The sequence below is a fragment of the Brevibacillus sp. genome (assembly GCF_003521185.1).
Taxonomy (GTDB): domain Bacteria; phylum Bacillota; class Bacilli; order Brevibacillales; family Brevibacillaceae; genus Brevibacillus; species Brevibacillus parabrevis.
On the sequence record NZ_DOTK01000031.1, the window covers coordinates 1 to 57671 of the forward strand.

55 protein-coding genes and 1 other RNA gene (1 of these 56 running past the window's edge) are annotated in these 57671 nt (G+C 52.9%); 48 read left to right on the plus strand and 8 right to left on the minus strand.

The window, feature by feature from the left end; translation table 11 throughout:
* Positions 1-31: 31 nt before the first annotated feature.
* Positions 32-2020: a bifunctional 2',3'-cyclic-nucleotide 2'-phosphodiesterase/3'-nucleotidase gene (locus DEP07_RS07385; RefSeq protein ID WP_173598621.1), complete on the minus strand. Its 1989-nt coding sequence runs from the start codon at positions 2018-2020 to the stop codon at positions 32-34.
* 256 nt (positions 2021-2276) lie between these two features.
* Between DEP07_RS07385 and DEP07_RS07390 the strand changes: the two genes are divergently transcribed.
* Positions 2277-2846 carry a BofC C-terminal domain-containing protein gene (locus DEP07_RS07390; protein WP_242772013.1) on the plus strand — a complete coding sequence of 190 codons (570 nt, stop codon included), beginning with the start codon at positions 2277-2279 and terminating at the stop codon, positions 2844-2846.
* A gap of 57 nt (positions 2847-2903) precedes the next feature.
* Here the strand turns inward: DEP07_RS07390 and DEP07_RS07395 are convergent, their stop codons facing one another.
* Positions 2904-3995, minus strand: a complete 1092-nt coding sequence (locus tag DEP07_RS07395; RefSeq protein ID WP_242772011.1) for a hypothetical protein — start codon at positions 3993-3995, stop codon at positions 2904-2906.
* Positions 3996-4129: 134 nt separating this feature from the next.
* Between DEP07_RS07395 and DEP07_RS07400 the strand changes: the two genes are divergently transcribed.
* The 9 genes from DEP07_RS07400 (at position 4130) to yajC (ending at position 11546) form a co-directional block, all read left to right on the plus strand.
* A complete protein-coding gene (locus DEP07_RS07400) occupies positions 4130-4321 on the plus strand; it encodes a hypothetical protein (protein ID WP_063230197.1) in 192 nt (63 codons plus the stop codon).
* A 124-nt stretch (positions 4322-4445) separates the two neighbouring features.
* Positions 4446-4946 (plus strand): crossover junction endodeoxyribonuclease RuvC, encoded by a 501-nt coding sequence (gene ruvC, locus DEP07_RS07405; RefSeq protein WP_063230198.1) that lies wholly within the window; start codon positions 4446-4448, stop codon positions 4944-4946.
* Positions 4943-5560: a Holliday junction branch migration protein RuvA gene (gene ruvA / locus DEP07_RS07410; RefSeq protein WP_122964210.1), complete on the plus strand. Its 618-nt coding sequence runs from the start codon at positions 4943-4945 to the stop codon at positions 5558-5560. Before ruvC ends, ruvA begins: the two co-directional genes overlap by 4 nt.
* A 4-nt stretch (positions 5561-5564) precedes the next feature.
* On the plus strand, positions 5565-6563 hold the full coding sequence (gene ruvB, locus DEP07_RS07415) for a Holliday junction branch migration DNA helicase RuvB (RefSeq protein ID WP_122964209.1): 999 nt from the start codon (positions 5565-5567) through the stop codon (positions 6561-6563).
* Positions 6560-6778: a DUF2905 domain-containing protein gene (locus tag DEP07_RS07420; RefSeq protein ID WP_063230201.1), complete on the plus strand. Its 219-nt coding sequence runs from the start codon at positions 6560-6562 to the stop codon at positions 6776-6778. The genes ruvB and DEP07_RS07420 overlap by 4 nt, the downstream gene beginning before the upstream one ends.
* Positions 6779-6970: 192 nt before the next feature.
* A complete protein-coding gene (locus tag DEP07_RS07425) occupies positions 6971-8890 on the plus strand; it encodes a SpoIID/LytB domain-containing protein (RefSeq protein WP_287102314.1) in 1920 nt (639 codons plus the stop codon).
* Positions 8891-8933: 43 nt separating this feature from the next.
* Positions 8934-9962, plus strand: a complete 1029-nt coding sequence (gene queA / locus DEP07_RS07430) for a tRNA preQ1(34) S-adenosylmethionine ribosyltransferase-isomerase QueA (RefSeq protein ID WP_173597464.1) — start codon at positions 8934-8936, stop codon at positions 9960-9962.
* A 117-nt stretch (positions 9963-10079) separates the two neighbouring features.
* Positions 10080-11210: a tRNA guanosine(34) transglycosylase Tgt gene (tgt, locus tag DEP07_RS07435; protein WP_063230203.1), complete on the plus strand. Its 1131-nt coding sequence runs from the start codon at positions 10080-10082 to the stop codon at positions 11208-11210.
* Positions 11211-11225: 15 nt separating this feature from the next.
* Entirely contained in the window at positions 11226-11546 is a 321-nt protein-coding gene (yajC, locus tag DEP07_RS07440; protein WP_063230204.1) for a preprotein translocase subunit YajC, read from the plus strand.
* Between the two features lie 60 nt (positions 11547-11606).
* On the opposite strand, the gene DEP07_RS07445 is transcribed toward yajC, so the two are convergent.
* A complete protein-coding gene (locus tag DEP07_RS07445) occupies positions 11607-12008 on the minus strand; it encodes a TIGR04086 family membrane protein (protein WP_122964207.1) in 402 nt (133 codons plus the stop codon).
* 133 nt (positions 12009-12141) lie between these two features.
* Here DEP07_RS07445 and corA point away from each other — a divergent pair, with 133 nt between their 5' ends.
* Complete coding sequence (gene corA, locus DEP07_RS07450) at positions 12142-13119, plus strand: magnesium/cobalt transporter CorA (protein ID WP_063230206.1); 978 nt, start codon at positions 12142-12144, stop codon at positions 13117-13119.
* A gap of 44 nt (positions 13120-13163) precedes the next feature.
* Positions 13164-13901: a DUF421 domain-containing protein gene (locus DEP07_RS07455; RefSeq protein ID WP_217365236.1), complete on the plus strand. Its 738-nt coding sequence runs from the start codon at positions 13164-13166 to the stop codon at positions 13899-13901.
* 3 nt (positions 13902-13904) lie between these two features.
* Here the strand turns inward: DEP07_RS07455 and spoVB are convergent, their stop codons facing one another.
* Entirely contained in the window at positions 13905-15491 is a 1587-nt protein-coding gene (gene spoVB / locus DEP07_RS07460; protein ID WP_287102315.1) for a stage V sporulation protein B, read from the minus strand.
* An 87-nt stretch (positions 15492-15578) separates the two neighbouring features.
* On the opposite strand from spoVB, the gene DEP07_RS07465 reads away from it, so the two are divergent.
* From DEP07_RS07465 to DEP07_RS07505, 9 genes are all read left to right on the plus strand, one after another.
* Positions 15579-15815, plus strand: a complete 237-nt coding sequence (locus DEP07_RS07465; RefSeq protein WP_122964204.1) for a post-transcriptional regulator — start codon at positions 15579-15581, stop codon at positions 15813-15815.
* A 178-nt stretch (positions 15816-15993) separates the two neighbouring features.
* On the plus strand, positions 15994-17232 hold the full coding sequence (secD, locus tag DEP07_RS07470) for a protein translocase subunit SecD (protein WP_287102316.1): 1239 nt from the start codon (positions 15994-15996) through the stop codon (positions 17230-17232).
* Positions 17222-18136, plus strand: a complete 915-nt coding sequence (gene secF, locus DEP07_RS07475) for a protein translocase subunit SecF (RefSeq protein ID WP_122964202.1) — start codon at positions 17222-17224, stop codon at positions 18134-18136. Before secD ends, secF begins: the two co-directional genes overlap by 11 nt.
* 113 nt (positions 18137-18249) lie before the next feature.
* Entirely contained in the window at positions 18250-19158 is a 909-nt protein-coding gene (locus DEP07_RS07480; RefSeq protein ID WP_281869083.1) for a cation diffusion facilitator family transporter, read from the plus strand.
* Positions 19159-19231: 73 nt separating this feature from the next.
* Positions 19232-21586 (plus strand): single-stranded-DNA-specific exonuclease RecJ, encoded by a 2355-nt coding sequence (recJ, locus tag DEP07_RS07485; protein WP_281869082.1) that lies wholly within the window; start codon positions 19232-19234, stop codon positions 21584-21586.
* A gap of 12 nt (positions 21587-21598) precedes the next feature.
* Positions 21599-22111 (plus strand): adenine phosphoribosyltransferase, encoded by a 513-nt coding sequence (locus tag DEP07_RS07490; protein WP_063230212.1) that lies wholly within the window; start codon positions 21599-21601, stop codon positions 22109-22111.
* A gap of 358 nt (positions 22112-22469) precedes the next feature.
* Positions 22470-24641: a RelA/SpoT family protein gene (locus DEP07_RS07495; protein WP_063230213.1), complete on the plus strand. Its 2172-nt coding sequence runs from the start codon at positions 22470-22472 to the stop codon at positions 24639-24641.
* Between the two features lie 84 nt (positions 24642-24725).
* Entirely contained in the window at positions 24726-25163 is a 438-nt protein-coding gene (dtd, locus tag DEP07_RS07500) for a D-aminoacyl-tRNA deacylase (protein ID WP_122964199.1), read from the plus strand.
* 25 nt (positions 25164-25188) lie between these two features.
* Entirely contained in the window at positions 25189-25368 is a 180-nt protein-coding gene (locus DEP07_RS07505) for a hypothetical protein (RefSeq protein ID WP_233454075.1), read from the plus strand.
* A gap of 223 nt (positions 25369-25591) precedes the next feature.
* Here DEP07_RS07505 and DEP07_RS07510 read toward each other — a convergent pair whose 3' ends face one another.
* Positions 25592-27505 (minus strand): SH3 domain-containing protein, encoded by a 1914-nt coding sequence (locus tag DEP07_RS07510; RefSeq protein WP_429827580.1) that lies wholly within the window; start codon positions 27503-27505, stop codon positions 25592-25594.
* A gap of 146 nt (positions 27506-27651) precedes the next feature.
* Here DEP07_RS07510 and DEP07_RS07515 point away from each other — a divergent pair, with 146 nt between their 5' ends.
* The 7 genes from DEP07_RS07515 to DEP07_RS07545 all read left to right on the plus strand — a co-directional run bounded on the left by DEP07_RS07515 (position 27652) and on the right by DEP07_RS07545 (position 35452).
* Complete coding sequence (locus DEP07_RS07515) at positions 27652-27822, plus strand: hypothetical protein (RefSeq protein WP_167470285.1); 171 nt, start codon at positions 27652-27654, stop codon at positions 27820-27822.
* Positions 27823-27915: 93 nt separating this feature from the next.
* Positions 27916-29421: a coproporphyrinogen III oxidase gene (locus tag DEP07_RS07520; RefSeq protein ID WP_280648226.1), complete on the plus strand. Its 1506-nt coding sequence runs from the start codon at positions 27916-27918 to the stop codon at positions 29419-29421.
* A 507-nt stretch (positions 29422-29928) separates the two neighbouring features.
* Positions 29929-31209: a histidine--tRNA ligase gene (gene hisS, locus DEP07_RS07525; protein WP_173597460.1), complete on the plus strand. Its 1281-nt coding sequence runs from the start codon at positions 29929-29931 to the stop codon at positions 31207-31209.
* A 30-nt stretch (positions 31210-31239) separates the two neighbouring features.
* On the plus strand, positions 31240-33030 hold the full coding sequence (gene aspS, locus DEP07_RS07530; RefSeq protein ID WP_287102317.1) for an aspartate--tRNA ligase: 1791 nt from the start codon (positions 31240-31242) through the stop codon (positions 33028-33030).
* A 50-nt stretch (positions 33031-33080) separates the two neighbouring features.
* A non-coding RNA gene (gene ssrS / locus DEP07_RS07535) (6S RNA) lies at positions 33081-33262 on the plus strand.
* A gap of 69 nt (positions 33263-33331) precedes the next feature.
* The gene (locus DEP07_RS07540; RefSeq protein WP_122964195.1) at positions 33332-34087 is read left to right on the plus strand and encodes a tRNA threonylcarbamoyladenosine dehydratase; all 756 of its coding nucleotides are present in this window, start codon (positions 33332-33334) and stop codon (positions 34085-34087) included.
* A gap of 6 nt (positions 34088-34093) precedes the next feature.
* Complete coding sequence (locus DEP07_RS07545) at positions 34094-35452, plus strand: AAA family ATPase (protein WP_122964194.1); 1359 nt, start codon at positions 34094-34096, stop codon at positions 35450-35452.
* Positions 35453-35467: 15 nt separating this feature from the next.
* Here the strand turns inward: DEP07_RS07545 and DEP07_RS07550 are convergent, their stop codons facing one another.
* Positions 35468-35641, minus strand: coding sequence for a hypothetical protein (locus DEP07_RS07550; protein ID WP_167470284.1), 174 nt, complete (start codon positions 35639-35641; stop codon positions 35468-35470).
* 98 nt (positions 35642-35739) lie between these two features.
* On the opposite strand from DEP07_RS07550, the gene cymR reads away from it, so the two are divergent.
* The 9 genes from cymR (at position 35740) to DEP07_RS07595 (ending at position 43627) form a co-directional block, all read left to right on the plus strand.
* On the plus strand, positions 35740-36159 hold the full coding sequence (cymR, locus tag DEP07_RS07555) for a cysteine metabolism transcriptional regulator CymR (protein WP_287102318.1): 420 nt from the start codon (positions 35740-35742) through the stop codon (positions 36157-36159).
* Between the two features lie 33 nt (positions 36160-36192).
* Complete coding sequence (locus tag DEP07_RS07560) at positions 36193-37341, plus strand: cysteine desulfurase family protein (RefSeq protein ID WP_287102319.1); 1149 nt, start codon at positions 36193-36195, stop codon at positions 37339-37341.
* 136 nt (positions 37342-37477) lie between these two features.
* Positions 37478-37858 (plus strand): DUF4183 domain-containing protein, encoded by a 381-nt coding sequence (locus DEP07_RS07565; RefSeq protein WP_173597458.1) that lies wholly within the window; start codon positions 37478-37480, stop codon positions 37856-37858.
* 105 nt (positions 37859-37963) lie between these two features.
* On the plus strand, positions 37964-38341 hold the full coding sequence (locus DEP07_RS07570; protein ID WP_122964191.1) for a DUF4183 domain-containing protein: 378 nt from the start codon (positions 37964-37966) through the stop codon (positions 38339-38341).
* 234 nt (positions 38342-38575) lie between these two features.
* Positions 38576-40240: a methyl-accepting chemotaxis protein gene (locus tag DEP07_RS07575; RefSeq protein WP_173597457.1), complete on the plus strand. Its 1665-nt coding sequence runs from the start codon at positions 38576-38578 to the stop codon at positions 40238-40240.
* Positions 40241-40342: 102 nt separating this feature from the next.
* The gene (recD2, locus tag DEP07_RS07580) at positions 40343-42604 is read left to right on the plus strand and encodes an SF1B family DNA helicase RecD2 (protein ID WP_173598612.1); all 2262 of its coding nucleotides are present in this window, start codon (positions 40343-40345) and stop codon (positions 42602-42604) included.
* Between the two features lie 75 nt (positions 42605-42679).
* Positions 42680-43177: a PRC-barrel domain-containing protein gene (locus DEP07_RS07585; protein ID WP_287102320.1), complete on the plus strand. Its 498-nt coding sequence runs from the start codon at positions 42680-42682 to the stop codon at positions 43175-43177.
* An 18-nt stretch (positions 43178-43195) separates the two neighbouring features.
* Positions 43196-43402: a hypothetical protein gene (locus DEP07_RS07590; protein ID WP_005832479.1), complete on the plus strand. Its 207-nt coding sequence runs from the start codon at positions 43196-43198 to the stop codon at positions 43400-43402.
* 30 nt (positions 43403-43432) lie between these two features.
* On the plus strand, positions 43433-43627 hold the full coding sequence (locus DEP07_RS07595; protein WP_229049892.1) for a hypothetical protein: 195 nt from the start codon (positions 43433-43435) through the stop codon (positions 43625-43627).
* A gap of 120 nt (positions 43628-43747) precedes the next feature.
* Here DEP07_RS07595 and DEP07_RS07600 read toward each other — a convergent pair whose 3' ends face one another.
* Entirely contained in the window at positions 43748-44434 is a 687-nt protein-coding gene (locus DEP07_RS07600) for a TerC family protein (RefSeq protein WP_122964299.1), read from the minus strand.
* Between the two features lie 372 nt (positions 44435-44806).
* Here DEP07_RS07600 and DEP07_RS07605 point away from each other — a divergent pair, with 372 nt between their 5' ends.
* The 11 genes from DEP07_RS07605 (at position 44807) to udk (ending at position 57045) form a co-directional block, all read left to right on the plus strand.
* Entirely contained in the window at positions 44807-45871 is a 1065-nt protein-coding gene (locus tag DEP07_RS07605) for an AI-2E family transporter (protein ID WP_287102321.1), read from the plus strand.
* A gap of 321 nt (positions 45872-46192) precedes the next feature.
* Positions 46193-48841, plus strand: coding sequence for an alanine--tRNA ligase (gene alaS, locus DEP07_RS07610; protein ID WP_173597454.1), 2649 nt, complete (start codon positions 46193-46195; stop codon positions 48839-48841).
* Between the two features lie 124 nt (positions 48842-48965).
* A complete protein-coding gene (locus DEP07_RS07615; RefSeq protein ID WP_063230247.1) occupies positions 48966-49226 on the plus strand; it encodes an IreB family regulatory phosphoprotein in 261 nt (86 codons plus the stop codon).
* A gap of 9 nt (positions 49227-49235) precedes the next feature.
* On the plus strand, positions 49236-49652 hold the full coding sequence (ruvX, locus tag DEP07_RS07620) for a Holliday junction resolvase RuvX (RefSeq protein ID WP_122964184.1): 417 nt from the start codon (positions 49236-49238) through the stop codon (positions 49650-49652).
* Positions 49653-49658: 6 nt separating this feature from the next.
* Positions 49659-49949: a DUF1292 domain-containing protein gene (locus DEP07_RS07625; protein WP_005832492.1), complete on the plus strand. Its 291-nt coding sequence runs from the start codon at positions 49659-49661 to the stop codon at positions 49947-49949.
* Between the two features lie 82 nt (positions 49950-50031).
* On the plus strand, positions 50032-51510 hold the full coding sequence (locus DEP07_RS07630; RefSeq protein WP_287102322.1) for a sigma-54 interaction domain-containing protein: 1479 nt from the start codon (positions 50032-50034) through the stop codon (positions 51508-51510).
* Between the two features lie 530 nt (positions 51511-52040).
* Positions 52041-52931, plus strand: a complete 891-nt coding sequence (locus tag DEP07_RS07635) for an NAD(P)-dependent oxidoreductase (RefSeq protein ID WP_173597500.1) — start codon at positions 52041-52043, stop codon at positions 52929-52931.
* Positions 52932-52955: 24 nt separating this feature from the next.
* Positions 52956-54413, plus strand: coding sequence for a CoA-acylating methylmalonate-semialdehyde dehydrogenase (locus DEP07_RS07640; protein ID WP_173597452.1), 1458 nt, complete (start codon positions 52956-52958; stop codon positions 54411-54413).
* A 130-nt stretch (positions 54414-54543) separates the two neighbouring features.
* Positions 54544-55644 (plus strand): endolytic transglycosylase MltG, encoded by a 1101-nt coding sequence (mltG, locus tag DEP07_RS07645; RefSeq protein WP_173597451.1) that lies wholly within the window; start codon positions 54544-54546, stop codon positions 55642-55644.
* A gap of 71 nt (positions 55645-55715) precedes the next feature.
* Positions 55716-56360 (plus strand): O-methyltransferase, encoded by a 645-nt coding sequence (locus DEP07_RS07650; protein WP_217022427.1) that lies wholly within the window; start codon positions 55716-55718, stop codon positions 56358-56360.
* Between the two features lie 43 nt (positions 56361-56403).
* Positions 56404-57045: a uridine kinase gene (udk, locus tag DEP07_RS07655; RefSeq protein WP_122964178.1), complete on the plus strand. Its 642-nt coding sequence runs from the start codon at positions 56404-56406 to the stop codon at positions 57043-57045.
* A 196-nt stretch (positions 57046-57241) separates the two neighbouring features.
* On the opposite strand, the gene DEP07_RS07660 is transcribed toward udk, so the two are convergent.
* On the minus strand, positions 57242-57671 hold the 3' portion of the coding sequence (locus tag DEP07_RS07660; RefSeq protein WP_287102323.1) for a DUF3221 domain-containing protein. 134 nt of this gene lie beyond the right edge of the window; the window shows 430 of its 564 coding nt (coding positions 135-564); the start codon falls outside the window, past its right edge — the gene reads right to left on this strand; the stop codon is at positions 57242-57244.

The following is a 57671-nucleotide window of genomic DNA, read 5'->3' on the forward strand; positions in this document are numbered from 1 at the left end:
AATGGGTAGCCTCCTACCCGATCGTCGAAGCTTATTTGGAAGCTGGTTTGGACAAGTCGATGGAGAATTTGGCGAAACCGGATTCCAGTTGGCTGATGAATTTCAGGTTGGACATTTTTTCTGCAAATGGCTTCGCATCTGGCGAAGAAGTGAAGGTTACGTTCACTTTTTCTTTGATTGGCGCAAATGTCCAGTTGTTGTCAGCCGCAGGGTTGATGTCTTTTTGGCTCAAGATGTAGTCGATGACAACTTGACGGTTTTCGTCTGGAGAATCGATGATGATGTTTTTGCCGTCCAGACCTGGGAAGCTTCCGCCGCCGCTTGCACGGTAGTTGTTCGTTACGACGATGAACTTGTCTTCCGGTTTGACAGGCTTGCCGTTGTAGGACAGGTTTTTGATGCGGTTGGCATCTTTGTTAGCCAGCTTGCCGTCTACAGCGTATTTGGATGGTTGAGTCACATCGATTTGATAGGTTACGCCATCGATTACGTCGTAGTTGTAAGTTGGGAATGCTTCGTTTACGAGCGGTTGCTCTTCTGTTTTCTTCACATCGATCTGGTTGAATTGGCCAGCGGAGCGCTCCAGCCATTCTTGCAGCTGGGAACCGTTGATCAGGACAGCTTTCAACGTGTTTGGATAGATGTACAGGTCAGATACGTTTTTGATGGCGATTGTGCCGGCAGGGATGTTCGTGTAGTAAGTTGCGCCGTTGCGGCCGCCCGCTTTGAACGGTGCTCCTGCGGACAGCACTGGAATGCCATCGTATTCGGTACCTTTCACGTTTTTCTCAACGAACCATTTTTGTGCATTGGTCACGATCTGGATGGATGGGTCATCTTGCACCAGCGCGAAGTAGCTGAAGATAGGGGAAGATGTTTTCCCTACTGCGGAACGCACCCATTCCACTGTGTGATCATGGTCTTCTTTTACAGCGTCCAGTACAGCCTTGTCTGCATCAGCCAGGGACGCTTTGTTTGTTTTGTCGTAGATTGGAACGGTTTTGGTAACGGATTCCGTTACTTTCCATTTGCCGTTTTCTTGGGTGAGTGTCAGGTCGATCACGCCCAGGTTGTTGCCCCAGTAGCCAGGCATTACAGCCGGTTTGCCGTTGATGGTGCCTTTTGTACCGTCAACGCCAGGGATGTTTTCAAAGCCAGGACCCGGGAATACCAGGTGGGAGTGGCCGAACAGGATGGCGTCGATGCCATCGATTTTGCTCAATTGGTAGCTGGCGTTTTCCAGGTTCGCTCCGCCTTCAACAGGACCGATGCCGGAGTGAGGAACCGCGACGATGATATCTGCTCCCTTTTTCTTCATTTCAGGGATGAATTTGTTGGCGCTTTCCACGATGTCTTTGGCGATGACTTTGCCTTCCAGGTTCGCTTTGTCCCACTGCATGATTTGCGGAGGTACAAATCCGATTACGCCGACTTTCAGCGTCACTTCTTTTCCGCTCTCATCCTTGAATTTGCGCTCCAGAATTTGGTAAGGGGTGAACATGTTTTTATCGTTGTCCGGATTTTTATCCTTGTCGTCAATGTAGACGTTGGAGTTGATGTAAGGGAATTTTGCACCTTTCAGGCTGCGATCGAGGTGCTCCAAACCGAAGTTGAACTCGTGGTTTCCGATGTTGCCCAGATCGTAGTTCAACAGGTTCATCGCTTTGTAAACCGGGTGAGTTTCTCCGTCTTTCAAAGGATCGATTTTAGCAACATAGTCGCCGAGCGGGTTTCCTTGCAACAGGTCGCCGTTGTCGATGAGAATGCTGTTTTTCGCTTCGTCTCTCGCTTTTTTGATCAACGTCGCTGTTTTGGCGAAACCAAATTCATCTGTGGACTTGTCTTGATAGTAGTCGTAGTTCACGATGTTGGTGTGGATGTCAGTTGTTTCGAGCAAGCGGAGTTTCAGGGTGGAACTAGCTGCGGCGCTCACAGGCGTAGTAGAGAAAGTGAGAGCGCTGACAACTAAAGAAGTGCTGAGGAGAAAAGCGGTCAGCATTTTTTTGTTTGCCTTTTTCATGTTTTGATTGACCTCCATAAGTTCACAATGAATACCAAGCAAAAATAGTTTATCACTAGAATCAATAGATTGGTAGATAATTGCAGGTTAAGATTATTAAATTTTGGCTATTGACAAAAATCATAAAATGTTTCCTCGTTTTGTCGTTTCGTGGAAGTGAATTTCTAGCCAATTACGAATGTTGAGTGATTCATGTATGGCCCCGATCCAACATGGCGACACTAGAAAAAAAGCTTGTGAAGGGGTTCATCGAACAATGCGAAAAAAATGGATGGTGTACGCATCGTGGAGCGCGGCGCTTCTCACAGGTGTCGTATTGGGCATCCTGCTGGCAGGCAGCGGAAGCAAAGGGACGGGGCTTTCGCAGTTGATGTACACGGGCATAGGCAGGACGGCCGAGGTGACAGGGAAGCCATATGAGCTTGTATTGACGCGAAGCTATTTGTGTGGTGTCCGAGACGAAGAGCGGCGTCCTGTCGGCACGGGATATCTCCCTCAAGCGATGGGAGAATACAAAGGCTGGGAGATCGTGACTTCCGATGCCGCCAAGATGATCCTGATGAAAAGGGAGCAGGACATTTCTCCTGCCTGCAAAGAAAACGGTCATTTCGGACTGTCAGCGGACGGCATGCTGACTTTGTTTCACGGTGTGCCAACGGAACAGGACGTCATCCAGACTTTTTACCGGATCAATACGGAGAAAATGGAAGCGAATCTGCCCAAAGAAGAGCTGGAGAACTTAAAGCGAGGCATTCGCATCCGCAATCTCGCGGAGTACAACAGCATTCTTTCCACGTATGGGGAGTTTCAACTGGATTCGCCATGATCATCAGGGAAGGGAAAAGCCGGAGAGCGATTCCGGCTTTTTTCTATATTTATAGCCTTATAGCTCTACCGCGATGACGCGCCATCTGTCCCACGGAACCGGGCGATGGAGGACAAACGTCCACTTTTCCTTGCGCTCGTCGTTGTTCCGCGTGAAGTAGGTCAGATGAACGGGCACTTCCAGCAGCAAGGGACCTTTTTCATCGGCAGGGATGACCATCTCGGTTTTGCGAATCGATGCTACTTGCGCCAGGCGATCTGGCAGCGGAAAGCCGTCTGTCGTCATCCGCAGCGAATGAATGTCCTGTTCGTGCAGGGCGGTCAAAAAATAGCCGACCAGCTCTTCGGCAGATGCCCCGATCAAGTTCGCGGCCAGAGAGCCGGAAGCTTTTTGGATCATCAGGCTGTGGCTCGGGTCAGGCTCCTTGCGTTTGTGGGTAGAGCTGCCAAAAAAGTGGATGCAAAAGTGTCCGGGAAAGTCGTTTCCGGCGATAGCCCCCGCACCGTGAGGCATGCCGTGCATCGAGGCGGCGAAATAAACGCCGTTGACCTCCACGAGAATCGCCCTGCGCTTCCAGCTCCATTTGCCCTGATAAATTTTTTTCATCGTTTGGGTATCCGTACGTGTCAATGGTTGCACATCGGCATGGCGACTGCCCGCCCGGCGCTGGACGTGAAACCGTTCCCCTGTTTCCAGGTCGATGACGGTTGCGTATTCCATGCGGCCGAAAGTCTGCTTGACTTGTTCCCACGGAGTTGCTTTGGCGTAGTGCACACTTTCCACTTTTGCTACCAGATCTTCGATTTTTTGTTTCAAGTTTGCGCCCAGCATGTATTGCAGCGGGCGTTCCTTTTCAAACAAATTCCCGTCGTGATCGTACAAGAAATAGCGATTGTGCACGACAAGAGTCGCGCGGACCCAGTATGGATTCACATAGGCCGCGACTGTCTTTGCACGCAGCAGCTGCTTCACAAACGAGTGCTGGGCGCGAAACGTCAACGTGGAGTGAAAGGAAGAAGCGGGTGAGACCGAGACAGATACCGTGATTTCTTCTTTGCTTTTGGCATGGGCAGATTGGGCGGATGGCTCCGGGATCAACAGCGTCAGGAGAAGACAGATGAATACGAAAGCAAATCGTAAGTGTCGCACCGGATGAAAGCACCTCCACCAGTTATGTTGTCTTGACAAAAGCAGGGCAATGAGGTGTAAATCTTGGCATCATAAGCGTTGTGGTCGCACGCCATACTGTAGGCATACGGTGATCGAAGGAGGAGTCTTTTCATATGTCTACCATGCCAAGAGGTAGCTACAAAGACCAGTTCCATCAGCGTTTGTACGTTCAGTTGAATCAGGGACACAACAAGCTCAATTACCAGCAGATCAACAAAATCCAGGAGCAAATGCAGAGCGGTGTGGATGAATATGCCCACATGCAGCATGATGTGTCAGATACACTCGGGATGAACAAACACTAAAGCGACGCCGTATGGCCCGTTCCTCGCAAGCAGGAGCGGGCTTTTGCATGGAAATACACGTTCGCTTTTCGGGCGCTTTGTGATACAGTAGAGAGTAGAAACTTAAGCCTACGGAGAGTGGACTATGCGCATTTTAGGAATCGACCCTGGCATTGCGATCGTTGGGTTTGGGGTTCTGGATAAGCAGGGTAGCCAATTGCGTCCCGTCCAGTATGGAAGCATTCAGACAGAGGCAGGCTTGCCTGTTCCGCTTCGCCTGAAACAAATTTTTGAAGCGATGCAAAGCTTGCTGGAAACGTATCGACCAGATGAAATGTCAGTAGAAAAGCTGTTTTTCAATAAAAACGTGACAACCGCCTTCACCGTCGGGCAAGCGCGCGGCGTCATCCTGCTCGCGGCAGAGCTTGCCGGGGTGCCCGTGTACGAATACACGCCGATGCAAGTCAAGCAGGCGGTGACCGGGTACGGTGGGGCAGAGAAGAAGCAAATCCAGGAAATGACCAAGCTGCTCTTGCGGCTGAAAGAAGTGCCAAAGCCGGATGACGTGGCGGATGCGTTGGGGATTGCGATTACGCACGCACAGTTTAAGGCGTTTATCTCCATCTCGGAAGGAGTTCAAAAATGATTGATTTTGTGGAAGGGACACTTTGTTACCTGGATTCAGAATACATAGTCGTAGAGACTGGAGGGATCGGGTATCGCCTGTTCTGTCCCAATCCGTACCAGTTCGTTCGCTACGAGGGCAGCAAGACGAAGCTGTATACGCACCATCATGTCCGCGAAGACGCGATATTGCTCTACGGCTTTGCGACCCGCGACGAACGCGATTTGTTCCGCAAGCTGCTCGACGTGAGCGGCATCGGGCCAAAAGGCGGCCTGGCGATTCTCGCGGCTGCTACACCTGAGCAGCTCGTGATGGCCGTGCAACAAGAAAATGTGACATACTTGACCAAGTTCCCCGGGATCGGCAAAAAGACGGCACAGCGCATTATTCTCGATCTCAAGGACAAGTTGGTCGGCTATACGCCATCGGCGATTTTGACTGTCGCAGCCGGCGATCTGACGGCAGGCGAGCAGGCGGTATCCGCGTTGAACGAAGCGCTCGACGCCTTGACGGCGCTCGGCTATTCGGATGGCGAGCTGCAAAAAATCAGAAACGCGCTGTCGGAGAAATCCAAAGAGGGCGAGAGTGTAGAAAAGCTCATCAAGCAAGGGCTTGCCCTGCTCATGAGGGGGTAGGATTTTGGATCAGCGAATTATTACGACGCACATGAACTGGGAAGAGGATGCTGCGGAACTGAGCCTCCGTCCCCGTTATTTGAATGAGTACATCGGACAGCAGCATGTGAAGGAAAACTTGAAAATTTTCATCGAAGCGGCGAAAATGCGCAAAGAGTCGCTAGACCACGTCTTGCTGTACGGGCCGCCTGGATTGGGAAAAACGACGCTTTCGCAAATTATCGCCAACGAGCTTGGCGTCAACATCCGCACGACATCCGGGCCAGCCATCGAACGCCCTGGTGACCTGGCGGCGATTTTGACCAACTTGCAAGAGGGCGACGTGCTGTTTATCGACGAGATACACCGACTGAACCGGAGCGTCGAGGAAGTGCTGTACCCGGCCATGGAGGACTTTGCGCTCGACATCATCATCGGAAAAGGGCCAAGCGCGCGCAGCGTTCGCCTCGACTTGCCGCCGTTTACACTGGTGGGAGCGACGACGAGAGCAGGGATGCTTTCCGCTCCGCTCCGCGACCGATTCGGCGTGGTCAACCGGCTGGAGTTTTATACGGTTCCCGAGCTGACGTTTATCGTGTCGCGGGCTGCTGACATTTTGCAAGTCATCATTCGCGAGGGCGGGGCAGAGGAGATTGCCAGACGCTCGCGTGGCACCCCGCGCGTGGCGAATCGTCTGTTGAAGCGCGTACGCGATTTTGCTCAGGTCAAGGGCGAGGGCGTCATCACGACAGAGATTGCGCAAGAAGCGCTGGAGCGGCTGCAAGTAGATGCATGCGGACTGGATCATATCGACCACAAGCTGCTGCTTGCGATTATCGAGCGCTTTGACGGCGGTCCGGTCGGACTGGATACGATTGCCGCCACCATCGGGGAAGAGGCGCAAACGGTAGAAGACGTTTGCGAACCGTATTTGATGCAGATCGGCTTTATGCAGCGGACGCCGCGGGGACGTGTGCTCACCCCGAGTGCGTACCAGCATTTTGGGCGGGAGATGAAATCGTGAATCCGATAGCCAAGCTACTCGTCATCGGCGGGGCCGTCCTGATCGTCATCGGCTTGTTGTGGCAGGTGGGCGGACGCTTCTTGCCTTTGGGGCGCCTGCCGGGAGATATCGTCGTGGAAAAGGAAAACGTCAAGTTTTATTTTCCGATTGTGACGTGTATTGTGATTAGCGTTGTGTTGTCGCTTCTGATGTATGTCATCCGGCTTTTCAAGTGAGAGCGCTTCTCTTTTGCACATGTAGAACAAAGCTTACGCCATCGGAGCTGGGTGCCCGATGGCTTTTTGCATGCAAGCGGATTGGTCCCATTTTGGGAAAAAGGGCAGGAAAATCTCCTGTGATTGTCGAAAAAGATGGGAGCGCATGCCAATTTTCGACGAAATCAGGAGAAAGGAAGGACGTTGGACGACATGAAAAAGAAGTGGATGGGGAAAGTCCTTTCGGCGGGTCTGATCACAGTGGCTCTCCTGGGAGGAACAGTACCGACTCAGGCGGCTGGCGACAACAATATCCGGGTAGCACTTTTTGTGGATATCGGAAAAGGATACAGGGGAGTAGTCCCTGCTGTTACACTTACGGCTGAAAAAGGGATGGAAGTGACGTTGACAGGCCCGGAAGGCAAAATAGAGCTGCCCGAATTGGATGGAGACACTGTCCGCTACCGCGTGGACGAGTACCATCTGGTTGTAGCGCAGACTTCTGACTGGAATCAGGCGCAGCAAATCGCCCAACTCATGAGCCAGAAAAAATACGAAGGCTCGATTCAAGTAGTCAATCGTGGCGGACAAACGCTTTATCAAATCGTAAGCGGTACGTATGATACGTATCAGGCCGCAGCTGCCCAGGTGGCGGCAGTAGCACAAGCGACAGGCCAGAAGCCGATCGTTCAAGGCCCTCTCCGCTTGGAAGCCGGTCAGTTCAAAAACTTGAGCGAAGCCCAGAAGTGGCAAGAAGCTTTTGAACAAAAAGGAATCGCCGCCTATCCCGTGCTTTTGTCAAACGGCGAGAAGGTCAAATACGCGGTATGGATCGGCGACGAAGTAAGTCAGGAAGCGCTCTCGTCCCTGGCGCGCAAAGCGAGCAATGCGCTGCCGAACTTCTCTTACACAGCACCTTCGAGCCAATCTTATGTCGTGCTGAAGCAAGACGTATTCGGATCGCCGGACGAGCCGATCTGGAAGTGCCTGTTTTCGCCGCAAGCCAAGCTGACGGTAGAGGCGAAAAAGGCGGCCGGCGAATCGTTGCTCGGGGTCGTGGAGCGCGATCAGCGAACATACCGGGGGGAGATGGAGCTGTCGGAATACAACGGTCATCTGACGGTTGTGAATGAACTGCCGATGGAACAATACTTGTACGGCGTTGTCGGTTCGGAAATGGCTCCGGGCTGGCCGCTCGAAGCGCTGAAAACACAGGCGGTGCTGTCGCGCACTCGCGCCTTGTGGCAAGGAAACAAATACGGGATTGCCAATGTCTCCGATACGGTGATGGAGCAAGCCTATTACGGATATGGAAAAGAGTCGGAAGACGTTCGCGAGGCGGTCGATGAGACAAAAGGAGAAGCCATTTATTACCAAGGTAACCTGGTCGAATCGTTGTTTTATTCCAATGCAGGCGGGATGACAGCGGACGGTACGGAAGTATGGGGCAATCCCGTTCCGTATTTGCGTTCGGTGGAAAGCGATGACGCGCTGCCTGTAGACGGTGTGAATGCGTGGTATCGCGTGCAGCTTGCAGATGGCTCGATCGGCTATGTCCGCGGCGACCTGATCAGAGAAAGCGGCACAGATGACACGGGAGCGAGGATGGCTGTCATTACGACAGAAAATACGAATCTGCGTCTGGGACCAAGCACGGCGACCCGGGTTTTGTCTACGTTGCCGAACGGAGCGGAAGTGACGATTCTCTCCCAAGAGGCAGAAGAGAATGCCTACGCGTGGACGCGCGGGCCTTTTACCTCGGCTGAATTGACGGCGATGATCAATGCGAATCAGGACAAAAACAAGGCTCCCCGCATTCCCGGGAACGTCACCAGTCTGAAAGTGACGAAGCGAGGACCATCGGGACGTGTCATCGCGATGGAGGCAAACGGCATTCCGATCAAGGTAACGGCACCGGATGCTTTCCGTTCGATCTTTTCCCAGGGCGGTACGGCATTGCGCAGTACAAAATTTGACGTAGAGGTAGTCAAGGGTGGACAGTTCCTGTTCCGCGGAAACGGTTTCGGACATGGACTGGGTGTATCGCAATACGGCGCTCGTGCCATGGCACAGGGCGGGTATGACTATCAGCAGATTTTGCAACACTATTACCAGGATGTGACAATCGACTAGCAAGCTTTTGCCACATGAACTGTCATTAAAGGAGTAACGAGTCGTGGACGTGCAACAATTTGATTTTGATTTGCCGGAGCATCTGATTGCCCAGCATCCTTTGGAAGACCGGACATCATCGCGGCTGCTTGTTTTGGACAAACAGACGGGGGCGATTGCGCATCAGCGGTTTACCGATCTGATCGACCATTTGCAGCCCGGAGATGTACTGGTTATGAACGACAGCCGTGTGCTTCCGGCCAGACTGATCGGGGAAAAGGCCGAGACGGGAGCGAAAATCGAGATCCTGTTGTTGAAATCGCTGGGAGACGATCGCTGGGAGACGCTGGTGAAGCCTGGAAAGCGAATGAAGCCGGGAACCGAGGTCGTTTTCGGAAACGGTCTTTTGCGCTGCGTATGCGAGGAAGCGACGGAGACGGGCGGACGGATTGTTCGTTTTTTGTACGAGGGAATTTTTTACGAGATTCTCGATCAACTGGGATCAATGCCGCTGCCGCCGTACATCCATGCGCAGCTCGAAGACAGCGAGCGCTACCAGACCGTCTACGCGAGAGAGCGGGGATCGGCGGCAGCTCCGACTGCTGGCCTGCACTTTACGAAGCCGTATCTGGAACAAATTGCGGCCAAAGGCGTACAGCTTGCTTACGTGACGCTGCATGTGGGGCTAGGAACGTTCCGGCCTGTGTCGGCTGATTCTGTCGAGGAGCACGTCATGCATGCCGAGTATTACGAGATTCCCGAAGAAACTGTGGAGCTGGTGAACAAGGCAAAAGCGGAAGGAAGAAGGGTCATCGCCGTCGGGACGACTTCGTGCCGGACGCTGGAAACGGTCGGCCGGGCCAACGAAGGCAAGCTGGTGGCTGCGTCCGGCTGGACGGACATTTTCATTTATCCGGGCTATACGTTCTCGATACTGGACGGACTTTTGACGAATTTCCACTTGCCCAAATCGACACTCGTCATGCTGGTCAGCGCGCTGGCAGGCAAAGAACATGTCATGAATGCGTACAAGACGGCAGTTCGTGAGGAATACCGCTTCTTCAGTTTCGGAGACGCCATGCTGATTGTCTAAAAAACGCCACATCCCACCCGCATAAGTGCACACTTATAAGTCGGGTGGGTTTACTTCACTCTCAAGTTTTCTTATAATAGGAAAGACTTACATACATAGCTTGAGGAGTGCGACAATTTGGCTGTACGTTACGAATTAATCAAAACATGCAAGCAAACAGGCGCCAGGCTCGGTAAGCTGCACACTCCGCATGGGACGATCGACACTCCTGTCTTTATGCCAGTCGGCACGCAGGCAACAGTCAAGACGATGAGTCCCGAAGAGTTGAAGGCGATCGGAGCGGGCATTATCCTCAGTAATACCTACCATCTGTTTCTCCGTCCAGGGCATGAAATTGTCCGGGAAGCTGGCGGACTGCACGGCTTCATGAACTGGGACCGTGCCATCCTGACCGATTCTGGCGGATTTCAAGTATTCAGCTTGAGCAACCTACGCAAGATTACGGAGGAAGGGGTTTCCTTCCGTTCACATCTTAACGGAGAAAAGCTGTTTATCGGCCCTGAGGAGGCCACACAGATCCAAAACGCGCTCGGAGCCGATATTTTTATGGCATTTGACGAGTGCGCCCCTTATCCTGCGGAGTACGATTACGTGAAAAAGTCGATGGAGCGCACAACCAGATGGGCAGAACGCTGCCTCAAGGCACATGCGCGGCCAAACGACCAGGCGCTTTTCGGAATCGTGCAAGGCGGGATGTTCAACGACCTGCGCGAGCAGAGCGCCAAAGATCTCATTTCCATGGATTTTCCAGGTTATGCGATTGGCGGTTTGAGCGTGGGAGAGCCGTTCCCCTTGATGTACGAAGTGCTGGAACATACGGTTCCGCTGCTTCCTGCAAACAAGCCTCGCTACCTCATGGGAGTAGGGTCACCTGACGCTCTCATCGACGGAGCGATCCGCGGCATCGACATGTTTGACTGCGTACTGCCGACGCGGATTGCCCGCAACGGGACATGCATGACAAGCCAGGGAAGACTGGTGATCCGCAATGCGAAGTTCGCGCGAGATTTTACTCCGCTCGACCCGAATTGCGATTGCTACACCTGCAAGAATTACACCCGCGCTTACATCCGCCATCTCATCAAGGCGGAGGAGACCTTTGGCATTCGTTTGACCACCTACCACAATCTGCATTTCCTTGTGAAGCTGATGGAGCAGGTGCGCCAAGCGATTGCGGAAGACCGCTTGCAAGATTTCCGGGACCAGTTTTTCGCTCAATATGGATTGGGTGAAGATAGATCTTTTTAATCGAGGGGGATTTTCATGGAAGGCTTGACACAGTTTTTACCGATTATCATCATGTTTGCGATTTTCTACTTCTTGCTGATTCGCCCGCAACAAAAGAAAGCAAAACAACGCAACGCCATGCTGGCTGCTGTCAAAAAAGGCGACAAGATCGTAACAATCGGCGGCATGCACGGCACCATTCAAGAGCTGACTGACGATACAGTGACTCTGCGCATTGCCCACAACGTAAACGTTACATTCGATCGCGGTGCGATCAACAGCGTGACATCCGCAAGCAATGAGCCGGCGAAAAGCGAACCAGCTAAAGTCGAATTGGAAAAAGAAGAATCCAAATAAAGCAAAGAAAAAGCAGGTGGGGAAAATCCCGCCTGCTTTTTTCTTGGACGCATAAGCTTGTTAGCGTCTGGGCTTGAAATTTTTCGGCTTTTGGCTGGAGTTGGCGGAATTGACGCCGAGAATGCCGCCCAATGCTGCAACTCCGAACGCACCGAGCAAAAAGAGGAACGTACCCCATTGCATCGGGGCATCGAATCCCAGAAAGCCGATCAAAAGAATCAGGAGAAAATAAGAAAATCCGGTCAGACCCCCGTAGTACCAGCCTTTGCCGCCACAGCGCTTTCCGGTGACGAAGCCGCCGACCAGAAGAGCAACCGCATTGATGATGTACGTAAAATAAGGCAAAGAGCCTTCGCGCATGCTGGTGAAGCTCAGAAGCAAGGTTGCGAGCAATGCCCCGAACAAAACAAGTCCTGTCGTGTACAATAGACCTGTCAGTACAGAGGTGGATGCACTCCGCACAATGTTTACCCCCTCACTGATCAACTGTTTGTACCATCTATATGAATGGCCTGGCCGCTCTATTCATCTTCGCGTTGAACATTAGGAGGAATTTTCGTATGATGGATGGGGAACGAGACGGGGGTGAGGAAGGTTGATCAAAACGTACTTTTATAACCACTCAGAGCAGAAGATGTTTCATGATGTTGATCTGGCGACAAAAGATCAATGGTTGAAATCTCCGGAGGATTTGCTCTGGATCGATCTGTATGATGTGGGGAACAATGAACTGCCCTATATTGCCAAGATCTTCGACTTTCACCCACTGGCAATTGAGGACTGCCTGCACGTCAGTCCACGTGCCAAGGTAGACAAGTACGATGATTACTATTTCTTCGTTTTTCACGCCCTGCGTTACAATGAAGAAAGCGATGACGAGATTACCACGGTAGAACTGAACGTTTTTCTCGGCCCTAATTACATCGTGACGATCCACAAATCCCCGATGAACACGATCGGGCGGATCGCAGCCATGTGTCACCGCAACAATTCCTATCTGAACCGGGGTCCCGACTATTTGCTGTATGCGATTGTCGACGGGATTACCGACGAGTATTTTCCGATTATCGATCGGATTAGTGTGCGGATTGACGAGCTGGAGGACGAGATTTACGAGCATCAGATGGAGGAAATTACGGAGGAGTTCCTGGCGCTGAAGCGGACGATTATTTTGATCAGGCGTGTCATCATGCCGCAAAAACGAATCTTCGCCAATGTGAATGGCCGCTTCTCTTTCGATATTTCCGAGGAAAACGTTCCGTTCTACAGCGACTTGACCGACCACCTGGAGCGGATCTCCGACTCGACAGAGACTTTCCGCGACCTGGTGAACGGTGCGCTCGATACGTATTACACGATCATCAGCGCCAAGACGACCGAGACGATGCGTGTACTCACGATCATCTCCACCATCATCCTGCCGCTTACGTTTATCACCGGGCTTTTCGGGATGAACACATTCGCCTGGCTGGGTGAGGAGGCAGAGCCTTACATGCTGATCGTAGCGCTTGTGATCATGCTGGCGATGACCTTCTTCATGCTGCACATTTTCCGCAAGCGAAAGTGGTTGTAATTGGAGCTAATAGTTGCAAGCTCCCTGCCGAACAATAATATCAAATGTTCGATAGGGGGCGGCGGGAAGTGGAAGATATTTCAACTGTCATGTTGCGCACCCTTTTCTCGTATTTTTTCCTCCTGATCTTGCTCCGCATCATGGGCAAGCGAGAACTGGGAAAGCTGTCCGTTTTTGATGTGGTGATTTCCATTATGCTGGCTGAAATGGCGGCTCTGGCGATTGAGGATGTAGAAAAGCCCGGGTTGCGCTTTTATTTGCCCATGCTGTTGATTGCCGTTCTGGAAATCGCCATGGCATATCTCTCGTTAAAGAGCAAGAAATTTCGCGATGTGGTCGACGGTTCAGCCGATATGATCATTGAAAACGGGCAAATCCGAGAGCAGGCGATGCGCCGCAATCAGTTGAACATGGATGACCTGATGGTACATCTGCGGCAAAAAAACGTGAAAAATATTGCGGATGTCGAGTTCGCCCTGCTGGAGCCTACCGGGCAGATGAGCGTCTTTTTGAAGCCGGAAAAAGAGCATCTCACCCGTGGGGATATCGAACTGGCTAAAGAAGAACATATCGGGCCGGTTTCATACAAAGGCTTGCCCATTCCGTTGATTCTGGACGGCAAAGTCAGGCAGGAAGCTTTGCAAAAGATCGGGCAAAATCAACTGTGGCTCAAGCGGGAAATTCGCAAATACGGGATCAAGGACATCCGGGAAGTTTCCTTTTGCAGCATTGACGAGCGAGGAATTATGTACCTGGATAAAAAAGACAAGCCGCTACACTAGGTGTTAGCGGCGAGGGAAGAAGATGGCGAGCTGCTCTCCGATCCAGGGAATCCGGCGGACGTCCTGTTTGCCCAGGACGCGCATGGCGACCAGGAGGAGCAAATACAGCAAGCTGCTGATGGACGCGCTGGCGAGAAGCAGCTTGGCCGTCGAGGAATGCAAGAACAGGTGATCCGCCATGTATGAGCCGAGGTAACCCATGGCCAGCATGGCGATCCCAATTTTTCCGAACTCCCATACATCGACGGTAAATCCGATTTTTTTGATCAGGCTGGCAAAGTGCAAAAGGGTGCCCAATGTGATGCCAATATTGGTCGCAATGACGGCGCCGTGAATGCCGAAGGTCGGTTGGGCTGTAAAGACGAACATGGCGGCTGTTTTGATTACAGCGCTGATCAGCGTATTTCGGAAAACGACCTGGGCGTAGTCAAGACCTTGCAAGGCCGCTGCGAGCGGGGCCTGGAAAAAGAGGAACACGGAAAACGGAGCCAGCTCCTTGAGCAAGACGCCGACCTCTCGATATTCGCTGCCGTAGAGCAGTGTACATAACGGCTCCGCAAAAATAGTAAGCAGGACAGTACATGGTGCTCCGATTACGAGTGTGATGCGCATCGCTTGATAGATGCGCCGATGCACGAGAGGAGCATTTTTTTGATAGGCGGCCTCTGCTACGGCAGGAACGAGTGAAACGGACAAGGAATAGGTTAAAAAAGTGGGAAAAAGCAGCAGAGGTACGGCCATACCGGCAAACTGTCCGTACAATCCCGTTGCCGTGGCAGTCGTATACCCCGCGATGACGAGCGCCAGCGGTACGAGCATCGGTTCCAGGACGTAGGCGATCGAACCGATGATGCGGCTCAACGTGACGGGCAGAGCGACGTGAATCAGTTGGGAGATGTTTGTCTTGCTGGCAGAGACAGCTTGCAGAAACGGTCTTTCCAGAAGTTGCGCAGCAGCTTTTTTGCTTCCTTTGCGATATTGCCAGAGAATGTAGAGGAGTCCGGCGGCTTCCCCGAAAATAATGCTGGCGACTGCACCGGCTGTGGCATACTCGATCCCTGCGGACAAAAACGACATGGTCATGACGACGACCAGCGCCATGCGGGCCACTTGCTCCAGCAGCTGGGAGATGGCGGTGGGGATCATGTTTTGCTTTCCCTGGAAGTATCCGCGCAGCACGAGTGAAATACTGGAGATCGGAATGACCGGGATGGCGGCGAGCATGACGATATGGGCGCGAGGGTCCGCGAATAGAGCGCCCGCAATCCAGCGGGAAAACAGCAGGAGCAGCGTGCAAACCAGCAAGCTGATGCCGCCAGCGACTGTGAGAGCGAGCAGCAGGTAGCGGCGGGTCATGCGCGGATTGTTAGCCGCCTCGGTTTCCGCCACTTGCTTGGCGATGGCGACAGGCAGACCGAATGTCGTCACCGTGATCAGAAAGTACAACAGGGGCACGACCATTTGATACAGCCCCATTCCTTCCGCTCCGATGATGCGTGAAAGCACGATCCTGTGAGCAAAGCCAAACACTTTGGTGATGCCGCCAGCAATGATGAGGATAACCGTTCCGTAAAAGAATGACTGTCTCATGGAAGGCTCCTTTGCAAGGAAAAATTCACTCAGTAAAGAATATGGACGTGCCGCTGTCGGCATGACTACTTTGAGGGGGAAACGGGGATGGACCAAGCGCAAAAACAGGAATGGTATGGGCAAGTAGCAAGTCTTTGCCAGAGCAAGGCCGAGGAATTTGCCTTGTTGGGCTACGAAAACGTGGATGCCAAGGACATATGGGAATGCGTCACGAACGGGTACAAGGAATTTCCCCCGATGCACCGTCTCGTCAACGATATTTTGTCTCTCAAACCGAACAAGTACATGAACTATCTCATGATTCAAATGTATAAAAATTCTTAGTGAAACTTCCAGCCTCCCTATTCGTATAAGTAGCATGCTCATTATAGATAAGGGGTTGGTTACCATGGTTCGCTCTTCCAGCAATAATTGACACGTTTTTTCATACTTCGCTATAATGGGCATATTGGTTTCTCGCTTAGGGGCGGGACCCTGTTTATGAAAGAGGGGTATTACAACGATGATAAAATGGGGAAGATTTCTCCTGTTCCTGGTTGTTGTAGGGCTTTTGGCGACACTTGTGTCAACTACGACCAAACAGGTGGCAGGAAACATCACTCTCGGTCTTGACCTGCAGGGCGGGTTTGAGATTTTGTATGAGGTAGAGCCTCTGGAGGCTGGGCACAAGGTTGATATCGAGCTGTTGAAATCAACTGCACACATGATTGAGAAACGGATTAACATCGGCGGCGTGGCAGAACCTGTCATTTCTACTGAGCTGCCAAACCGGATTCGCGTGCAAATCGCTTCGCAATCCGCTGATCAGGACAAGCTTCGTGAACTGATCGGAAAACCTGCTGTACTGACGTTCCGCGACGAGTCGGGCAAGGTCATTCTGCAAGGTAGCGACTTGGCGCCAAACGGGGCAGTTGTTGATTACGACGAATTAAAACGACCTCTGGTAATTGTCAAGTTTTCAGATTCAAAAAAATTAGAGGATGTCACGCGTGCCAATCTACATAAGCGCATGGCTATCTTTCTGGATCAAAACTTGCAAACCAATCCAACAATCCAAGATGTTATCACTGGAGGTAGCGCAAGGATCACGGGAGATTATACCCGAGAATCGGCTCAAGAACTGGCTGATTTGCTGAACTCTGGTGCGATGCCAGCCAAGCTGACAGAGAAGCAGGTAACATCCGTAGGAGCGTCTCTGGGTGCCTTGGCCTTGGAGAAGACGCTTTATGCCGGCTATATTGGCGCCGGGCTGATTTTCGTGTTCATGCTGCTCGTCTATCGCATGCCGGGTATGATTGCGAATATTACATTGGCTGGATTTACTTACTTTTGTATGGTCGTTCTCGACTGGATGGACGCAACGCTGACTCTCCCAGGTATCGCCGGCTTCATTTTGGCGGTAGGGATGGCTGTCGATGCGAACATCATTACGTATGAGCGTATCCAAGAAGAAATTCGCTCGGGCAAAACGATTTTGTCAGCGTTCCGCTCCGGTGAACGCCGCTCTTTGATCACCATTATTGATGCGCACGTGACGACGCTGATCGCGACAGGCGTATTGTTCTACTTCGGAACAAGCTCCGTTCAAGGTTTTGCTGTCGTACTGGCTATGACAATCATCGTAAGTATTATCACCAACGTGTTCGGGTCTCGTTTCCTCCTTTGGCTGGTGGTCCGTGCCAACATGTTTAAAAAGCCGTTCTGGTTCGGAGTAAAGGAGAGTGAGATCGGTGAGCTTTGATCGCGAGCATACCGTAGTGCGGTTTGATATCGTTAAAAATCGCCGGAAGTTCTTCATTTTCTCTTCCGCGATTATCATCATCGGTTTTTTGTTTATGATGTTCCAAGGGCTGCACCTTGGGGTTGACTTCAAGGCAGGTACGCGCCTGGACATTTACGTAGGAAAAGAGTTCAAGCCGGAAGACGTCGAAGCCGTTCTCAAACAGGAGATTCCGAATGTCGCTTTCTCCAAGGTAACGCCGTACGGGCAAAATCAAGCCTATACTCGCTTTGACCAAACCATTTCTTCGGATACCTTGATGAAGACAGAAGAAGCGCTGAAGAAAAAGTTCGGCGATCAGGTCACGAAACAAGTATCGTCCGTTGATCCGAGCATTGCTCAGGAGATGGTGAAAAAGGCAGCCATCGCGGTAGGGATCGCTTCCCTCGGGATCGTCATTTACATCGCGATTCGCTTCCAGGTGCTGTTCGGGATTGCCTGCGTCGTGGGACTTTTGCATGACGTGATTATCCCGATCGCGCTGTTCTCCGTGTTTGATCTGGAAGTAGACATTACTTTCATCGCAGCGCTTTTGACCATTCTCGGTTACTCGATCAACGATAAAATCGTTATTTTTGACCGTATCCGCGAAAACTTGCGTACCATGAAGTCCAAGACGATTCCGGATCTGGAGCATCTGGTGAACGTTTCGCTTTGGCAGACGATGCGCCGTTCCGTATACACAGTAGCTACCGTATTTTTTACCGCGCTGGCTATTGCGGTACTCGGAAGCGAGAGCATTCGCAACTTCTCGCTGGCTCTGTTGTTCGGTCTGGTGAGCGGTACGTACTCCTCCATCTTTATTGCTGCTCAAGTTTGGGTAAACTTGAAGGAGCGGAATATGAGAAAGAAGAAAGAAGCATAAGCGGTTCGCTTTTCGCTTCGTCAAAGAGCTTTCGCTATGTAGACCGCAGGGGTTATTCCCTGCGGTTTTCTACTCTTGAAGACAAGTAGGCTGATAGAGGAGGAGAGGCAGGAATGGGCGATGATCGGTTGGCACAAGCGCAGTTTGGGGCATGGGTAGGCATTGTGGGCAACCTTGCTTTGGCAGGGGTGAAGCTGTTGATCGGGCTGATGGCGAAATCACAGGCATTGATTGCCGATTCTGTGCATTCCGCATCGGATGTAGTCGGTTCCGTGGCGGTTCTGATCGGCTTGCGAGCGGCAGAGCGTCCGCCTGACGCAGATCATCCGTACGGCCACGGAAAAGCCGAATCGATCGCAGCGATTATTGTCGCAGTTTTGTTGGCGGTTGTCGGCTTCGAAATTGCGATGTCTTCGATTAAAGCGTTTTTTGCCCCTGTGGAAGCGCCAGGCATGCTGGCAGTCTGGGCTGCCATCGGTTCCATGATCGTCAAGGAATGGATGTTCCGCTACAAGTTCAAGCTCGGCAAAAAACTGAACAGCCAGTCGTTGATCGCCAACGCCTATGAGCATCGCTCGGATGTATACTCTTCGTTTGCCGCACTGGTAGGCATCGGCGGCGCGATTGTGGGCGAGCGGCTGGGGGTTCCCTGGATGCTGTATCTGGACCCGGCAGCCGGGATATTCGTATCTGTGCTTGTTTTGAAAATGGCTTACAACATCATGATGGAATCGATCCACAGCACGCTGGATCACGTCTTGCACGAGGAAGATACCAAGCATCTCAGACAGGCGATTGCCGAGGTCGATGGCGTGTTGCGCATCGATTCGCTGCGGGCCAGGGAGCACGGGCATTACCAGATCGTCGATGTGAAAATCGGGGTGGACCCGGCGATTACCGTCCTTGCCGGGCATCAAATTGGCAAGCGCGTCAAGCATATGCTGCTGGAAACATTTCCTGATATTCGCGATGTTTTGGTCCATGTAAACCCATTTGATCCCACTTCACAGCCAAAACGGTAAAAACGGCATGTTTTATGCTGTTGTCAGTCTCCCTCTCCATCCACTATAATGAATGAGGATTGGAGGAGAGCCTATGCTGAAAGCGAAAACACGCTGGAAACTGGCCACCTACGATGAACAGATTGCGGCCAGTATAGCTGAGGAGTGCCAGCTAACTCCGCTCGTGTCCAAGCTGCTGGTGATTCGCGGCGTCGACACAGCGCAGAAGGCCCGTGATTTTTTGCAAGCTGGCCCGGAGTTGTTTCATGACCCTTATTTGCTTGATGGAATGGAACAGAGCGTGCATCGCATTCAACAAGCGATAGAGAGGCAAGAGCCGATCTGTATTTACGGAGACTATGACGCGGATGGGGTCAGTTCGACATCGTTAATGGTACACCTGTTGCGCCAACTGGGCGCTGTTTTTGACTATTACATTCCCAACCGTTTTACTGAAGGGTATGGGTTACATAAAGACGCCTTGGCGCATCTGCATAAAAGCGGTTACAAGCTGATCATTACAGTCGATACAGGAATCAGTGCAGTAGAGCAGGTAGCGTATGCCACGCAGTTAGGTCTTGACGTCATTGTAACCGACCACCACGAACCTCCGGCTGTGATTCCGGAGGCATTTGCTGTGATCAACCCTAAAAAGCCTGGCTGTACGTATCCGTTTGACATGCTCGCGGGAGTCGGGGTCGCCTTCAAGCTGGGGCATGCCTTGCTAAAGGAGCCTCCTTTGCATTTGGCTGACCTGGCAGCACTCGGGACGATCGCCGATTTGGTGCCTTTGGTAGATGAAAACCGCATCCTCGCCAGAGCGGGCTTGAAGCGTCTGAATCAGACCCGCAATATCGGATTGCAGGCGCTGATCCGCGTGTGTGGACTGTCTGACAGCGAACTGTCGGCCGGACATGTCGGATTCGCGCTCGGGCCGCGTCTGAACGCAAGTGGACGGCTGGAGACGGCAGAGTCCGCCGTCAAGCTGCTGACGACCGAGGATATGGCGGAAGCAGAGCAGTGCGCACAAGCTTTGGACGATTTGAATCGCGAGCGTCAGGAGCTTGTAGCGACGATGACGGAAGAAGCCGTGCAGATGGTGAAGGAGCAGTATCCACCCGAGGAAAACAACGTCCTCGTCCTGGCGAAGGAAGGCTGGAACGTCGGGGTTGTAGGAATCGTAGCGTCACGGCTGGTAGAGCTGTTTTACCGTCCGACCATCGTGCTTGGCATCGATCCGGAAAAAGGGACAGCCAAAGGCTCGGCGAGAAGCATCGCCGGCTTTGACATGTACGAAGGTTTGACAGCATGCAAGGAGTGGCTCCCGCATTACGGGGGGCATACGATGGCCGCAGGAATGACACTCCCGGTGGAAAACCTCGATCTCTTGCGCAGCAGGCTGAACGAGCTGGCGGGGGAATGGCTGACGCCGGAAGATTTTACCCCTCTGACCAAAGTAGATGTGTCGATGAGCATGGACGAAATCAGCCTGGAGGCAGCCGAGCAGCTGGAACGGCTCGCTCCTTACGGGATGGGCAATCCGACTCCGCTCGTCATGCTGGATGAAGTCGAGACACAGGGAATGCGCACAATCGGGCGCGATGACAATCATTTGAAATGCACACTCGTCAGGTCAGGCCAAACGTTGGATGCCATCGGCTTCAACTGGGCGCACGTGACGAAAAAGGTGACCCCAAAAGCGCGTTTTCAGGTGCTGGGCGAGCTTTCAGTCAATGAATGGAATGGCAACCGCAAGCCGCAGCTGACGATCCGGGACTTGTCCGTTCCGCATCAGCAAGTGTTCGACTGGCGGGGAAGTCGGGACAAAATAGAGAAATGGCAGCAGTTGATAGCGGAGTCCGGGACGATGACCGTTGTGTTTCGGGCGGAAAGCTATGAACAGCTCGTGCCAAAGACAAGCGCGGACGGGCAGGCTTCTCTCTTTTTCCTGGGCAATGCTGTCGCGCTTGACAGGCAGGCGCCGCAGCAAGCGGTTGTGCTCTACGACTTGCCGAAGCGTCGTGCCGATTTGCTGCAAATCAGTCCGCTGCTGCAACAGGCTGAGCGCATCTACTGTCTGTTTGGCGACCCGGATTTGGGCATGGAGCGGCTATCCTGTCCGAGCCGCGATCATTTCAAGCAGTTGTACCAGTTTTTTGTGCAAGTGCCAGTAGTGAAGCGCATACATTTGGATGCGCTCGCCCGCAAGCTGCAATGGAAGCGGAGCTTGCTGGACGGCATGCTTGCGATCTTTTTGGAGTTGCAGTTTTTGCAGGAGGATGCCGAACAGTATCGCCTGCAAGAGGCGGCAGAAAAAAGGCCGCTGGAAAGCTCCGTCATTTATACGGAGTGGAAGGAAGAAGCGCAACTCGCTACGGATTTGCTGCTCTCATCCTCGGAATCATTGATCCAAACGTTTCATCAGCTGGTGACACCGGTCACCGTATAGGAGGAATTTTTCATGGATTACAAACAATACATTCGCGTCATTCCGGACTTCCCGCAACCGGGGATTCGTTTCAAAGATATCACGACTTTGCTGAAAGACGGTCCTGCTTATCGCGCAGCGATTCAAGACTTGGCTGAATTTGCCCGCGAAGTGCAGGCTGACGTGATTGCAGGTCCGGAAGCACGCGGATTTGTCGTAGGAGCGCCTCTGTCTTACGAAATGGGAATCGGCTTTGTGCCGATCCGCAAATCCGGCAAGCTGCCTTACGAGTCGATCAAGGCAGATTACGACCTGGAGTACGGCAAAGACGCGCTCGCTGTGCACGTAGATGCCGTTACGCCAGGCCAGCGCGTGCTGATTGCGGACGACCTTCTGGCGACCGGAGGAACCATCGAAACGACGATCAATCTGATCGAGCAACTCGGCGGAAAAGTAGTGGGTGCTGCCTTCTTCATCGAGCTGTCCTATCTGGAAGGACGCAAAAAAATCGGGGATGTTCCGATCAAATCCTTGGTGCAATATTAATTGATGCTTCAACGAAAAACGGGTCATGTACCCGTTTTTTTCTTTTTTCCACGCATGGATCATACTTTACAGGGGAAACAGCTTTACAATACGAACGACATAAAAGATAATAGTATGAAATAGACATGACGCTTTTTTTCATCCAGACAGACAACCGATAATGTTCGTCTGCCGCTTCCAAGGAAGAGCAGACTGCCAGCGTCCGCACGCAGGACGCACCAAAATCATCCGCTACAGAAGAACTACTTGTTCGAAAGGGCTTCTATAGATGATTTTTTTTATACGCTCAAAGCCTTCGCCTGTGACATAAGGCTTGGCAAAGCCAAGTTTTCCAATGAGAGGATAAGGGAAGGGAACTATGATTACCGGCATTGATGAGGTAGTAAAAAAAGCAAGCACCTATTTGTCACAATCGGATCTGGACCTGATTACTCGCGCCTATCAGCTGGCTGAAAAAGCTCACGAAGGGCAGATAAGAAAATCAGGCGTTCCGTACATCATGCACCCGATCGCAGTAGCGGGGATTCTCGCCAACCTGCACATGGACGCGGTTACGATCGCTGCCGGATTTTTGCATGATGTAGTGGAAGACACCGACATTACGCTTGACGATCTCCGCCAACAGTTCGGTCCTGACGTGGCTCTGCTGGTAGACGGGGTAACCAAGCTGGAAAAAATCAAATACAAGTCCAAGGAAGAGCAGCTTGCTGAAAACCACCGCAAGATGCTGGTTGCCATGGCGCAGGACATTCGTGTCATCATGATCAAGCTGGCAGACCGTTTGCACAACATGCGGACATTGCGCCACATGTCCGAAGAGAAGCAGCGGGAAATATCCGATGAGACGCTGGAGATTTTCGCGCCCCTGGCTCATCGGCTGGGGATTGCCTCCGTCAAATGGGAGCTGGAAGATACGGCGCTGCGCTATTTGAATCCGCAGCAGTATTACCGGATCGTCAACCTGATGCAAAAGAAGCGGGTGGAGCGCGAGGCTTACCTGAACGAAGCATCGGATACGATCAGGGAGAAGCTTGGCGAGCTGAACATCGAGGCGGAAATATCGGGGCGGCCCAAGCATATATACAGCATCTTTAAAAAGATGACCAAGCAAAACAAGCAGTTCAACGAAATTTATGACTTGCTGGCCTTGCGGATCATTGTGAACGACATTCGCGACTGCTACGCGGTGCTGGGCATTGTCCATACACTGTGGAAGCCGATGCCTGGCAGATTCAAGGACTATATCGCGATGCCGAAGACCAACATGTACCAATCGCTGCATACGACGGTGATCGGGCCTAAAGGCGAGCCGTTGGAAGTGCAGATTCGCACGTGGGATATGCATCAGACGGCAGAGATCGGGATCGCGGCCCACTGGGCGTACAAGGAAGGCCAGAGTGTCGTGCAAGGATCGTTTGCCGAGAAGCTGGGCAGCTTGCGCGAGATTATCGAAGGCGGGTCAGAGGAAGCGCCCAATGCGCAGGAGTTCATGGAAAGCCTCAAGCAGGATTTGTTCTCGGACACGGTCTTTGTGTTCACGCCAAAAGGAGATGTAGTCGAACTGCCAAAAGGCTCCGTGCCGCTGGACTTTTCCTATCGCATTCACTCGGCGGTAGGAAACCGGACGATTGGGGCAAAGGTAAACGGCAAGATCGTTCCGCTTGATTACGCCATGAAAACGGGCGATATCGTCGAAATCCTTACTTCCAAGCATTCGTACGGGCCAAGCCAGGACTGGCTGAAAATGGCCAAGTCCGCCCATGCCCGCAACAAAATCAAGCAGTGGTTCAAAAAAGAAAAGCGGGAAGAGAACGTTGCCAAAGGCCAACAGATGGTGGAAGCGGAGATCAAATCGCGCAGCTTCGACGTGAAGGAAGCGATGACGGACACCAACCTGAAGGAAGCGGCGGCGCGATTCAACTTCCAGGGGGCCGAGGACATGTTTGCCGCAGTCGGCTACGGCGGCATTACGGCTTCCCAGATTGCCACACGTCTGCTCGACAAGCTTCGCCGCGAGCGGGAGGAGCAAAATCCGGTCATCCCGGAGATCAAGCAAAATCCGGCTCACCGTGCGCAAAAGAGCGAGTCCGGGGTAAAAGTGCGCGGCGTAGACAACTTGTTGGTGCGTATCTCGCGTTGCTGTACACCAGTTCCGGGCGATCAGATCATCGGCTTTATTACAAGAGGGCGCGGTGTGTCTGTGCACCGGAAAGACTGTCCGAATGTGCTCGCAGATGAATGCTCAGAGCGTTTGATCGACGTCGAATGGGATACCGATCAGAAGCACAACTTCAACGTGGAAATCGAGATCACGGGCAACGATCGCAGCGGACTGTTGAACGACGTGTTGCAAGTCGTCGCAGAGACGAAGACGAATATTGCTGCCGTCAGTGGCAAAGCAGATAAAAATCGGGTGGCGACGATTCATATGACCATCTCGATCAGCAATGTGGATCATCTCTTGAAAGTTGTGGAACGAATCAAGCGGATTAAAGATATTTATTCGGTTCGCCGCATATTGAGCACCTGATCCGTTTTTGGATCGGGTGTTTTGTTTAGGTCAGCCGTGCGTCATTGTGAGCGGCGAGCTTCCAAACGAAAGGAATGGATCGACGTGAGAGTTGTCGTACAGAGAACGAAAGAAGCAAGCGTGACCGTTGCTGGCGAGGTAGTCGGGCAAATCGAGCACGGGCTGTTGCTGTTAGTCGGAATCACCCACGAGGACAGCGAAAAGGAAGTAGACTTTGTCGCGGATAAAATCGCCAATCTGCGAATTTTTGAAGACGAAGCAGGAAAAATGAACTTTTCCGTCCTGGAGACGGGCGGGCAGATTTTATCGGTGTCCCAGTTCACGCTGTACGGAGACTGCCGCAAAGGGAGAAGGCCGAACTTCATGGCAGCCGCTCGCCCTGAGCAGGCTGAACCGCTGTACGAGCTGTTTAATGCCAAGCTGCGGGAAAAAGGGCTGGTCGTGGAGACGGGGCGTTTTGGCGCGATGATGGACGTACGTCTGCTCAACGACGGACCTGTCACCCTGATCGTAGAATCGTAAGCGAAAAGACGGGGAGGCGGGGAAAATGGCACAGGAAGCGCTGGTGATCGGGGCGAGCGGCATGCTGACAGAGGTAGCTCGCTGGCTTGCCAAAGAAGGCTATCGAGTGACAGTGGTGGGACGCGAGCGGCAAAAGCTTGCCCGCGTGCGGGACGGTTCCGGCAATCCGGCAAAAAGCAGCACAGGCGATTGTCGGACAGGTTGAGCCGTGGGAGCGGCGTCCGAGTTACTGAGACTACGAGATATCTGAAAAACGGCTGCTGCGGCAACCGTTTTTTCTTTTGCGTGAAACTGCTTATTACGAAAAAATGAAAACACCCCCGCCCAAGGAGGGGACGCACTGGCGATTCGCGCAAGCAGTGTGTCCGTCTCTCGTGGTACGGGGGTTTTGTTTTGGAACCCGTTGTTACGCAGTCTGGCAGCCGGAATCAGCCGCCCTGAGGGTTCAGCGTATTGAAGTATTGGACGATCCCTTTGTACAAGCCGTCTGCGGCGAGATCCTGCTGTTTCTCCGAGCGCACGCGCAACTCCTCGTTGTAGTTGGACAGGAACCCGATCTCGGCCAGGATGGACGGAACGGAGTTTTCCCGCAGTACGAAGTAATCGCCAAAACGGGATTGCAAATCTTTGTAGCTCGTCGCTTTCACCAGTTCGTTTTGCACGAGGGACGCGAGCTTGCTGGAATTGCCTTGGTAGTAGAAAAAGACGATGGAGCCGTTGGTCGCCGTGTTTGGATGTGTATTGTGGTGAATGCTGACAAAAATATCCGCTTTGTTCATGATGGCGACATCCACGCGCTGCTGCAAGGTGAGCTTGCGGTCGTCGGCTCTCGTCATGATGACTTTGGCCCCGGAAGCCTCCAGCTTGTTTTTCAGCAGCAGGGCAACTTGCAGGTTGACGGTTTTTTCCAGCGTAGAAAAGCTTTTGCCGGTTGCGCCGTTGTCGTTGCCGCCGTGTCCTGCGTCGACGACGATCAGCTTTCCGGCGAGATCTTGGCTGCGAATTACGGCAGGCACGCCGCTTGCCGATACGAGCCACCCGGCAATATAGCCTGTCGAGCCATCGCTGAGCGTTACTTTGAACCAGTCGCCCTCTTTGGACACGACGCTGTATTTTTCCCCTGCCTGCACTTGGCGAATCAAACCGTGCTCGGCACCGGGACCTGAGCGAACGTTCGTATTCGGATTGATGACCGTGACATACGGCCCGCTTGGTGTCGGCACATTTGGTCCGGAGACACTGACCAGCCATCCGGCTACCCAGCCTGTCTGTCCGGCCGATGTCTGCACCCGATACCACTCGCCTTGCTTCTCCAGCACCTTCAGCTTGCTGCCGACAGGCAACGTAGCGAGAATCGCACTGGATGTATTGGACTGGCTGCGCAGGTTCAGCCCGTCCGTTTGCACGGTAGCTGTCTGTTCGGCAGGTGTGGCAGGCTGACTCGGCTGGCTTGCCGAGCCGGAATTGACATCGGTGTTTGGTCCGGGAGACGTGGTCGTGTCTTGCGCGGGCTTGTTGCTGTCCGTTGATATCCAGGCGTTGACGCCATCGTAAGGGAATTGAATCCAGCCGTTTTGCTGCGATAAAACCGTGATCGTCTCGCCAGCGTGAAGCTGCCCGATGGCAGGAGCGCTGGCATCCGGCGTAGGGTACACGTAGGGAGCGAACTCCAGTGTCAGGCTTGCTCCTTGAACGGCTGTCGGCTTCGGCGGGGTGACGGCACTCCCGGAATTGCCGGAGCCTCCTGGCTGTTGTGGTGCAGTAGTTCCGCTTCCCTGCGTGGAACCTGGCGACGCTGGGGATGAGCTGTCCTTGACCAGCCAGGCTGCCACCCAGCCTTTGCTTGTCCCATTTAGCTGAATCATGATCCAGTCGCCGTTTTTTTGCACGATCGGGTATTTGGTTCCCGGGTTGATCGTCGTCACAACCGGGTACGTTTGGCCCGGGCCGGAGCGGACGTTGAGATTGGTAGTCGTGCTCTCTGCCGTACTCGCCGGAGCTTGTGCAGGCTGCTGGTTTTGCGAGACGAGCCAGTTTGCCACCCAGCCGCTCTGACCATTATGCAGCTTGACTTGAATCCAGTCGTTTTTGGTAGAGATGACAGGCAGCACGGTCTTGTTTGGCAGCGTGGTGACGACAGCGTCCTGAAGGCTCGGCCCGGAGCGGACATTGAGCTTGTCCACGCTGACCTGAACAGAACCGGCGGCCCAGGCAGTTGAAACGGGGAGGGAGATGGCGCAAGCGATAGCCAGGAGCGACCCCAGGATTTTTTGACGTAACAGCACGTTTTTGACATCCTTTCCAGATAAAATGCGAGGGAGGCGAAGCGTCGATTCTTTCATGTTTTTGCCAACACAATCACTTCGCGCCAGTTTCTCGTTTTTCCTGCAAGAAGCGACAAAGCTTTTGCCAGGTGCCGCTGGTTGCAATTTGTTGCAAAAGGCCATACTAGAACAGATAGAGCCACAAAAACGCAGGAGGAATTGCAGTGAGGCAGTCAAACAAGGAAACGTTTGCGCAAGGCTTGAATCGACAATTTTTTTCCGTCGACTTTCATGACGATTTGGCGAAAGAATCGTCACGGCAAAATGTAGAAATGTCCCAAGATTTTTATGTCAATATGCGAGACTTGCCGCAATCACACCCGAAAAGGAAGTAATCGCCTGAGATGCCGCCCATCCGCTCTGTTGACCGCGATTGTGCCTGTCAGCTATGATGGAGTGTGGCATTTTAAATAAGCAGGTGAGCACATATGATTCAAATAAAATGCGAGGGACACGCGTTTGAACGCGAACTCTCCTTAATTCTTGCGCTGTTTTACGAAGACCCTGCGTTAGCTTTTGTCTCGGAGTGGGATGGCGCTGCCGATATGCAAATCAGGCTCGCGCTTGCCACTGACAGCTCGGGTGTAGTGGCGTCGGGAGAACTGGATGACAAAACTACTCGACTCAGCCGCCAGGTCAGGCGGGAGTACGTTTCCCGCGATGAAAAGGCGATGCGCAAAACAGCGAAGCAGGCATTGTGCTACACGCTGTTGCTCATGCTGGAACAATATACGGGAATCGAACAAGGCTGGGGAATCTTGACGGGAATCCGTCCGACCAAACTGCTCCATCAGCTGAACGTGGCAGGTGTCGAGAAAGCAGAGGCGCACAAGCGGCTGCAACAGGATGTCATTTTGCGTCCGTACAAACTGGAGCTGCTCCAGGAGATCGTCGACAAGCAGCTTCACGTCGTGCCTGATCTGTACCAGATCGACCGCGAGCTGTCGGTGTACATCGGCATCCCTTTCTGTCCGACGAAGTGCGCCTACTGTACGTTTCCTGCCTACGCGATCCGCAGTCATACGGCTTCGGTCAATCCGTTTCTCGAAGGACTGCATTACGAGATCGAAAAGATGGGCGAGTGGCTGACGAGAAACGACCAGCGAATTACTTCGATCTACTTCGGGGGAGGAACGCCGACGAGCATTACCGCCGATGATATGAACCAGCTGTTCGAGACGATGCACCGCAGCTTCCCGCACATGGACGGCGTGCGCGAGTTGACTGTCGAAGCGGGCAGGCCGGATACGATTACGGCAGAAAAGCTCGATGTGATGAAACGGTGGGAAGTCGACCGGATCAGCATCAATCCCCAATCGTTTACACAAGAGACGCTCAAAGCAATCGGGCGGCACCATACCGTGGAGGAGACGATCGAGAAGTACCATCTCGCCATGGAAATGGGCCTGACCAATATCAACATGGACTTGATTATCGGGCTGCCGAACGAGGGCGTAGCCGAGCTGGCGCACAGTCTGGAAGAAGTGGAAAAGCTGATGCCTGCGTCGCTTACCGTGCACACGCTCTCCTTCAAGAGAGCTTCGGAAATGACCCAGAACAAGGAGCGTTACAAGGTAGCCAGTCGCGACGAAATCGGCAAAATGATGGAAATGGCGTCTGCCTGGACGAAAGCAAACGGCTACGATCCGTATTATTTGTATCGCCAAAAAAACATTTTGGGTAACCTGGAGAATGTCGGCTATGCGAAACCGGGGCAGGAAAGCATCTACAACATCATGATCATGGAAGAAGTGCAGACGATTCTCGGCCTTGGCTGCGGGGCGGTTTCCAAGCTGATGGCGCCGGGCAGCGGCAAGCTGAAGCGTTTTCCGAATCCGAAGGACCCGAAAACCTACAACGACACGTACAAAACATTGGTGGAAAACAAGCTGCACGATCTGGATGAAGTCTACGCAGGGGCAACGACTACGTAAAAAAGCAGCGCAGGTGCAGGCTGAACGCGCGGCAAACCATAGTAAAAAAAGTTTTATGGAGCGCCTGTTGACGCCTGCTGGCTGGTTTGCTATGATTCACATTAAGCTTTTGGATACAATCAGATCTGATGACGGGAACAAGTACCCAACGAACCGGATAACCAGAGAGAAAGCGCCGTGGCTGAGAGTGCTTTCGTATCACGACTTGGTGAATGACATCCCTGAAGACCGCAGTGAACGAGCGAGGAGCAATCCTCTCCCTTCAGTAACTGGCAGGCGTGCGCCGGCGTTAACGGCTTAATCAAGTGGGATGGCCTTTGATACACAAGGCTGTTCAAACAGGGTGGCACCACGGGAGTATAACCAGTCTCTCGTCCCTGACATGTGGCGAATTGCTAAATGTCAGGAGGCGAGGGGCTTTTTTATTTGGCTAAATAGAAAAGGTCCTTTGATCCTGGAGGTTTGGCGTAGCCCAAGTTTTTCAAAAGACATGGAGGTTCGAGAGGAATGACGAGAATCCAGATTCCCCGCGGTACGCAGGATATCATGCCAGGTACCGTAGAGTTGTGGCACTACGTAGAGGCAAAAGCCCGCGATTTGTGCCGCCGCTTTAACTACGCGGAGATTCGCACGCCGCTGTTCGAGAGCACGGAGTTGTTCCAGCGAGGCGTTGGCGAGACGACGGACATCGTGGAAAAGGAAATGTACAGCGTAGCAAATCCGCGCAGCAACGACGCGCTCACGCTGCGTCCGGAAGGGACGGCTGGCGTCGTACGCTCTTACGTGGAAAACAAGCTGTACGGATCGCCCAACCAGCCTACCAAGCTGTACTATCTGGGGCCGATGTTCCGCCACGAGCGCCCGCAAGCAGGACGCTACCGCCAATTCGTTCAATTCGGGGCAGAAGCGATCGGTTCGAGCGACCCGGCGATTGATGCAGAAGTGATCGGCCTCGCCATTCGCCTGTATCAGGAGCTTGGCCTGACAGGGCTGTCTGTCGAGCTGAACAGCGTCGGCACCGTAGAAGACCGCGCTCGCCACCGCGAGCATTTGCTGGCGCATCTGAACGGCGTACGCTCCGAGCTGTGCGAGGATTGCCAATCCCGGATTGATCGCAATCCGCTGCGCGTGCTCGATTGCAAAAACGAAAAATGCAAAACATTGACCAAAGACGCACCTTCCATTCTGGATTACTTGAGCGAAGCATCGGCAGCTCACTTCGAAGCAGTGAAAGGCTACCTGACTGCTCTCGACATTCCGTACCATGTCAATCCGCGTCTGGTTCGTGGATTGGACTACTACACGCTGACGGCTTTCGAGATCAAAATGGCGGAAATCGGCGCGGTGGAAACGCTTTGCGGCGGCGGACGCTACAACGGTCTGGTTGCAGAGCTGGGCGGCGACGATATGCCAGGCATCGGTTTCGCACTGAGCATCGAGCGCTTGCTGCTCGCTCTGGAGAAACAAGGGGTGCAGTTGCCGATTAGCGGCGGTATTGACTGCTTCGTCGTCGTACAGACACCGGAAGCCAAACAAGGCGCCTTTATTCTCGTCGACCAACTGCGTCAAGCAGGCGTGGCTGCCGAACTGGACTACCTCGACCGGAAAATGAAAGCGCAGCTGAAACAGGCTGATCGCCTCTCGGCCCGCTTTACGGCCATCATCGGAGAATCCGAGCTGGCAAACGGTACCGTCGTTCTGAAAGAAATGGCAACAGGCGAACAGCAGGAACTGAAACAGGCTGATTTCGTAGCTGCGCTTGCCGCAAAAGTACAAGGCAACAACTAACAAAACAAAGCAAAAGTGGGGGAAATCATCATGTCTTGGCAATATCGCACCGTACACTGCGGTGAAGTGACAACTGCACACGTAGGACAGGAAATCGTATTGAACGGCTGGGTACAAAAGCGCCGCGACCTCGGCGGAGTTATTTTCATCGACTTCCGCGACCGTACGGGAATCGTGCAGATCGTATTCAACCCGGAGCACAACAAAGCGGCTTGGGAAGCGGCTGACAAAGTGCGCAGCGAGTACGTTCTGGTCGTAAAAGGAACAGTAGTCAACCGCGCGCCTGAAGCAATCAATCCGAAGCTGAAAACAGGCGAAGTCGAAGTTCATATTTCCGACATTCAAATCTTGAACGACGCGAAAACGCCTCCGTTCCAAATCGAAGACGACATCGAAGTAGATGAGCAAGTTCGCCTGAAATACCGCTATCTCGACCTGCGCCGTCCGGAAATGCAACGTTCCCTGTTCCTGCGCAGCAAAGCGGCGAAAGCATTCCGCGACTTCCTGGACGAGAACGGCTTCCTGGAAGTGGAGACACCGATTTTGAACAAGAGCACGCCAGAGGGCGCCCGCGATTACCTCGTGCCGTCCCGTGTGCATCCAGGCGAGTTTTACGCCCTGCCGCAATCCCCTCAGCTGTTCAAGCAGCTTTTGATGGTGTCCGGTCTGGAGCGCTACTACCAGATCGCCCGCTGCTTCCGCGACGAAGACTTGCGCGCTGACCGCCAGCCTGAGTTTACCCAGGTGGACATCGAGACGTCGTTCTTGTCGATGGACGAAATTTTGCCGATGATGGAAAAAATGGTCGCTCACGTGTTCAAGCAAACGATCGGCGTGGATGTCGTGACGCCATTCCCTCGTCTGACTTACGCGGAAGCGATGGGACGCTACGGCTCTGACAAACCGGACGTGCGCTTCGGCATGGAGCTGACAGATGTATCCGACCTCGTAGTCAACAGCGACTTTAAAGTGTTCGCTTCTGTCGTATCTGGCGGCGGTCAAGTAAAAGGGATCAATGCAAAAGGCTGCGGTCACTACTCCCGCAAAGAAGCAGACGACCTGGGCAAATTCGCTTCCCGCTACGGAGCAAAAGGCTTGGCTTGGATGGGCTTCAAAGATGGCGAAGTAAAAGGACCGATTGCCAAGTTCTTTAAAGAAGAAGAAATTACCGAGCTGAAAAAGCGCCTCCAAGCAGAAGAAGGCGACCTGCTTCTGTTCGTAGCCGACAAGCCGAAAGTGGTTGCAGACGCATTGGGAGCACTGCGCTCCAAGCTGGGCGCGGAGCTTGGCCTGATCGACCACAGCAAGTTCGCATTCCTCTGGGTTGTAGACTTCCCGCTGGTAGAGTGGGATGAGGATGCCAAACGTTACGTGGCCCTGCACCATCCGTTCACTCGTCCAAAAGACGAAGACCTGCACCTGTTCGACACCGATCCGGGCCAAATCCGTGCGCAAGCGTACGACATGGTGCTCAACGGCTACGAGCTGGGCGGCGGTTCCATGCGGATTTTCAAACGCGACGTGCAAGAAAAAATGTTCAAGGCGCTCGGCTTCACACTGGAAGAAGCGCATGAGCAATTCGGCTTCCTCCTCGATGCATTCGAGTACGGTACACCTCCACACGGCGGAATCGCCCTCGGTCTGGACCGTCTGATCATGCTCCTGGCTGGCCGTACCAACCTGCGTGAAGTGATCGCGTTCCCGAAAACGGCAAGTGCGAGCGACCTGATGGTCAACGCGCCGGATGTAGTAGCTCCGAAACAACTGCAAGAGCTGTCGATTGCAACAATCGTGACAGCAGAAGAAAAGGTAGAAGCGTAATCGACTTGCGCAACTGCATTGCTGTTTGATACATTGGTAATACTATCTACAAAGCCCTGCGATGTTCGTGACATCCGATAGTTTTGAGCCACAAAGTTTGTTCAGGGAGTTTTTCGTCCGCAATTGTAAAGGCATGCCTCCGTCGAGTGGACGTCTGTAACAGTTGGGCAAGACACCCACCTGCGATTAGCAGGTTCAAAACTAAGGAGCTACACGGCATAATGGGGCTCCTTTTTTCTTTGTGATTCCTACTTTTCCGATTGACAATTATCTTACTTGCGAATGAAAGGTGAAACGAACGATGCTTCATCAATTTTCCCGTTGTGAATTGGCCTTCGGTCCCGAAGGTTTGGAAAAAATGAAAAATAGCTGCGTCGCGGTTCTCGGAGTCGGCGGTGTCGGTTCCTTTACAGTGGAAGCGCTGGCGCGTACAGGTGTAGGCAAGCTTGTGCTGGTGGACAAGGACGCCGTTGACATCACGAACATTAATCGGCAAATTCATGCGACACTGAACACGATTGGACAAAAAAAGGCAGAACTGATGAAGGAGCGCATCGCTTCGATCAATCCCGAGTGCGAAGTCGTGACGCTCAACATGTTTTACAACGAGGAGACATATGAGCAGCTGTTTGCCCATGAACTCGACTATATCGTAGACGCCATGGATACGATGTCTGCCAAGCTGCATCTGATCCAGGAAGCCAAACGCCGCAACATCCCGGTTATCTCCAGCATGGGCGCTGCCAACAAAATGGACCCGACCCGGTTTGAAGTAGCGGATATTTCCCAGACGAGCTACGATCCGATCGCCAAGGTCATTCGCCGCGAGCTGCGCAAAAAAGGCATCTACAAAGGCGTCAAGGTCGTCTATTCAAGAGAGATTCCTGTAAACGTGCGCACAGATGTGCGTGAGAAAATCGTTTCCAACCCGGATTCACCGATTAGCAAAGTGCGGCAGCCTCCAGCGAGCAACGCGTTTGTTCCGTCCGTAGCGGGCCTGATTTTGGCCAGCGTCGTCGTGCGTGACTTGCTGGACTGGCAGCCGATAAAAGGATAGGGTAGCATGAACGATCTGTTTTCGTTTGCTTATGAAGAAGAGGGCGGCAGCAAGCAAAAGCCGCTCGCTGCACGCATGCGTCCAAAGACGATCCAGGAAGTGATCGGCCAATCCCACATTCTCGCGCCAGGCAAGCTCCTGCGCCGGGCGATTGAAGCCGATCAAGTATCGTCGCTCATTTTTTACGGGCCGCCCGGGACGGGAAAAACGACCTTGGCAAAAGTGATTGCCCGGACGACCCGCACGCATTTTTCCGAGTTGAACGCCGTAACGGCAGGAGTGGCGGACATTCGCAAAGTCGTTGAGGCGGCCAAGGAAAGACTCGTGATGGACAACCAGCGCACGACTTTGTTCGTCGATGAGATTCATCGCTTCAACAAGTCCCAGCAAGATGCGCTGCTTCCTTATGTAGAGGAAGGCACGATCATTTTGATCGGGGCGACGACGGAGAATCCTTTTTTCGAGGTCAATCCGGCGCTCTTGTCGCGTTCGCAAGTGTTTTCGCTCCAGTCGCTTTCGCACGAGGAATTGCAGCAGGTCATGGATCGCGCGCTCGCAGATGAAGAGAACGGATTGGCGGAACTGTCTGTCAACGTGACGAAGGAAGCGGCGGAGCATTTGATCCAGTACGCAGAAGGAGACGCCAGACGTTTGCTGAACGCCTTGGAGCTGGCTGTGATGACGACGCCGCCCGGAGCGGACGGGAGAGTGACCGTAACGCTCGATGTAGCGGTCGAGTCGATCCAGCGCCGCGCCGTGCGCTATGACAAAAGCGGCGACAACCACTACGACACGATTTCCGCTTTTATCAAGTCGATACGCGGTTCCGATCCGGATGCTGCGCTATACTGGCTGGCGAGGATGATCGATGCCGGAGAAGACCCGCGGTTTATTTCGCGCCGACTGGTCATCTCGGCTTCCGAGGATATTGGAAATGCCGATCCGCAGGCGATCTCGGTTGCGGTAGCCTGCTTCCAAGCGGTAGAATTGGTGGGGATGCCTGAAGGACGAATCCCGCTGGCGCAAGCGACGACGTATTTGGCTACAGCTCCGAAAAGCAATGCCGCATACAACGGGATCAACTCTGCGCTGGACCGAATTCGCACCGACGGCCACAAGCAGGTTCCTATCCACTTGCGAGACTCGGCTTACAAGGGCGCAGCCAAGCTGGGACACGGTCAGGGATATCTGTATCCGCACGACTATCCGTACGGTTATGTGCCCCAACAGTATCTGCCTGACGGTGTACATTATTCGTTTTACCAGCCAAAGGACTTTGGCTATGAGCGTCATATCCGGCGTTTTCAGGAAGAGAGACAAAAGCTGGATAACCGTGGATTGCCGAAGAAAAACTCCCCCGAATAAAGGGGGAGGGTGAAGTTAGGTGCGGACGTCTCCGCCGGGTTTGTTCGGCAAGTCACCGTTTTCGTTCGGCTGTTTGCTCTGTTCGCTCGCCCCGTAGCGGGCTTTGTGGGCAATGGTGCCCGCAGGCTGTTCGTACAACGTGTCGGACGGGTGGTTGCGTCCTCGTTCTGAGCGTTTGTTTGTCGCCATTTTGCTTTCACCCCCTAAGATGCTAGTGTGTCCCAGGACGCTCAAGTCATGTAAGCTAAGGGAGTGGGTAAACCCAAGAATAAGAGGAGAGTTGCTACGTGAAGATTTCTACGAAAGGACGCTACGGACTGACGATCATGATGGAACTGGCCAACCGTGTTGGAGAAGGGCCGACTTCCTTGCGCAGCATTGCCCAGAAGCACGACCTGTCCGAGCATTATTTGGAGCAGTTGATCGCGCCTTTGCGCAACGCAGGATTGGTGAAAAGTATTCGCGGAGCTTACGGCGGCTACGTGCTGGCGAAACAGCCGGACGAAATATCCGCAGGCGACGTCATCCGCGTACTGGAAGGACCGATCAGTCCGGTCGAGTTTGCAGAAGAAGAAGATCCGGCCAAACGCCATCTGTGGCTGCGCATTCGCGACAGCATCTCTGCGGTGCTGGAAGCGACTTCGCTTCAGGATTTGATCAGCTTCGAAGACGACGGGCATTCCGATAACTATATGTTTTACATTTAAGCAACAGCTACCAAGCTAGTAGAAGGTGACACAGTGTCTGACATGTTGTATTTTGACCACGCTGCCACGACTCCGGTACATCCGCGAGTGCTGGAAGCGATGACTCCGTATTTGACGCAAGTATTCGGCAACCCGTCCAGTGTCCACGGTGCCGGTCGCGAGGCGCGCAAAGCATTGGAGCAAGCGCGGGATGCGATTGCCAGCTTCATGGGTGCCGAAGCGCAATCGCTCATTTTTACGAGCGGCGGCACGGAAGCGGACAATATGGCGATTATCGGCGGGGCGATGGCCCAGCGCGAACGCGGCCGCCATGTCATTACGACGCAAATCGAGCATCATGCCGTCCTGCACGCTTGCGAGTATTTGGAGCAGGCAGGGTTTGACGTCACGTATTTGCCCGTAGATGAGACAGGCTCTGTCCGCATGGAAGACTTGCAGCAGGCTGTTCGTCCCGATACGGTGCTTGTGTCGATCATGTACGGCAACAACGAAGTGGGAACGATTCAACCCATCGTAGAGATCGGGAACTTCCTCCGGGAAAAAGGCATTATTTTTCATACAGACGCCGTTCAGGCATTTGGCGTGCTGCCGTTTCAAGTGAGCGAGTTGCCTGTGGACATGCTGTCCGTGTCCGCGCATAAAATCAACGGGCCAAAAGGCGTTGGCGCCCTGTACCTCGGACGCAAGATTCCGGTGTCTCCGATTTTGTACGGCGGCTCCCAAGAGCGCAAGCGCCGGGCGGGAACGGAGAATTTGGCGGGAATCGTCGGCTTTGCAGAAGCGACGAAGGTTGCCGCAGAGGAGAGGGCGGACCGGGTAGCCAAATACGAGCAGATGAAGGCAGTCATGCTCGCGGTTTGGCAAGAGGCGAACATCGCTTACCATGTAAACGGTCATCCCGAGCATGTGCTCCCGCATATTTTGAATGTCAGCTTCCCTGGCGTTCACACCGAGACGATGCTGATGAACCTCGACTTGGTTGGCATCGCAGCTGCGAGTGGCTCTGCCTGCACGTCCGGGTCGCTGGAACTGTCGCATGTACTCGTGGCGATGAAGCTTGCCGATGAGATTGCCCGATCCGCCATCCGCTTCAGCTTTGGCATTACCAACACGGTAGAAGAAGCAAAACAGGCAGCGCAGGCTGTGGCGCAAATCGTGAGCCGTCTCGCCCGAAGCAAATAGCCTTCAACGACAAACGAACCGCTTGGGTTATGTCCCTGAGCGGTTTTTTCCTGTCCAAAAAATGGTTGCCTGCCGGATTCCAACGGCTTTTCGCAAACATACGCTACTACTGACGTCGGTTGAAAAAGGTGAGAGTATGTTCACGGACAAAGCATCTGAGGCAAAAGCGAAAAAAATCGAAGCAGAGAAGGCGACCAGACTTTGTGCGGAGCCAGAGCTGGAAAAGCAAGAAAGGCAGCAAAAGCAAACGCATCTGAAAGCGGACTGTCATTACTTTTGTGCGATCGCGGATGGGACAAAGCGGGTCTACACCGACGAGGACGCCTGGTTGCCGTACACGACCAGCGGGATTCTTGATCCAGACTGCGTTTCGTTGGTGAACTTGTTTATCAACGGGATGATCCAGCCTCCTGTCCTCTATGAAGTAGCCAAAGGCAGACTGCGGCTGCTGACAAAAGAGCCTCTAGGCAAAGATGTGAGCATCGTCCTGCAATTCATTGCCATTGCCGCATCGTAGCGTTCGTTCGCGACGGAAAATAAGGCGGATGATTACGTCACTTGTCCAACACTTCTTCGCAGCTTGCTCAATAAAATAGAGTAGCAACGAAAAGGAGGACGGATGATGGCGCTTGAGATACTGAAGATCGTGGTCACAGCTACGACGACAACGAATGCGGTTCCGACCGTGACGCGCTTTTTTCGCAGAACATTGGCTCTTGTCGTCGGACCGGCGACGTTGACCATAAATGTAGGGGACTTTCAAACGGATGCGGGTACAACGGCTACCTCTCTCCCGACCCTTCCGGCAAACAATAGCTACTATAACGTCTACATTAACGGGATCATGCAAATGGGCGGGCTTACCACTTATACTCCGGGTGGATCGGGAGTAGGGAAGCTGGACATTACCGTGCCGTCGGGGCAAACGATCGCACTCAGTACCGTCATTGTACTGGAAATTGTCAGCTATGCTCCTACGTCGTCGACAACAGTGAGCTGACGGCGCAGCGTACCACAGCACACATGGAAAATGAGGGAATAAAAGGAAAAACTACAGATAACAGTTCGGTGCAGATTGCAAGCAAAAAAAGCAATCTGCTTTTGTTTTTCGCTCCAAATTTTCTAATTGTGTGGCAATTGTGGTTAATAGTGGATAACAATGTTAGAATGATTCCGTAGAACCAGGCCGGAAGAACGAAAGCGCTTTCGTCCAGCAAAAGGAGAGGAATTATTCATGATTGCCAGACGTATCTCGATTCGCTACAAACTGGTGCTTACCATTCTCTTCCTGACCATGCTTCCATTGATGGTAGTCGGGTACATCCAGTTTGAAAACGCACGGAATGCGGTTTACAGACTGACCGTTTCCGATTTGCAATACATAACCCAAATGAAGGCCCGGGAGCTGGTTCCCTACACGCAGGACACAACGATCAGCGACAGCAATAGACAAAAAATTGACGAGATCATTCGCGAGGTGGCAGAGAGCTACTATAAGCCGAATGGCATGGTTGGCTATGCCTATATCGCGGATGCCAGCGGAGTCCCGATCTTCCACCCGGACCCGAACGTGCAAAACAAATCGCTCGCGGGCGAAGCGTTCATGCAAGAGATGCTGGCGAAAAAGAGCGGCTGGCTGGAGTATGAGTTCCAGGGAGCTACGAAGTTGACCGTGTACGAAGAGTTGCCGAACGGCTGGATTCTCGCGATTGGCAGCTACCAGAACGATTTGCTGGCGACGATCGAGAGCAGCCGTCCGATGATGTTCCTTTTGAACCTGATTAGTGCAATCGTGGCTCTGGCTACCGGAATTTTTATCGTCAGCAGGCTGGTTCGTCCGCTGAAAGAGCTGGTCGCAGCGATGAAAATGGCCGAGACGGGAGATTTGACCAAGCGTGCGAAAATCCGTTCGGGGGACGAGCTTGGCGAGCTGTCAGCTATGTACAACGAGATGATGGAAGTGTTTTGTAAAATGCTGAGTGAAGTGCAGCGTGTCTCCCAGCAGGTTGCGGCGGCATCCGAGGAGTTGACAGCGAGTGCAGCAGAGAGTGCCAGGGCTGCCGAGCAAATCTCGCTTGCTTCAACCGAGATCGCCATGGGCTCGGAGCAGCAGAAACAGACCGTATCGGATACCACTCGATCTTTGTCGCACATCGGCGGCGATATCCAAGAAATCGCCTCTTCCACGGAGCGGGTCAATGCGGATGCGACGCAGGCGTTCCTTTTGGCGCAAGATGGCGAAGGCAAGCTGAAAGAACTTGTTCAGGAAATGGATCAGATCACAAATCATGCGAGGAACACAGAGCAAGTCATCCGGGAACTGGGAATGCAATCGGAAAAAATTATTGGAATTATTACGATCATCCGGCAAATTTCTGATCAAACCAATCTGCTTGCGCTGAATGCAGCGATTGAAGCTGCCCGCGCAGGTGAACAAGGAAAAAGCTTTGCAGTCGTTGCGCAAGAGGTACGCAAGCTGGCAGAACAGTCAGGACATGCGGCAGAAGAAATTGCTTCGCTGATCCATGCGATTCATACCGATATTTTGGATGCGGTGCACGCGATGGGAACGACAACCGAAGCCGTCCAGGAAGGCAGAGGGGGAGTAGCCATCGCCGGAGAAAGCTTCCAGCAAATTTTGGTGGCCGTCCAGGATGTCAGTCAGCAAGTGTACCGGATGAACGAGGCGGCCCAAGGGATTCATCGCGATACGGTCAAACTGGTTGCGCACTCGGATAAAATTGCGGAGCTGGCTGACACGGCGGCACGAGATACGCAAGAGGTAGCGGCAGCGTCCGAACAACAGACCGCGACGACGCAAGAGATGACGGCGGCTGCGGAAACATTGGCGCAAATGGCTGAACAGTTGTCAGACCAAGTAAAACGCTTTACAATTTAAAACGTATGACTGCGAGAAAAATCCACTTTCCCTGTTAAAGTGGATTTTTCTGTTCGTGCCACTTTGAACGTGCTTGGAGCAAGCAAGAGAGGAGAAGGTGAGATGGAAGAACAACAATCAATCTCCCTGTTTGCGGAAAACTATATTCGCGGATTTATTTCACAAGAAATTTTTTACAATGAAGAAACATGGTACGGAGTTATTCGTCTAAAGATAGAGGAGACTACTGAAGCGATCAAAGAATCAGAAGTCATTATTGTCGGCAACTTCCCTCGTCCTCATCCGGATGAGCTATACACCTTCTACGGCGAGTGGAAAACGCATGCTCGCTTCGGGCAGCAGTACGTGGCGAAGCGATACGAGCGAGAGACGCCGAAGACATTGTCGGGCGTGGAGCGGTATTTGGCCAGTGGACTGTTTCAGGGCATCGGGAAAAAAATGGCCAAACGAATCGTGGAACATCTCGGCGTAGATGCCTTGGCGATTATCGCCGATTATCCGGAGCGGCTCGCAGAAATTCAAGGGATTTCCGAATCGCGCGCCAAAATCATTTACGAGTCTGTGCTGGAGCATCGTTCGCTGGAGAGCGCGATGGTATTTTTGTACGACTTCGGGATTGGCGTGAACATGGCGTTGCGAATTTACCAGACGTACAAGCTGGAGACGATGACTGTGCTCAAGGAAGAACCGTACCGGCTGATCGAAGATATCGTCGGGATCGGCTTCAAGCGGGCGGACGATATCGCGCGTGCTACCGGGATAGCCGCATCTTCGGAAGAGCGCGTCAAGGCAGCGGCGCTGTTTGTGCTCCAGGAAGCGTCTTATTCGGAAGGCCATGTTTATTTGCCGATCGAAGAGCTTTGCGAAAGAACATTGGCACTGCTTTTGGAATGCGGCGGACATCTGTTTGTCGCAGAAGACATTACCCGTGCGGTCGAGGACATGTTTGTCGCGAGCAAAATTGCCTGGGAAGACGAGCGCGTGTACTTGCCCTCCTTGTTTTTTGCCGAGCTTGGGTTGGCAAAAAGGCTGCGTCATTTCGCGCAGCGGGACTCATTCGGCTCGTTTCCTACCTCTGAATTTTACCGTGCGCTGGGAGCCGTAGAGGATGAACTGGGTATCACGTACGCCCAGACGCAGCGAGACGCGATCGAGCAGGCGATTACATCCGGGCTGATGCTTTTGACGGGGGGACCGGGAACGGGGAAAACAACGGTAATTCGCGGGATTTGCCGCGTCTTTTCGCAGCTGCACGGCCTGTCACTCGACCTGAAAAAATACAACGAAGAAAATCCTTTTCCGATCTTGCTCGTTGCGCCAACCGGACGGGCTGCCAAGCGGATGACGGAGACGACTGGCTTGCCAGCCATGACGATTCATCGCCTGCTCGGCTACAAAGGGGAGAGCTTCGAGCACGACGCCGAGCATCCGATTCGCGGCAGGCTGTTGATTGTGGACGAAATGTCGATGGTCGATATTTGGCTGGCGAACCAGTTGTTCCGTGCCGTACCGGATGAGATGCAAATTATTATGGTCGGCGATCCCGACCAGCTGCCGTCCGTCGGCCCGGGAAACGTCCTGCTCGATATGATCCGCTCCGGCTTGTTGCCGCTGGCCCAGCTTACGGAGATTTATCGGCAGGCGGAGGAGTCGACGATTATCCGGCTCGCCCACGATGTGCGCAAAGGCAACGTCCCGGCAGATTTGCTCGATACGACACCGGATCGGCGATTTTTCACAAGTTCGCCACAAGAAGTTCCGGAAGCAGTGAAACAAATTTGCTCTGGAGCCGTAAAAAAAGGATATACGGCAAAAGATGTACAGGTTTTGGCACCTATTTATAAAGGAAATGCCGGGGTGAACCGGCTGAATGAAGAGTTGCAGGAGCTGTTTAATCCAAAGACGCCGCAAAAACGGGAAGTGACCTTCGGGGACACGACGTTTCGCACTGGCGACAAAGTCCTGCAACTGGTGAATAATGCTGAGGAACAGGTGTTCAACGGCGATATGGGTGAAATTGTTGCGATTTTTTTCCCGAATGAGAACGCAGAAAACCAGGAAATGCTGGTCGCTGCCTTCGACAATCGGGAAGTGGTGTACAAGCGTTCCGATTACCATCAGTTGACGCTTGCCTACTGCTGTTCCGTACACAAATCACAGGGGAGCGAATTTCCGATCGTAGTCATGCCGTTTGTCAGAAGCTATTACCGGATGCTGCGGCGCAAGCTCGTTTATACGGGCATTACCCGGAGCAAGTCTTTCCTCATTATGTGCGGGGAGCCAGATGCTTTTCGCGCAGCCGTGGAAACGGACGAGGAAGGCGTGCGGTACAGCTTTTTGGAAGAACGGCTCAAGCAGGATTGAAAGCTGGAACCATTTGCGCCGAATGGACATGTCCGTTTCGCCCGATACTAAAGGAGCGGAAGGGGGATGTCCCACATGCGCAAGGCAATGGATGCAGTCGGTTTGCCAGTAGTTTGCCTCCAGACGGGAGAGACGCTCGGCACCGTTCGTGACATTCTTTGCGACTCCACTTGGCATGTACGAGGAGTCTTGCTGAGCGAACAGGGTTGGTTCCATTCTGGCACCTACATTCCTACCGAACAGATTCATGCGGTAGGGGAATCCTGCCTTACCGTATCGGGTAAAAACGCAATCACGCCCTTGCCTCATCTCGCCGGATTTGAGCCTGTCGGCATCGTGACGGGAAAATCAAAGCTAAAAGGAAAAGCGGTCATTACCGCTTCCGGAGAACTCCTTGGCAGGCTGGAAGATGTTTACTTTTCATCGAACTGGGAGAAACTTGTAGGGTACGAACTGTCCAATGGCTGGTTTGCGGACGTGACAGAAGGTCGCAAGCGTTTGTCTGCCCCAGCTTCCGTCATCATCGGGGAAGAAAACCTGATCGTGCCGGACTTTGTTCGTATCCAGGCGTGATAAGGGAGGAAAAGCGTGATGCGTGTCATTTGCCCGAACTGCAGTTCCAAAGACGTAGGGAAGATTGGAACCAATCAATACTACTGCTGGAATTGCTTTATAGAAATGAGCGTTTCCAACGAGCAGATTGCTTCTGTCTACCAGGTGGAAGAAGACGGTTCTTTGCATTCGCTCAACGATCTGTTTATTGAAGATCAAACTGTCTCTGCTCAACTGAACATGTAGCAACTGCTTACGCAGGAAAAACAACTGGAGGTGGCACGCTTGTTTACACGAAGCCTTTTGCGCGTCCTTGCCACAAGCGGAATTGTGGCTGTCATTGGCTATTTGATGGCTCCGCGCCGCCGCAGTCGGTTTTCACTGAATTGGAATCAGCTGCCGTTTTCCATGCGTGATGTGACGCGCATGCTGAAGACAGGGCGCAAGCTGATGCGCGCCGTAACCCGTTAACGGGGGATGACGCTCACAGGAACGTTCATAAGCACCTGAACATAGTATGAGTTCGGGTGCTTTTTTTTGTGCAGAAAAAAGCTCCGTCGCACGGATGGCGACGGAGCCTACGTTTATTTGTCAGTTTTGTTCGGCGAGTCGTTTTTGCTGCTGGCTTTTCATGCGTCCAATCAGCAGGACGCCGACGACAGCGGCAACGATGAACACCCATTTGACCCACGGATAAGCGGTAAAGAACGGGGCCAAAAACTTCTCGCTCGTTACCATGCTTGCAGCCGTGTAAGCGAGGACGCCCGCACCGACGTAAATCACGACAGGGAAACGCTCCATGAATTTCAAAATCATCGTGCTTCCCCAGACCATGATCGGAACGCTAATGATCAGTCCGATGATCACCAGAAGAAAGTCGCCATGTGCGGCACCGGCAACAGCGATAACGTTGTCCAGACCCATTACGGTATCCGCTACGATAATCGTCCAGATCGCTGCGCCAAGACTTCCGCTTGCCTTCATATTCTCGTGACCGTCATCGGAGACGAGCAGTTTGAGGGCGATCCACAACAGAATCAAGCCACCTACGAGCAGCAAGCCCGGAATTTTCAGCAGCCACACTACTGCAAGTGTTGCCAAAGCCCGGATAATAATCGCGCCCACCGTTCCCCAGATGATCGCTTTTTTCTGCTGATGGGCTGGAAGGTTGCGTGCAGCCATCCCGATGACAATCGCGTTGTCTCCGGCCAAGACCAGGTCGATGACGATGATCGCAAGCAGCGCCGACCAAAATTCAGGTTGTAACAATAGTTCCATGTTCAATTCCTCCTCCTCTTCCTGTTTGGAAAAATGAGTCATCCACCGGGCCGTTTTCTAGATACCTCCCATATTGTATGTAAAGGGGCACAAAAGAAAACGACCTTTCCCTGGACAGGCGAAGGTCGTTTGAAAACAGAAAAAGACCTTTTACCTGTTAGGCAAAGGTCTTGCTTACAACATTAGAAAAATGTTGCCAACATAGCCGGGGATTTCTCCCGTAATGACGACTATGTTGCGAAAAAGCTACTCCCCTTTGGAGATATCCTCTTGTAACTCCATACTACTATCGATGCTTGGAAGGTGTCAATAGGTTACATGAATTTTGTACGAAGAACACACCCTAATGGAAATGGAGAGGAGGTGTCCTTCGTGGATGAATTGCGGCGTAGCCGCCTTTTTGCGGCTGCTCTCTGGTTGATTGCGCTGCTCGTCATCGGCAATCTGCTGTGGATGCTCCGTTCGGTCCTCGGGCAGTTGTTCGCCCTTTTGGAGGAAGTGCTGATTCCCATTATATTGGGTCTGGTCATTGCGTATTTGCTTCATCCGGTCGTGCAGCTGCTGGAAAAGCGCAGAGTCCCGCGGCTGATGGCCGTTCTGCTGATTTACGCTTCCTTTGTACTGGTGATTACGATTGCGGTCATCAACGCGATTCCCGTCTTTACCAATCAACTCGTGGAGCTGTCCGATGACTTGCCGCGGCTGATGGACTGGTACTACACGTGGATGAGCGAATGGGAGGCGCACAAATACTTTTTGCCAGACAGTATCTCCCACGGGGTGGATCGGGTGATTATCCAGTCGCAGGAAGGGATGTCCCACTCCGTGACCAAGTTCGTCAACAATGCCCGCCAGTCGCTGGGCAAGCTGTTTGCCTTTGCGATCGTCCCGTTTATTGCCTTCTATTTTTTAAAAGACATGAAGGAACTGCACGAAACAGGCATGTCCATCGTTCCGAAGCCGTACCGCAAACAAGTGCTGGTCGTCCTGCGGGACATTAATGAATCGCTCGGGAATTACATACACGGCCAGATGATCGTTGCGTTGGTCGTCGGGGTGCTGGCTTATCTCGGCTACTGGCTGATCGGCATGCCGTATCCGTTCGTGCTCGCCGCTGTGGTATGTTTGACGAACATCATTCCTTACATCGGGCCATTGATCGGGGCGGCGCCTGCGATTGTCGTCGCGCTGACGATTTCGACCAAAATGCTGTTGTTCGTGATCGCCGTCAATCTCGTCATTCAAGTGCTGGAAGGCAACATCCTGTCGCCGAACATCGTGGGGCGCTCCTTGCAGTTGCATCCGCTGACGATTATCGTGGCCTTGCTTGTCGGGGAGACGATCGGAGGGATTATCGGGCTGATCGTGGCTGTGCCCGTACTCGCCGTTTGCAAAGTTGTCATCAGCCGAATCGCTGTGATGATGCATGAAAGTTGACATGGGTCAGGAAAAAAATTTATAATACGAACAGATGAGTACAGGCTTGATCAATGAGGGAACGAGTACGCTGCAAACCTTCTACAGAGAGGGCGCTTCACGGTTGAGAGGGCGCTCAGAAGAAGTGCAACGGAAGGCTACTCCTAAGACCGGGCAAAAACCGGCGGGTTGGGACCGTTAGATGCCCATAAAGCGACAGGCTGTCGCGCCGTTTGGCGTGCAAGAGAGCCTGTAAGCAGGGTGGTACCGCGAGAAAAACAGTTCTCGTCCCTGAGGGGATGGGAGCTTTTTTATTTATTTTCAGAATAGAGGAGAATGCAGATGAAGAAGCTGACAGGCAATCAAATTCGCCAGATGTTCCTTGACTTTTTTGTGGAAAAAGGACATCGCATTGAGCCGAGTGCTCCCCTGGTGCCAATCGACGATCCTTCCTTACTGTGGATCAACAGTGGTGTAGCGACGCTCAAAAAGTATTTTGACGGACGCATCATCCCGGACAATCCGCGCATCACCAATTCGCAAAAGTCAATCCGTACCAACGATATTGAAAACGTTGGCCGGACGGCTCGCCACCATACCTTCTTCGAGATGCTGGGCAACTTCTCCATCGGGGAGTATTTTAAAGAAGAGGCGATCGAGTGGGCGTGGGAGTTTTTGACCAGCCCGAAATGGATCGGCTTCGATCCAGAGCTGCTTTCCGTCACAATCCACCCGGAAGACGAGGAAGCGTTTGAGCTGTGGAACAAAAAAATCGGAGTTCCCGAGGAGCGCATCGTTCGTCTGGAAGGCAACTTCTGGGATATCGGTGAAGGTCCGAGCGGCCCGAACACGGAGATTTTCTACGATCGCGGCGAAGCGTTTGGCAACGATCCAAGCGACCCGGAACTGTACCCGGGCGGCGAGAACGAGCGTTATCTGGAAGTGTGGAACCTGGTGTTCTCCCAGTTTAACCACAACCCGGATGGCACCTACACGCCACTGCCCAAGAAAAACATTGATACTGGCATGGGGCTGGAGCGGATGGCGTCCATTATCCAAGGTGTCGACAACAACTTTGAAACAGACCTGTTGTTCCCGCTGATTGAGCAAACGAGCGCGATTTCGGGTGTGAAATACAAGACAAGCCCTGAGCTTGACGTAGCGCTGAAAGTGATCGCTGACCACGCGCGTACGGTTGTGTTTGCCATCGGGGATGGAGCGCTTCCTTCCAATGAAGGCCGCGGCTATGTCATCCGCCGTCTGCTGCGCCGTGCTGTGCGGATGGGCAAAAAGCTGGGTGTGGAAAAACCGTTCCTGTACAGCCTGACAGAAACAGTCGGCACCATGATGGGCGAATTCTACCCAGAGGTTGTAGAAAAACGCGCGTTTATTGAAAAAGTCATCCGTGCCGAGGAAGAGCGCTTCCACGAAACATTGAACGATGGCTTGGCTATTTTGTCCGACATGGTGAAGGCAGCAAAAGAAAGCGGCCAAACCCAACTGTCCGGACAAGACGTATTCAAAATGTACGACACGTACGGATTCCCGGTTGACTTGACAGAAGACTTCGCGAACGAGCAAGGCTTGAGCGTAGATCGCGACGGTTTCGACAAGGCGATGGAGGAACAACGCGAGCGTGCCCGCGCTGCCCGTCAAGACGTGGACAGCATGCAAATCCAGGGAGGTCCATTGTCCGAATTGACGGTTACAAGCCAGTTTGTTGGTTATACTGAATTGGTAGCAACAGGAAAAGTCGAAGCGATCATTTTCGACAACCAATTGGCTGAAGAAGCGGAAGAAGGCCAGACTGTGCAAGTGATTCTGGACCAGACGCCATTTTATGCAGAGAGCGGCGGTCAGATCAACGATGAAGGATATTTGGTGTCCGACTCCGTCAAAGCTCGCGTGACAGATGTGCAAAAAGGTCCAATGGGCCAAAACGTGCACTCGGTCATCGTCGAAGCAGGAACGCTGCGCAAAGGCGATACAGTCCGCGCGGAAGTAAACCGCGAAGCGCGCCTGGCGATTACGAAAAACCATACAGCTACCCACTTGCTGCACCAAGCGCTGAAAGACGTGCTGGGCACGCATGTCAACCAGGCAGGTTCTTTGGTAGCACCGGAGCGTCTGCGCTTTGACTTCACTCACATCAGTGCGATCACAGCAGAAGAGCTGGAGCGCATCGAGGCTATCGTCAATGAAAAAGTGTGGGAGAACCTGACTGTCGAAATCTCCAACAAAGCTTTGGCAGAAGCAAAAGCGATGGGCGCGATGGCGTTGTTCGGCGAGAAGTACGGCGATGTCGTGCGCGTTGTCAAAGTCGGCGACTACAGCCTCGAGCTTTGCGGCGGATGCCATGTCAATAACACAGCGGAAATCGGACTGTTCAAGCTGGTCAGCGAAAGCGGCATCGGCGCAGGGACACGCCGGATTGAAGCGGTGACAGGACGCGGGGCTTACCAGTTCCTGAACCAGCAGTTCACGACGCTCAAAGAAGTGGCTCACGCACTGAAAGCACCTGTACTGGCAGAAGCGCCTGCACGTGTGGAAGGCTTGCAGCAGCAGCTGAAAGAAGTGCAGCGTGAAAACGAATCGTTGCGCGCGAAACTGGGCAACATCGAAGCGGCATCACTGACCGATCAGCTGAAGCAGGTAGACGGCATGAACGTGCTCGCTGCACGCGTATCCGCTTCTGACATGGACAACCTGCGCGGCATGGTAGACGAGCTGAAGAACAAGCTTGGCTCTGCTGTCATCGTGCTTGGCTCTGTTGATGGCGAGAAAGTCAACCTGGTAGCAGGTGTCACCAAAGATTTGATGGATCAAGGCGTTCACGCCGGAAAAATTATCAAGGAAGTGGCTACTCGTTGCGGCGGTGGTGGCGGCGGTCGTCCTGACATGGCGCAAGCGGGCGGAAAAGATCCTTCCAAGCTGCAAGAAGCATTGGATGCGGTAGTGGAGCTTGTCAAAAGCCAGGCAGTAGCGAAATAACGAAAATCCCGCCAACAATTTTTGCAAAATCGACAAGGAGTAGGTTCCATCCGGGTCGAATAAAGTTATGGAAGCGAAAAGCCAATACAACCTTTAAGTCTTGAAGGAAATCGAGGTGTTGATTGTGAGTTCGTTGGATAATACCATGAAGTTTACGGTGCCCAAGGAAGCGAATGCGGCGGAAGTGCAGGCAACATTGACAGAGGTTTACCAAGCCCTGCAAGAAAAAGGATACAACCCGATCACCCAGATCGTCGGTTACTTGCTTTCTGGCGACCCGGCGTTTATCCCTCGCCACAACAACGCGCGCAGCCTGATTGGCAAACTGGAACGGGACAAAATCATAGAAGAGTTGGTGACCGTTTACTTGTCCGAGCGCAAGTAGACCTTGAACATGACACGATTGATGGGATTGGATGTAGGCGACAAGACGATTGGAATTGCTGTCAGCGATGAGCTGGGATGGACCGCCCAAGGGGTGGAGACCATCAAGCGGCAGTCCAAGGAAAAAGACTTTGCCCGCATTCAGGAATTGGTAGCGCAATATCAAGTAGGTGCTTTCGTAGTAGGCTTGCCGAAAAACATGAATGGCACAATCGGGCCGCGCGCCGAGATGTGCCAGGCATTTGGCAAGCTTTTGGAGGAACGGACATCTCTTCCTGTCCACATGTGGGACGAGCGTTTGACGACGATGGCAGCAGAGCGTATGCTGATTTCTGCGGACGTCAGTCGCCAAAAGCGCAAAACAGTAATTGACAAAATGGCGGCCACATTGATCCTGCAAGGATTTTTGGACGCGAAATCGAGGTGACCCTAAGTGAGTGAAGAGATGATGGAAGAATTTGAAGTAGGCGACGTGATTGCCCTGACAGAAGAGGGAACAGAGGAGCCGCGAGATTTTCGGATCATGTATATTTTTGATATCGAAGACCGCAGCTATCTGGTGCTCGTTCCAGTCGATCAGGAGGAAGAAGAAGAGTACGAGGTTCACTTCCTGCGCTATGACGGTACAGACATGCTTCAGCCAATCGAAGACGACGAAGAGTGGGAGCAAGTAGAAGCTACCTTCGAAACATTGATTGCTGATTTGGAGAAAGACGGGATTTAACAACGAGAGAGGGCAGATGCCCTCTCTTTTTTTATCGGCAAGGCTGTTTGCTTCCGAAGTCAAACAGAGAGGAGAAAGCGAGATGGATGGCCTAATCGAGTACGGCTCCGAACTGATTTGGGAAAAGTACAAGGAAGCCGAAAAACGGATACAGGAGTTGGAAAATTCAATCGAATGGTTCAAGGTGTGCTTCGATACAGCGTACGAGGGCATTACGATCGTGGATGAGCACGGCTACATCCGCATGATGAACGATGCGTACTGCCGATTTATCAGCGTGCGAAAAGAAGATGTCATCGGCCGTTACGTGGAAGAGGTGATCGAAAATACGCGCTTGCCTGTCGTGCTGCAAACCGGAATACCGGAAAGAAACCAGGCGCACAGACTGCTCGGGCAGGATATGGTCGTTCACCGCATCCCGATCTGGAAAGAAAACCGGGTCATCGGCGCCGTTGGCATGCTGATTTTTGAAGGGGTGTCGGAGCTGTACCAAATTTTTGACCGCATGCAAGTGCTGCACGAGAAAATCGGGGATAGCCGAATTGTGATCGAGGCGCCTAGGCCGAAAAACAACAAAGTGACATTTGACCAGATTATCGGGGAGAGCGAAGCGATCGCAGAGGCGAAAAAAGTCGCGCGGCGAGCGGCCCAGACGTCTGCCACGATTTTGCTGAACGGGGAGAGCGGAGTGGGCAAGGAGCTGTTTGCCAAAGCGATTCACTCGCTAAGCCCGTTCCAAAATGGCCCGCTCGTAATCGTCAACTGTGCCTCCATCCCGGAAAATTTGCTGGAGTCGGAGCTGTTCGGCTACGAGGAAGGCGCTTTTACCGGCTCGAAAAAAGACGGAAAGCCGGGCAAGTTCGAGCTGGCAAACAAAGGAACGCTTTTTCTGGACGAGATTGGCGACATGCCGCTGCACATGCAAGCGAAAATTTTGCGGGTCTTGCAGGAGCGCGAGGTGGAACGCGTCGGGGGAATCAAGAGCATTCCCGTCGATTTTCGGCTGGTTGCGGCTACGCATCATTCATTGGAAGACAGGGTGCGGGAGGGGACTTTTCGCAAAGATTTGTATTACCGCCTGAACGTCATTCCGATTGTCATTCCTCCATTGGCGCAAAGAAGAACGGACATTCCTTTGTTGATCGCGGCCCAGTTGCAGGCGCTCAGCAAGAAAAACAACATGCCGCCAAAAGACATCGACAAAGAAGCCATGTCACTGTTGATCAACTACGATTGGCCTGGCAACATACGCGAGCTGGTCAACACAGTTGAGCGCCTTGTCACCTTGTCGGAGGACCATCGGATACGGACGAGTGACCTGCCTGCGGTCTTTTGCGGGGGAACAGGCTTTGCCGAAGCAGCCTTGCCCCAGCGTGATCGGCAAGCCGGGACGCCGCTGAGTCAGGCTGATGGAGGCGGAGCAGAGGGGGCTTTGGCGGAAAAGAAGCGTATTCTGGAAGCGCTGCATGAAGTGAAAGGGAACAAGTCGAAAGCAGCCAAAAAGCTCGGCATTTCCCGGGCAACGCTTTACAACAAGCTGAGCAAGTATCAAATTAGCTGATAGGTAGCAGAACGGGGGCGGCGATTAAAAAGTGTCTAGACGATTCGGTGTAATTGTCTAGACACTTTTTGTGTTTTTTGGACAGTTGGTCGAAAGAAAGCAAGGATGAAGCGGTGAAAACGTCGTGGCACGGAGTTTGCTTTCTGGAGGGGGGAGAGGCGGGATGTCGCTGCGATTTAGGGAAGAGGTAGAGAGCGCCTTGGGTTTGGAGATGCGGATGTGTCTGCGAACTAGGAAGAGGCAAAGAGCGTCCGGGACATAGGGAGGCGGGGCGTGCCTGCGATTTTAGGAGAGGGAGAAAGCGCCTTGGACTTGGCGAGGCGGATGTGTCTGCGACCTAGGAAGAGGCAAATAGCGTCCTGAACTTAGGAGGGGCGGGTGTGCCTACGATTAGGAGAAGTAAAGAGCGCCTTTGATTTAGGGATAGGCGGAGTGACCGCTAGACTCAGGAACAGACAGAGGCATCTGCCGTAGTGCATCCGTCTAACCCCTCATCTTTTAGAAAAAAGGAGGAGTTCACTATGTCGAGTTTGCCTGCAATTGGCATGATTGGTCTGGGCAATATGGGGATGCCTATGTCCAAAAACTTGCTTGGCAGCGGGTATGCGGTATATGGCTTCGACGTCAATCCAGACGCGGAAAAGGAGTTTGCGGCCGCTGGCGGAGTTGCGGGACTGACGATTGAAGAGGTTGTGAAACAGACAGAGGTCGTTTTGACGAGCTTGCCCTCGCCGGGGATTGTTGAGAGCGTTTACACCGGAGCGGGCGGGATACTGGAGCATGCGAGAGCAGGGCAGATTCTCGTGGATACGAGCACCGTGACACCTGGGCTGAATGAGCGGCTGGCAGTGGCTTGCCAAGCGAAAGGAGTCGGCTATTTGGCTGCTCCTGTCAGTGGCGGAGTCATTGGGGCGAAAAATCGGACGTTGACCATCATGGTGGGCGGACCAAAGAACTTGTTCGACCAGATGCAGCCGATATTCGCTGCGCTCGGTCAAAATATTTTTCACGTCGGGGCGAGAGTCGACAGCGGAACGGCGGTCAAACTGATCAACAACTTGCTGATCGGGTTTTATACATCTGCGGTCAGTGAAGGCGTAACATTGGCGGCGCAAATGGGGCTCGACCTCGACCAGCTGTTCGAGATATTGAATGTCAGCTACGGACAGAGTCGCATCTACGAGCGCAACTATAAAAGCTTTATCGCAACCAACGACTTTGCGCCGCACTTTTCCTTGAATTTGCTGCTGAAAGACTTGAAAATCGCCCAGGAGATGGCCGAGCAGGCTGGTCTGGATTTGCCGATCACAGCCGAGCTGATCAGCCTGTACGAGAAGTCGCAGCAAGCGGGCTTCGGCGAGCAGGACATGGCGGCGCTGTATTCCTACGTGCAAGCCGCACAGCGGAAAATTCAGGCGTAGTGCCACGAGAGAGGAGAGTTGTTCATGGTTACAGCAGTCAAAGAGGTAAAAAACTTCATCAACGGAGAGTGGGTGCAAAGCAGCTCCGGCAAATCGGAAGCCGTCATCAATCCAGCCACAGGCGAAGTCATCGCGCAGGTTCCGCTGTCTTCCCGGGAAGAACTCGATCAGGCTGTGAAGGCGGCGAGCGAAGCGTTTTCCTGGTGGCGCAAAACGCCCGTGCCCAATCGCACGCGGATTTTGTACCGCTATCATCAACTGCTTGTGCAGGAAGCGGAAGAGCTGGCTGTCATTATTACGCAAGAAAACGGCAAAAACATCAAAGACTCCCGTGGCGAGGTACAGCGCGGGATCGAGGCGTTGGAGGTTGCGACAGCCACTCCTACACTGATGATGGGACAATCGCTGCCGGAAATCGCGACAGGAATCGAGGGCGTCATGTACCGCTATCCGCTCGGAGTCGTGGCAGGAATTACTCCGTTCAATTTTCCGATGATGATCCCGCTCTGGATGTTTCCGCTGGCGCTGGCGTGCGGCAACACGTTTGTGCTGAAGCCATCCGAGCGCACGCCGCTGCTTGCGGAAAGACTGGTTGAGCTGATGATGGAGGCTGGATTGCCAAAAGGCGTGCTGAACATGGTGCACGGCGCCCACGACGTCGTGAACGGCATGCTGGTCCATCCGCTCGTCAAAGCGGTTTCGTTCGTCGGTTCCCAGCCGGTGGCCGAGTATGTCTACAAAACCGGAGCAGCTCATGGCAAGCGGGTTCAAGCGCTGGCGGGAGCGAAAAACCACGCGGTCGTCATGGCAGACTGCCACATGGAGAAAACCGTGCAGGGAATCATCAACGGCGCTTTCGGCAGCGCGGGAGAGCGGTGCATGGCGACGTCTGTCGTATGTGTCATGGAAGACATCGCGGATGAATTTACCGCAAAGCTGCTGGAAGCCGCGCAGGAGCTGAAAGCAGGAGATACGCAAGACGAGGAGGCGTTCGTTGCTCCGCTGATTCGGGACGCCCATCGCCAGCGTGTGCTCGGATACATTGAGAGCGGGGAGGCGCAGCGAGCGCGTTTGCTGCTGGACGGCAGAAGCGTGATGCAGGAGCTGCCGGACGGCTACTATTTGGGGCCGACCGTTTTTGACGGGGTGACGCCGGAGATGAAAATCTGGCAGGACGAAATTTTCGCTCCCGTTTTAAGCATTGTTCGTGTCAAAAGCCTGGATGAAGCAATCGAGCTGGCGAACCGCTCGGATTTTGCCAATGGAGCCGTGCTTTACACAACATCGGGAGAGCATGTGCGGCATTTCCGTGAAAATATCGACGCGGGAATGATCGGGGTGAACGTGAATGTTCCGGCTCCGATGGCGTTTTTCTCTTTTGCAGGCAACAAGGCGTCGTTTTACGGCGATTTGGGCACAAACGGAACGGATGGGGTGCAGTTCTACACCCGCAAAAAAACAGTGACGGCCCGCTGGTTCTAATCGGGTCTTGAGCAGAAATCCTCCCAATTCTTCTCTTTTCGCCAAAAAATCGTATACAGTGACAGCGAAAGTCAGCTCTTGTATAATAGACGGGATGGAGAGAAGAGACCCTAAAGGGAGGATTTCTAGCTTGAAACCAATGTCAGCGAAGTCTGATTTCAGATCGGAAAGACCTGCCACGTATCGGCGCAGACGGGGCGGACGAATTGTCATGTGGCTCGTCGCCTTGTTTCTCATTGGCTTGTTGGCCGCAGGAGGGGCAGCGTGGTACGTGTACAACGGGCTGCAACCCGTAGATGGTCCGCAAGAAGCCAAAAACGTGACGATCCCCACCGGTTCTTCCGCGCGGGAAATCGGCAGACTGCTGGAAGAGCAAGGGCTTATCCGCAATGCCGATCTGTTCCAGTATTACGTGAAGTACAAAGGCGTGGGACCGCAGCTGAAAGCGGGAGAATACCAGTTTACAACAGGACAAGCCATTGACGATATGCTCACGGCGATGGCCGAGGGAAAAACGGTCGTCAACGCCGAGCGTTTTACGATCCCGGAAGGCTGGAATATTGAGCAGATTGCCGAGCATCTGGACAAGGAAGGAATTGTGGAAAAAGCAGCCTTCCTGAAAGAAGTGAATGAAGGAGAGTTCCCCGAGTTTGCTTTTGTAGCGGAAATTCCGAAAGATAAAAACCGGAAGCACCGCCTCGAAGGATACCTTTTCCCGGAGACGTACGAAGTGAAAAAAGATTCGACGGCCCATGATGTCGTGTCCCGCATGCTGGCTCAGTTTGCCAAGGAATGGCAGCCGGAATGGAACGAGCTGATCAAGCAGCGTGGGCTGACCATGGACGAAGTGGTCAATCTTGCGTCCATCGTCGAGCGGGAAGTGACCGTGGACAAAGAACGTCCGCTCGTCGCGGGTGTTTATTTCAACCGCATCCGGGACAAGTGGCCGTTGCAGGCAGACGCTACCGTGCAGTTTATACTGGGCAAGCAACGTGATCGGCTGACGTATGACGACTTGAAGGTAAAAAGTCCGTACAATACGTACACGAACCCTGGATTGCCGCCGGGACCAATCGCAAACCCGGGTCGGGCATCGCTTGCGGCGGTTGTCAATCCAGCGAAGCACGACTTCTTTTTCTACGTGACGAAAAAAGACGGAACCTCGGAACATTACTTTTCCAAAACACTTTCCGAGCACAACGCAAATGATGCAAAAAGCAGGGGAAACTAACCAGGTTTCCCCTGTTCTTTTTTGCAAGGTATGCTATAATAATGCGGTTGTAACGAAAGAGGAGTGAAAGCATGATAACCAATCCCGCAATTGACGACTACGTGTCGGGCCTGGTTCCGGAACGTTCTTCGCTGCTCGCGCGGCTGGAACAGGAAGCGGCCGAGGAAAATATTCCGATCGTTCAGCTCGCTTCCGCTCAGGTGATGAGAATGCTGCTTTTGCTGCATCGCCCCGCAGCGATTCTGGAGGTGGGGACGGCAATCGGCTATTCGACCATTTGGCTTGCCGAAGCGGCACCACAGGCGCGGATTGTCACGATGGACATAGATGAAGACCGATTGACCCGGGCACGGGCAAATGTACAGGAAGCAGGCTGCGCAGAACGGGTTGAAATTCTTTCCCGCGACGCGACGCTCGGCTTGCCTGATTCTTATCAGTTTGACTGTCTGTTTATCGACGCGGCAAAAGGACAGTATCGGGCGTTTCTCGATTTGTATTTGCCGCTGCTGAAAGAAGGCGGGCTGGTGATCAGCGATAACGTGCTGTTCCGCGGTTTGGTGGCGACACCGGAAGAGGCTGGAAAGAGACAGAAGCCGATGGTGGACAAGCTGATCGCATTCAACGCCCATTTGGCGGAGCGACCGGATTTGGAGACGACGTTCATTCCGGTAGGAGACGGATTGGCTGTCAGCCTGAAGAAAAAGATACAGCCGTAGGGCAAAAAAGGATGGACGCAGCATGAGGAAGGGGACATGTGGCATGGGTAACCCTGTATTGATTGGCGTGGCAGGGGGCAGTGGTTCCGGAAAAACCACTGTGGCAAGGGAGTTGTATCATCAGTTCCGCAACGATAGCGTGACGATGATCGAGCAAGATTCTTATTACAAAGATCAAAGCCATCTGAGTGTGGAAGACCGGGCTTTGACCAATTACGACCATCCGTTCGCTTTTGACAACGATCTGCTTTTGCAGCATTTGCAGGAGCTTTTGCAAGGAAAGGCGATCCAGAAGCCGATCTACGACTTCAAGGTGCACAACCGCAAGAGCGAGCAAGTCCAGGTAGACCCGAAAGACGTCATCATTTTGGAAGGAATGCTGATTCTCGAAGATGAGCGCATTCGCAACCTCATGGACATCAAAGTGTTCGTCGACACGGATGCAGACGTCCGCATCGTTCGCCGGATCGTACGCGATATCGAGGAGCGCGGCCGTTCCCTGGACTCCGTGGTCAACCAGTATTTGAACGTCGTCCGCCCGATGCATCTGCAATTTATCGAGCCGACCAAACGCTACGCCGACGTCATCATCCCAGAGGGCGGATACAACCGGGTGGCGCTCGATCTGCTGTCCACCAAAATCAAAAACATTTTGTTGGAAAAACAGGAGCCAGCCAAGCTGTAGCATTCTGATGGATACAAAAGAAGGCAAGCACGATGGGCTGTCCCAAAAGGGGAGTCCTGAATGACGGAAACCCTAAAAAGGAATAAAAACATCCCGTTTCACTATCAAAAGTGGAGCGGGATGTTTTTATTCAATAAGTTGTTCTTCTGATTTTAATTTAGCAAGATAAGGGGGTGACTCAATTGCAGTTTGGGGCTTAAGAGACTTCAGCAGTCTCTGGATTAACTCTTAATTCATAACTCTTCCCTAAATCAAAATTATATATATGAATGAGCCATTCAGTTTTTTTGATTTCTACCTTTTGCACGATTAGTATCGCTGGTTTGTCAGAAAGATTTTTTGCAAAATTTAAAGCCGCTTGAATGGCTTTCTTTTGTGACATATCAGAATTAGGGTGCTTCACATCATCTGCAACTACTAGCTTACTCAAGTCTGTTTTAGCTGGATATGACTCTAGCGAAGGTGAAGTTGACCATGTTTCTACCTCTGAACCCACTTCAATATCTGTAAACAAAATCTTACTATTCTTACTATCAAGCAGAATAGCATCGTCATTTAACGAATACCATTCAACACCATATTTTCCTTCTGTAGCAGATGTTTTGTCACTTTCTGCAACAAGTAGC

Coding starts and splice junctions, on each gene's coding strand:
- DEP07_RS07385 (WP_173598621.1), bottom strand. CDS start 2,020: ATGAAAAAGGCAAACAAAAAAATGCTGACCGCTTTTCTCCTCAGCACT.
- DEP07_RS07390 (WP_242772013.1), top strand. CDS start 2,277: ATGCGAAAAAAATGGATGGTGTACGCATCGTGGAGCGCGGCGCTTCTC.
- DEP07_RS07400 (WP_063230197.1), top strand. CDS start 4,130: ATGTCTACCATGCCAAGAGGTAGCTACAAAGACCAGTTCCATCAGCGT.
- ruvC (WP_063230198.1), top strand. CDS start 4,446: ATGCGCATTTTAGGAATCGACCCTGGCATTGCGATCGTTGGGTTTGGG.
- ruvA (WP_122964210.1), top strand. CDS start 4,943: ATGATTGATTTTGTGGAAGGGACACTTTGTTACCTGGATTCAGAATAC.
- DEP07_RS07425 (WP_287102314.1), top strand. CDS start 6,971: ATGAAAAAGAAGTGGATGGGGAAAGTCCTTTCGGCGGGTCTGATCACA.
- yajC (WP_063230204.1), top strand. CDS start 11,226: ATGGAAGGCTTGACACAGTTTTTACCGATTATCATCATGTTTGCGATT.
- DEP07_RS07455 (WP_217365236.1), top strand. CDS start 13,164: ATGTTCGATAGGGGGCGGCGGGAAGTGGAAGATATTTCAACTGTCATG.
- spoVB (WP_287102315.1), bottom strand. CDS start 15,491: ATGAGACAGTCATTCTTTTACGGAACGGTTATCCTCATCATTGCTGGC.
- DEP07_RS07465 (WP_122964204.1), top strand. CDS start 15,579: ATGGACCAAGCGCAAAAACAGGAATGGTATGGGCAAGTAGCAAGTCTT.
- secD (WP_287102316.1), top strand. CDS start 15,994: ATGATAAAATGGGGAAGATTTCTCCTGTTCCTGGTTGTTGTAGGGCTT.
- DEP07_RS07480 (WP_281869083.1), top strand. CDS start 18,250: ATGGGCGATGATCGGTTGGCACAAGCGCAGTTTGGGGCATGGGTAGGC.
- recJ (WP_281869082.1), top strand. CDS start 19,232: ATGCTGAAAGCGAAAACACGCTGGAAACTGGCCACCTACGATGAACAG.
- DEP07_RS07490 (WP_063230212.1), top strand. CDS start 21,599: ATGGATTACAAACAATACATTCGCGTCATTCCGGACTTCCCGCAACCG.
- DEP07_RS07495 (WP_063230213.1), top strand. CDS start 22,470: ATGATTACCGGCATTGATGAGGTAGTAAAAAAAGCAAGCACCTATTTG.
- DEP07_RS07505 (WP_233454075.1), top strand. CDS start 25,189: ATGGCACAGGAAGCGCTGGTGATCGGGGCGAGCGGCATGCTGACAGAG.
- DEP07_RS07510 (WP_429827580.1), bottom strand. CDS start 27,505: ATGAAAGAATCGACGCTTCGCCTCCCTCGCATTTTATCTGGAAAGGAT.
- DEP07_RS07520 (WP_280648226.1), top strand. CDS start 27,916: ATGATTCAAATAAAATGCGAGGGACACGCGTTTGAACGCGAACTCTCC.
- hisS (WP_173597460.1), top strand. CDS start 29,929: ATGACGAGAATCCAGATTCCCCGCGGTACGCAGGATATCATGCCAGGT.
- aspS (WP_287102317.1), top strand. CDS start 31,240: ATGTCTTGGCAATATCGCACCGTACACTGCGGTGAAGTGACAACTGCA.
- DEP07_RS07540 (WP_122964195.1), top strand. CDS start 33,332: ATGCTTCATCAATTTTCCCGTTGTGAATTGGCCTTCGGTCCCGAAGGT.
- DEP07_RS07545 (WP_122964194.1), top strand. CDS start 34,094: ATGAACGATCTGTTTTCGTTTGCTTATGAAGAAGAGGGCGGCAGCAAG.
- DEP07_RS07550 (WP_167470284.1), bottom strand. CDS start 35,641: ATGGCGACAAACAAACGCTCAGAACGAGGACGCAACCACCCGTCCGAC.
- DEP07_RS07565 (WP_173597458.1), top strand. CDS start 37,478: ATGTTCACGGACAAAGCATCTGAGGCAAAAGCGAAAAAAATCGAAGCA.
- DEP07_RS07570 (WP_122964191.1), top strand. CDS start 37,964: ATGGCGCTTGAGATACTGAAGATCGTGGTCACAGCTACGACGACAACG.
- DEP07_RS07575 (WP_173597457.1), top strand. CDS start 38,576: ATGATTGCCAGACGTATCTCGATTCGCTACAAACTGGTGCTTACCATT.
- recD2 (WP_173598612.1), top strand. CDS start 40,343: ATGGAAGAACAACAATCAATCTCCCTGTTTGCGGAAAACTATATTCGC.
- DEP07_RS07585 (WP_287102320.1), top strand. CDS start 42,680: ATGCGCAAGGCAATGGATGCAGTCGGTTTGCCAGTAGTTTGCCTCCAG.
- DEP07_RS07590 (WP_005832479.1), top strand. CDS start 43,196: ATGCGTGTCATTTGCCCGAACTGCAGTTCCAAAGACGTAGGGAAGATT.
- DEP07_RS07600 (WP_122964299.1), bottom strand. CDS start 44,434: ATGGAACTATTGTTACAACCTGAATTTTGGTCGGCGCTGCTTGCGATC.
- alaS (WP_173597454.1), top strand. CDS start 46,193: ATGAAGAAGCTGACAGGCAATCAAATTCGCCAGATGTTCCTTGACTTT.
- ruvX (WP_122964184.1), top strand. CDS start 49,236: ATGACACGATTGATGGGATTGGATGTAGGCGACAAGACGATTGGAATT.
- DEP07_RS07630 (WP_287102322.1), top strand. CDS start 50,032: ATGGATGGCCTAATCGAGTACGGCTCCGAACTGATTTGGGAAAAGTAC.
- DEP07_RS07640 (WP_173597452.1), top strand. CDS start 52,956: ATGGTTACAGCAGTCAAAGAGGTAAAAAACTTCATCAACGGAGAGTGG.
- DEP07_RS07650 (WP_217022427.1), top strand. CDS start 55,716: ATGATAACCAATCCCGCAATTGACGACTACGTGTCGGGCCTGGTTCCG.
- udk (WP_122964178.1), top strand. CDS start 56,404: ATGGGTAACCCTGTATTGATTGGCGTGGCAGGGGGCAGTGGTTCCGGA.